The organism is Calyptranema fuscum S582, assembly GCF_055793305.1.
In genome coordinates, this window is record NZ_JBSLYH010000040.1 from 1 (window position 1) to 57,671 (window position 57,671).

53 protein-coding genes and 1 pseudogene (1 of these 54 running past the window's edge) are annotated in these 57,671 nt (G+C 48.3%); 24 read left to right on the plus strand and 30 right to left on the minus strand.

Annotated elements, in window-relative coordinates; genetic code table 11:
* Window positions 1-216 precede the first annotated feature (216 nt).
* From ACR6Z4_RS23075 to ACR6Z4_RS23095, 5 genes are all read left to right on the plus strand, one after another.
* Window positions 217-1,263 (plus strand): ATP-binding protein, encoded by a 1,047-nt coding sequence (locus tag ACR6Z4_RS23075; RefSeq protein ID WP_479719681.1) that lies wholly within the window; start codon window positions 217-219, stop codon window positions 1,261-1,263.
* On the plus strand, window positions 1,256-3,985 hold the full coding sequence (locus tag ACR6Z4_RS23080) for a S8 family peptidase (RefSeq protein ID WP_479719682.1): 2,730 nt from the start codon (window positions 1,256-1,258) through the stop codon (window positions 3,983-3,985). The genes ACR6Z4_RS23075 and ACR6Z4_RS23080 overlap by 8 nt, the downstream gene beginning before the upstream one ends.
* Window positions 3,986-4,340: 355 nt before the next feature.
* On the plus strand, window positions 4,341-4,571 hold the full coding sequence (locus tag ACR6Z4_RS23085; protein ID WP_479719683.1) for a hypothetical protein: 231 nt from the start codon (window positions 4,341-4,343) through the stop codon (window positions 4,569-4,571).
* On the plus strand, window positions 4,568-4,828 hold the full coding sequence (locus tag ACR6Z4_RS23090; RefSeq protein WP_479719684.1) for a type II toxin-antitoxin system RelE family toxin: 261 nt from the start codon (window positions 4,568-4,570) through the stop codon (window positions 4,826-4,828). The genes ACR6Z4_RS23085 and ACR6Z4_RS23090 overlap by 4 nt, the downstream gene beginning before the upstream one ends.
* A gap of 63 nt (window positions 4,829-4,891) precedes the next feature.
* On the plus strand, window positions 4,892-5,308 hold the full coding sequence (locus ACR6Z4_RS23095; RefSeq protein ID WP_479719685.1) for a hypothetical protein: 417 nt from the start codon (window positions 4,892-4,894) through the stop codon (window positions 5,306-5,308).
* Between the two features lie 217 nt (window positions 5,309-5,525).
* Here ACR6Z4_RS23095 and ACR6Z4_RS23100 read toward each other — a convergent pair whose 3' ends face one another.
* From ACR6Z4_RS23100 to ACR6Z4_RS23115, 4 genes are all read right to left on the minus strand, one after another.
* Window positions 5,526-5,744 (minus strand): hypothetical protein, encoded by a 219-nt coding sequence (locus tag ACR6Z4_RS23100; RefSeq protein ID WP_479719686.1) that lies wholly within the window; start codon window positions 5,742-5,744, stop codon window positions 5,526-5,528.
* The gene (locus ACR6Z4_RS23105; RefSeq protein WP_479719687.1) at window positions 5,728-6,168 is read right to left on the minus strand and encodes a putative toxin-antitoxin system toxin component, PIN family; all 441 of its coding nucleotides are present in this window, start codon (window positions 6,166-6,168) and stop codon (window positions 5,728-5,730) included. Before ACR6Z4_RS23105 ends, ACR6Z4_RS23100 begins: the two co-directional genes overlap by 17 nt.
* Window positions 6,165-6,389, minus strand: coding sequence for a hypothetical protein (locus ACR6Z4_RS23110; RefSeq protein WP_479719688.1), 225 nt, complete (start codon window positions 6,387-6,389; stop codon window positions 6,165-6,167). The genes ACR6Z4_RS23105 and ACR6Z4_RS23110 overlap by 4 nt, the downstream gene beginning before the upstream one ends.
* Window positions 6,390-6,523: 134 nt before the next feature.
* The gene (locus ACR6Z4_RS23115) at window positions 6,524-7,504 is read right to left on the minus strand and encodes a glycosyltransferase family 2 protein (RefSeq protein WP_479719689.1); all 981 of its coding nucleotides are present in this window, start codon (window positions 7,502-7,504) and stop codon (window positions 6,524-6,526) included.
* A 63-nt stretch (window positions 7,505-7,567) separates the two neighbouring features.
* Here ACR6Z4_RS23115 and ACR6Z4_RS23120 point away from each other — a divergent pair, with 63 nt between their 5' ends.
* Window positions 7,568-9,703: a hybrid sensor histidine kinase/response regulator gene (locus ACR6Z4_RS23120; RefSeq protein WP_479719690.1), complete on the plus strand. Its 2,136-nt coding sequence runs from the start codon at window positions 7,568-7,570 to the stop codon at window positions 9,701-9,703.
* 336 nt (window positions 9,704-10,039) lie between these two features.
* On the opposite strand, the gene ACR6Z4_RS23125 is transcribed toward ACR6Z4_RS23120, so the two are convergent.
* The gene (locus ACR6Z4_RS23125) at window positions 10,040-10,243 is read right to left on the minus strand and encodes a hypothetical protein (protein WP_479719691.1); all 204 of its coding nucleotides are present in this window, start codon (window positions 10,241-10,243) and stop codon (window positions 10,040-10,042) included.
* Between the two features lie 302 nt (window positions 10,244-10,545).
* Between ACR6Z4_RS23125 and ACR6Z4_RS23130 the strand changes: the two genes are divergently transcribed.
* The 3 genes from ACR6Z4_RS23130 (at window position 10,546) to ACR6Z4_RS23140 (ending at window position 15,055) form a co-directional block, all read left to right on the plus strand.
* Window positions 10,546-13,974, plus strand: a complete 3,429-nt coding sequence (locus ACR6Z4_RS23130; protein WP_479719692.1) for a class I SAM-dependent DNA methyltransferase — start codon at window positions 10,546-10,548, stop codon at window positions 13,972-13,974.
* A gap of 12 nt (window positions 13,975-13,986) precedes the next feature.
* A complete protein-coding gene (locus ACR6Z4_RS23135) occupies window positions 13,987-14,550 on the plus strand; it encodes a competence protein CoiA (RefSeq protein WP_479719693.1) in 564 nt (187 codons plus the stop codon).
* 157 nt (window positions 14,551-14,707) lie between these two features.
* The gene (locus tag ACR6Z4_RS23140; protein ID WP_479719694.1) at window positions 14,708-15,055 is read left to right on the plus strand and encodes a hypothetical protein; all 348 of its coding nucleotides are present in this window, start codon (window positions 14,708-14,710) and stop codon (window positions 15,053-15,055) included.
* Between the two features lie 447 nt (window positions 15,056-15,502).
* Here the strand turns inward: ACR6Z4_RS23140 and ACR6Z4_RS23145 are convergent, their stop codons facing one another.
* The 7 genes from ACR6Z4_RS23145 to ACR6Z4_RS23175 form a co-directional block, all read right to left on the minus strand.
* Window positions 15,503-16,990 carry an ATP-binding protein gene (locus ACR6Z4_RS23145; RefSeq protein ID WP_479719695.1) on the minus strand — a complete coding sequence of 496 codons (1,488 nt, stop codon included), beginning with the start codon at window positions 16,988-16,990 and terminating at the stop codon, window positions 15,503-15,505.
* Window positions 16,965-17,291, minus strand: a complete 327-nt coding sequence (locus ACR6Z4_RS23150; RefSeq protein ID WP_479719696.1) for a hypothetical protein — start codon at window positions 17,289-17,291, stop codon at window positions 16,965-16,967. Before ACR6Z4_RS23150 ends, ACR6Z4_RS23145 begins: the two co-directional genes overlap by 26 nt.
* Window positions 17,288-17,755 carry a hypothetical protein gene (locus tag ACR6Z4_RS23155; RefSeq protein ID WP_479719697.1) on the minus strand — a complete coding sequence of 156 codons (468 nt, stop codon included), beginning with the start codon at window positions 17,753-17,755 and terminating at the stop codon, window positions 17,288-17,290. Before ACR6Z4_RS23155 ends, ACR6Z4_RS23150 begins: the two co-directional genes overlap by 4 nt.
* A 62-nt stretch (window positions 17,756-17,817) precedes the next feature.
* Window positions 17,818-18,087, minus strand: coding sequence for a hypothetical protein (locus ACR6Z4_RS23160; RefSeq protein WP_479719698.1), 270 nt, complete (start codon window positions 18,085-18,087; stop codon window positions 17,818-17,820).
* A 71-nt stretch (window positions 18,088-18,158) separates the two neighbouring features.
* Window positions 18,159-18,482, minus strand: a complete 324-nt coding sequence (locus tag ACR6Z4_RS23165) for a hypothetical protein (RefSeq protein WP_479719699.1) — start codon at window positions 18,480-18,482, stop codon at window positions 18,159-18,161.
* Between the two features lie 48 nt (window positions 18,483-18,530).
* Entirely contained in the window at window positions 18,531-18,854 is a 324-nt protein-coding gene (locus tag ACR6Z4_RS23170) for a hypothetical protein (protein ID WP_479719700.1), read from the minus strand.
* Between the two features lie 91 nt (window positions 18,855-18,945).
* A complete protein-coding gene (locus ACR6Z4_RS23175; RefSeq protein ID WP_479719701.1) occupies window positions 18,946-19,479 on the minus strand; it encodes a hypothetical protein in 534 nt (177 codons plus the stop codon).
* Between the two features lie 221 nt (window positions 19,480-19,700).
* Here ACR6Z4_RS23175 and ACR6Z4_RS23180 point away from each other — a divergent pair, with 221 nt between their 5' ends.
* The 6 genes from ACR6Z4_RS23180 to ACR6Z4_RS23205 all read left to right on the plus strand — a co-directional run bounded on the left by ACR6Z4_RS23180 (window position 19,701) and on the right by ACR6Z4_RS23205 (window position 25,569).
* On the plus strand, window positions 19,701-19,883 hold the full coding sequence (locus ACR6Z4_RS23180) for a ribbon-helix-helix protein, CopG family (RefSeq protein ID WP_479719702.1): 183 nt from the start codon (window positions 19,701-19,703) through the stop codon (window positions 19,881-19,883).
* Window positions 19,884-19,893: 10 nt separating this feature from the next.
* Complete coding sequence (locus ACR6Z4_RS23185; protein ID WP_479719703.1) at window positions 19,894-20,220, plus strand: hypothetical protein; 327 nt, start codon at window positions 19,894-19,896, stop codon at window positions 20,218-20,220.
* 361 nt (window positions 20,221-20,581) lie between these two features.
* Entirely contained in the window at window positions 20,582-20,749 is a 168-nt protein-coding gene (locus ACR6Z4_RS23190) for a hypothetical protein (RefSeq protein WP_479719704.1), read from the plus strand.
* Between the two features lie 273 nt (window positions 20,750-21,022).
* Window positions 21,023-21,226, plus strand: a complete 204-nt coding sequence (locus ACR6Z4_RS23195; protein ID WP_479719705.1) for a hypothetical protein — start codon at window positions 21,023-21,025, stop codon at window positions 21,224-21,226.
* Between the two features lie 216 nt (window positions 21,227-21,442).
* Window positions 21,443-24,694 (plus strand): plasmid replication protein, CyRepA1 family, encoded by a 3,252-nt coding sequence (locus ACR6Z4_RS23200; protein ID WP_479719706.1) that lies wholly within the window; start codon window positions 21,443-21,445, stop codon window positions 24,692-24,694.
* A 629-nt stretch (window positions 24,695-25,323) separates the two neighbouring features.
* Entirely contained in the window at window positions 25,324-25,569 is a 246-nt protein-coding gene (locus ACR6Z4_RS23205; protein WP_479719707.1) for a hypothetical protein, read from the plus strand.
* Window positions 25,570-26,173: 604 nt separating this feature from the next.
* Here the strand turns inward: ACR6Z4_RS23205 and ACR6Z4_RS23210 are convergent.
* The 9 genes and pseudogenes from ACR6Z4_RS23210 to ACR6Z4_RS23250 all read right to left on the minus strand — a co-directional run bounded on the left by ACR6Z4_RS23210 (window position 26,174) and on the right by ACR6Z4_RS23250 (window position 33,292).
* Window positions 26,174-26,476, minus strand: coding sequence for a hypothetical protein (locus ACR6Z4_RS23210; protein WP_479719708.1), 303 nt, complete (start codon window positions 26,474-26,476; stop codon window positions 26,174-26,176).
* Window positions 26,470-27,108, minus strand: a complete 639-nt coding sequence (gene parA, locus ACR6Z4_RS23215; RefSeq protein WP_479719709.1) for a ParA family partition ATPase — start codon at window positions 27,106-27,108, stop codon at window positions 26,470-26,472. The genes ACR6Z4_RS23210 and parA overlap by 7 nt, the downstream gene beginning before the upstream one ends.
* A gap of 331 nt (window positions 27,109-27,439) precedes the next feature.
* Entirely contained in the window at window positions 27,440-27,589 is a 150-nt protein-coding gene (locus tag ACR6Z4_RS23220) for a hypothetical protein (RefSeq protein WP_479719710.1), read from the minus strand.
* 520 nt (window positions 27,590-28,109) lie between these two features.
* Window positions 28,110-28,628: pseudogene (locus tag ACR6Z4_RS23225) on the minus strand (transposase); the annotation flags it as partial.
* Between the two features lie 59 nt (window positions 28,629-28,687).
* Window positions 28,688-28,834, minus strand: a complete 147-nt coding sequence (locus ACR6Z4_RS23230) for a transposase (RefSeq protein WP_479719711.1) — start codon at window positions 28,832-28,834, stop codon at window positions 28,688-28,690.
* 181 nt (window positions 28,835-29,015) lie between these two features.
* Window positions 29,016-31,133, minus strand: a complete 2,118-nt coding sequence (locus tag ACR6Z4_RS23235) for a hypothetical protein (protein WP_479719712.1) — start codon at window positions 31,131-31,133, stop codon at window positions 29,016-29,018.
* A 317-nt stretch (window positions 31,134-31,450) separates the two neighbouring features.
* Window positions 31,451-31,882, minus strand: a complete 432-nt coding sequence (locus ACR6Z4_RS23240) for a hypothetical protein (RefSeq protein ID WP_479719713.1) — start codon at window positions 31,880-31,882, stop codon at window positions 31,451-31,453.
* 86 nt (window positions 31,883-31,968) lie between these two features.
* Window positions 31,969-33,054 carry a hypothetical protein gene (locus ACR6Z4_RS23245; protein ID WP_479719714.1) on the minus strand — a complete coding sequence of 362 codons (1,086 nt, stop codon included), beginning with the start codon at window positions 33,052-33,054 and terminating at the stop codon, window positions 31,969-31,971.
* Between the two features lie 25 nt (window positions 33,055-33,079).
* Window positions 33,080-33,292, minus strand: a complete 213-nt coding sequence (locus ACR6Z4_RS23250; RefSeq protein ID WP_479719715.1) for a reverse transcriptase domain-containing protein — start codon at window positions 33,290-33,292, stop codon at window positions 33,080-33,082.
* Between the two features lie 204 nt (window positions 33,293-33,496).
* On the opposite strand from ACR6Z4_RS23250, the gene ACR6Z4_RS23255 reads away from it, so the two are divergent.
* The 7 genes from ACR6Z4_RS23255 to ACR6Z4_RS23285 all read left to right on the plus strand — a co-directional run bounded on the left by ACR6Z4_RS23255 (window position 33,497) and on the right by ACR6Z4_RS23285 (window position 46,192).
* Entirely contained in the window at window positions 33,497-35,326 is a 1,830-nt protein-coding gene (locus ACR6Z4_RS23255) for a response regulator (protein WP_479719716.1), read from the plus strand.
* Between the two features lie 15 nt (window positions 35,327-35,341).
* Window positions 35,342-38,449, plus strand: coding sequence for a PAS domain S-box protein (locus tag ACR6Z4_RS23260; RefSeq protein WP_479719717.1), 3,108 nt, complete (start codon window positions 35,342-35,344; stop codon window positions 38,447-38,449).
* Window positions 38,446-38,826 carry a response regulator gene (locus ACR6Z4_RS23265; protein ID WP_479719718.1) on the plus strand — a complete coding sequence of 127 codons (381 nt, stop codon included), beginning with the start codon at window positions 38,446-38,448 and terminating at the stop codon, window positions 38,824-38,826. The genes ACR6Z4_RS23260 and ACR6Z4_RS23265 overlap by 4 nt, the downstream gene beginning before the upstream one ends.
* 87 nt (window positions 38,827-38,913) lie before the next feature.
* Window positions 38,914-39,315 carry a response regulator gene (locus ACR6Z4_RS23270; RefSeq protein WP_479719719.1) on the plus strand — a complete coding sequence of 134 codons (402 nt, stop codon included), beginning with the start codon at window positions 38,914-38,916 and terminating at the stop codon, window positions 39,313-39,315.
* Between the two features lie 53 nt (window positions 39,316-39,368).
* The gene (locus ACR6Z4_RS23275) at window positions 39,369-41,939 is read left to right on the plus strand and encodes a GAF domain-containing protein (RefSeq protein WP_479719720.1); all 2,571 of its coding nucleotides are present in this window, start codon (window positions 39,369-39,371) and stop codon (window positions 41,937-41,939) included.
* Window positions 41,940-42,443: 504 nt separating this feature from the next.
* On the plus strand, window positions 42,444-44,579 hold the full coding sequence (locus tag ACR6Z4_RS23280) for an ATP-binding protein (RefSeq protein ID WP_479719721.1): 2,136 nt from the start codon (window positions 42,444-42,446) through the stop codon (window positions 44,577-44,579).
* Window positions 44,580-45,145: 566 nt separating this feature from the next.
* A complete protein-coding gene (locus tag ACR6Z4_RS23285) occupies window positions 45,146-46,192 on the plus strand; it encodes a DUF2927 domain-containing protein (protein ID WP_479719722.1) in 1,047 nt (348 codons plus the stop codon).
* A gap of 170 nt (window positions 46,193-46,362) precedes the next feature.
* On the opposite strand, the gene ACR6Z4_RS23290 is transcribed toward ACR6Z4_RS23285, so the two are convergent.
* The gene (locus ACR6Z4_RS23290; RefSeq protein ID WP_479719723.1) at window positions 46,363-46,869 is read right to left on the minus strand and encodes a rhodanese-like domain-containing protein; all 507 of its coding nucleotides are present in this window, start codon (window positions 46,867-46,869) and stop codon (window positions 46,363-46,365) included.
* A 97-nt stretch (window positions 46,870-46,966) separates the two neighbouring features.
* On the opposite strand from ACR6Z4_RS23290, the gene ACR6Z4_RS23295 reads away from it, so the two are divergent.
* The gene (locus ACR6Z4_RS23295; protein ID WP_479719724.1) at window positions 46,967-47,134 is read left to right on the plus strand and encodes a hypothetical protein; all 168 of its coding nucleotides are present in this window, start codon (window positions 46,967-46,969) and stop codon (window positions 47,132-47,134) included.
* 78 nt (window positions 47,135-47,212) lie between these two features.
* Here the strand turns inward: ACR6Z4_RS23295 and ACR6Z4_RS23300 are convergent, their stop codons facing one another.
* From ACR6Z4_RS23300 to ACR6Z4_RS23310, 3 genes are read right to left on the minus strand one after another with little or no spacing between them, the layout of a single operon-like run.
* On the minus strand, window positions 47,213-49,012 hold the full coding sequence (locus ACR6Z4_RS23300) for a purple acid phosphatase family protein (RefSeq protein ID WP_479719725.1): 1,800 nt from the start codon (window positions 49,010-49,012) through the stop codon (window positions 47,213-47,215).
* Window positions 49,009-49,974, minus strand: a complete 966-nt coding sequence (locus ACR6Z4_RS23305) for a GUN4 domain-containing protein (RefSeq protein WP_479719726.1) — start codon at window positions 49,972-49,974, stop codon at window positions 49,009-49,011. The genes ACR6Z4_RS23300 and ACR6Z4_RS23305 overlap by 4 nt, the downstream gene beginning before the upstream one ends.
* An 11-nt stretch (window positions 49,975-49,985) precedes the next feature.
* Window positions 49,986-50,807: a WD40 repeat domain-containing protein gene (locus ACR6Z4_RS23310; RefSeq protein WP_479719727.1), complete on the minus strand. Its 822-nt coding sequence runs from the start codon at window positions 50,805-50,807 to the stop codon at window positions 49,986-49,988.
* A gap of 202 nt (window positions 50,808-51,009) precedes the next feature.
* Between ACR6Z4_RS23310 and ACR6Z4_RS23315 the strand changes: the two genes are divergently transcribed.
* A complete protein-coding gene (locus ACR6Z4_RS23315) occupies window positions 51,010-51,396 on the plus strand; it encodes a response regulator (protein WP_479719728.1) in 387 nt (128 codons plus the stop codon).
* 130 nt (window positions 51,397-51,526) lie between these two features.
* Here ACR6Z4_RS23315 and ACR6Z4_RS23320 read toward each other — a convergent pair whose 3' ends face one another.
* The 5 genes from ACR6Z4_RS23320 to ACR6Z4_RS23340 all read right to left on the minus strand — a co-directional run.
* Window positions 51,527-52,033 carry a GUN4 domain-containing protein gene (locus ACR6Z4_RS23320; protein ID WP_479719729.1) on the minus strand — a complete coding sequence of 169 codons (507 nt, stop codon included), beginning with the start codon at window positions 52,031-52,033 and terminating at the stop codon, window positions 51,527-51,529.
* 47 nt (window positions 52,034-52,080) lie between these two features.
* Entirely contained in the window at window positions 52,081-52,806 is a 726-nt protein-coding gene (locus ACR6Z4_RS23325; protein WP_479719730.1) for an EcsC family protein, read from the minus strand.
* Between the two features lie 422 nt (window positions 52,807-53,228).
* Window positions 53,229-54,803 (minus strand): Hsp70 family protein, encoded by a 1,575-nt coding sequence (locus ACR6Z4_RS23330; protein WP_479719731.1) that lies wholly within the window; start codon window positions 54,801-54,803, stop codon window positions 53,229-53,231.
* A gap of 17 nt (window positions 54,804-54,820) precedes the next feature.
* Complete coding sequence (locus ACR6Z4_RS23335; RefSeq protein ID WP_479719732.1) at window positions 54,821-55,795, minus strand: alpha/beta fold hydrolase; 975 nt, start codon at window positions 55,793-55,795, stop codon at window positions 54,821-54,823.
* Between the two features lie 468 nt (window positions 55,796-56,263).
* On the minus strand, window positions 56,264-57,671 hold the 3' end of the coding sequence (locus ACR6Z4_RS23340) for a PAS domain S-box protein (protein ID WP_479719733.1). Its footprint extends 3,335 nt past the window's final position; only the last 1,408 of its 4,743 coding nucleotides appear in the window; its start codon lies beyond the right edge, outside the window — the gene reads right to left on this strand; it ends in the stop codon at window positions 56,264-56,266.

The following is a 57,671-nucleotide window of genomic DNA, read 5'->3' on the forward strand; positions in this document are numbered from 1 at the left end:
TTCTGTCAATCCACCCACTTGGAGTAATAGACGGAAAGATTCTATACTATCCATCTAATTTTGGCAGATAGGCTGAATCCTTTAGCCCATATTTAGACATCATTGTCCGCTCAAGTCACAGAGGGGATATTTTAATTTTGTAAAGTTTTCCTAAGATCTTGGAAGGTTTAGGTATCGTAAGGGTAGGACAGACGGTTGTAGGCGACAGGTCGAAGAATGAAGGGAGAGGTACTAAAACGGTTATTCCGCGCTGTTGCCAGTGATGACTCGCAGGCGATACAGAGTATGCTATCGATTGTGGTAGAGGAAGAACGCAAGCTAGGGCATACAAATCTTGCTGATCAACTCGAAAGCATTTTGCGGAAAAGCACCAATCTTGTCAAATCTGAAAATCTATTATCAGATTCTTTACGAGAAAAACCTTCAACGTCCTTAGAGAAAACTGCATCAAAAGCATCTGACACACGCTCTCTCACTCTCTTATCGAGCAAGCATAGATTCAATCATCCGTTTATTGTCACGATTCTTCGTGAGAATTTGCGGCATCATATGATTCTTTCTGATGCTGTAGAAGTACGGTTCCGCCGTATTGAACGAGAATATGCTGCTCGTGATCGGCTTGCTCATCATGGTCTGCGGTATCGTCAAAAGATTCTACTTTACGGTTCTCCAGGATGCGGCAAAACGATGGGAGCCGAGCGGATCGCCTGGAATACAGGCTTGACCTTGGTCAAGATTCGCTTTGATGCAATGGTATCTTCCTACTTAGGAGAAACTGCTACTAACCTGCGTGAAGTATTTGAAACTGCTGCTGCATCGCCTTGTTTGCTTTTTATTGATGAATGTGATGCGTTAGCAAAGTCCCGTGAAGATAGCCAAGAAGTTGGTGAAATTAAACGTGTAGTTAACACATTCCTTCAGTTACTTGACGAGTATGAAGTCTCAAATGGCTTGCTTGTTGCTGCGACCAACTTAACTAAATTTCTCGATGAAGCCGTATGGCGAAGATTTGATGATGTTATTGAAGTACCGAAGCCAACAGAACCAGAAATTAAGGCTATCCTTAGACAGACTCTCTCTTCAGTCGAGGTTGGTTCGATCGATTGGAACTCAATTGTTCAGCAGATGCTTAGCTTTTCGGCTGCACAAATTGTTAAAGTTGCTCAGGATGCTGCAAAGCGAGCCATTTTAGATCGAGAAGAGCTAGTCATCCAAGAACATTTAGAAGAGTCAATTCAAGACGTTTTAACTTCTCATGCCTGACAGCTCGGAGCAATTTCCTCACATCTCACTTCGCTTAGTTAAAGAAGGAAGGGCTGTCCTGTCGGGCGGTGGCGAAGCTTCTGAAAGAACCTTGCAAAATAAAGGTGACGCAGGGGGACATGGCAGTAAGCTGAGGTCTTCAGTTGATTTAATCACTACACATTGGAAAGAAGAGAAAGAAAAGCGCCAAGAGGAGGGCAAACCCGATCTGCCGAATGCAGTATCTTTTATTCTCGAAGTAGATCCTGATTTTTTTGATGCAGATGACCTTAAAAGCTTTGGTATTGAGGTTGTTGCAGATTTGGAGCAAGGCTATATCATTGGCGCATCATCTGATACAGAGCTATCAGAACTTAGGAAAAAAATTGAGAAGCTTATTCAAGAAAATAAAGGAAAGACAAAACTTCCTGCGATTTGGGAAATTTTAGAAGGCACTAAACGTCCGGAATACATTCTCTCCGATCCACTTAAAATTGAATGGGATCAAATTCGAGAGAATCAAGAGTATGTTGTAGATATTGGGATCTCTTGTATTGATATTAAAGAGCAATACTCAAGATGTCCAAAACGAGAAAGATATAAAAGTGACGAAAGTTTCCAGAGAGGTATTAACAGATGGCTGGATAAGTATAATTTATCTCCTGAAGAATTGGATGACTTATACTGGGTTCGGGAGCAGCAGATTGAATCTTTCATAAAATCAGATCCATACAATGGTGAAATTTTATCTTCCATACCTTTTTCAGACAGTTTCTCTTGTCGCATTAGGATTCCTGGAAAAGGTTTAAAGGATCTTGTTCTCAATTTTCCATATATTTTTGATGTTAGCGAACCGGACGAATTTAGTTCTCCTTCCGTTACACCTAATGACTCTGAGTCTGATCGGGAAACGTTTGTACTAGAGCCACCTGATGCGCATGCACCCAAAGTTTGTGTAATTGATAGTGGCATTCAAGAACTCCACCCCAAACTACGGGTCGCAATCGATTCGTCACACTCTCAATCATGGGTGCCTGGAGAACTTGATAAGACTGCTGACTACGTTAGGGGAGGCGGTCATGGTACTAGAGTTGCAGGCGCGATTCTATATCCCAGAGGAATTCCTCAAACAGGACAACAAAAAGCGATATGTTGGCTCCAAAATGCCAGAATTCTTGGTAATGCTTCTCAAGGCAATAAATTTTTACCTAAAAACCTTTTTCCACCAGCAGTCCTCCAAGAAATTGTTGAGTTGTATTATCGTCAAACTAGAACTCGTATTTTTAATCACTCAGTTGCAGGAATCTCTCCTTGTCGTACCCAATCTATGACTCCTTGGGCAGCGGAGATAGATAAACTCACATGGGAGAAAGAAGGAGATATCTTATTCATTGTGGCTGCGGGCAATATTGAATCAAGTGCAAGCTTTGTCACTCGCCCATCTATTGCTGCACACTTTCAAGCTGGGAGAAATTACCCAGATTATTTGTTAACTGCATCTGCAAGAGTCGCAAATCCTGCTCAAAGCTTTCAAGCACTAACAGTGGGCTCAGTTGCTCATATTACTTATGAAAGTCTGCCTTTACGGTCTATCGCGGAAATGGATCATCCCTCAGCATTCTCCTGTACAGGATTGGGAATCTGGGACACCATTAAACCTGAAGTAGTTGAGTATGGGGGTGATTATGTTGTTGACTCATCTAGTTCGCCAAGTTTCTCCGCACCAGAAGCAGTTTGTCCTGAACTTATTCGTTCAACTCTTTATGGTGGTAAGGCTGTAAGCTCTGATGCTGTTGGGACTTCATTCGCCACCCCGAAAGTAACTCATATTGCAGCCGCTCTAGCAGCAACGTTTCCCCAAGAGAGTACGTTGCTTTACCGCGCACTTATTGTCCAATCTGCACGGTTGCCCAACTGGGTAGATGAATCACCAGAAACGCTATATCAGGCAATGCAGACAATGGGCTATGGCATTCCAAACATTGATCGCGCCCTCGGTAATGCTGCTAATCGTGTAACTCTTAAGGTTGATGGGATTGAGTACATCTCTGCTCGACAGGCTAAGGTCTACCAGGTTCAGATTCCAGAAATTTTCTTAACACAAGGTGAGGGCTTTGATGTCCTAGTTGAAATTACTTTATCCTATGTGGCTGAACCTCGACGTACTCGTCGTAATCGTAGGAAATATTTATCGACTTGGCTCGATTGGACCTGTAGCAAAAGAGGACAAGACCCGCAAGCTTTCCTATATAGAGTACTTAAAATGCCATACTTTTACACGTTATTGATTAGAGTTTGGTTACTGTTAATAGAAATCGATATTGATTTTTCTATTCTATTTTTATATTTCTTAAATGATTCTCTTAGGAATCAGAAATTACTAGAAGAGTCGGAAGAAGGAGAAGGATTATTCCGTTGGGCACTAGGAAAGAAAAGATTTAAACCAAGCGATGATGGTCAAAAACGACCGGCAGGGGTTGATGGAATAGTAAAAGAATTGTCTAGGAGTAATGGAACTATTCAAAAAGATTGGGCAATAGTTAAATCCTACGATTTACGTGAAGGTTTTTGCATTGCAGTAGTTGGGCATGAAGGGTGGAACAAAGATCCCGGAGCAACTGTGCCCTATTCTTTAGTTGTTAGCTTTGAGGCTATTAACTCGGAAATTTCAATTTATGACGCTTTTGTACAGATTCAACAGCCTCTGCAAGTACAGCAAGAGGTAGTCCTAACTATTTCCTAGATGATTATCGTTTTCTTAGCATGATGCACACGTAAGATGATGTCTAACACACCCATAAACCCGATCGCCGAGAGGTTATCTATTAGTATTGGAATTTATCTGCGGCGGGTGATGGGCAACCGTTAGCACAGTGCTTTTTGCTGCCTTAGAAAAGCCAGACGATTGGAAAATTTAGAAAATTCTGATAGCGTCAATAAAGCGAGCTACTCCGACTTTAAGTGGTCTAAGTGCATTCCTAAATTTAGCAGAAAGAGCTAGACCCATCGATCAATTTGTTTTCCGACCTTGAGTTGTGACGCAAATTTTAATGTGAGCTTTTGTAATGTGTTTTAGAAACTAGAGGTACATTCAAACTATGACTGAATTACTCCAGCGTGTTATTGCAGAACTTGAAAAGTTATCAGAGCAAGATCAAGATGCTATTGCGACTCGACTGTTAGCTGAGCTAGAAGATGAGAAAGAGTGGAAAATTCGCTTTGCATCTACAACTGACGAACAGTGGGATAGCTTGGCTGCAATGGTGAGGCGAGATATTGTAGCTGGAGACGTTACTCCGCTTGATGAAATTTTTCCGTTGAAACAATGAAATCGAGTGTAACAAAGGCATTTCGCAAACAGCTTGCTCAACTTCCTATTAAAGTTCAGGAGCAAGCCAACAAAGCATATGCCCTCTGGTTAGAAGATCCCCATCACAATAGCCTTCAGTTTAAACGAGTTAGTCAGCGTCAACCGATCTATTCGGCTCGTGTAAGTTTAGACTACCGGGTTCTTGGTTTATTGGAAAATGATGATTGCGGCGACATGACGTCCCAATGCACCGGAACAAAGTCAAGGGGTTGGTGAGTTGCAGAGAGTATCGGTGTTCAGTAATTAGGGTCATTATGCGTCTAAAGGAAGGAGAGAGTCTTGATTGCAGCCCTCATTGGTATCGCAGTAGGTGTTCTCACGATAGTCTTGGCACGGCTCATTCGTGGACAGTACTGGCTGTATTCACTAGGTCTGCTCACTCTGCCTACGTTGTACGCACTCTTTGCTCTACAAGCCGGTGAGCAGGCTGTGGGCTTGAAAGAAATGATCTACGGTATTCCGTTTGTTGTAGTTGGGCTGGTCTTCGCATGTGTGAGCGTCCGTCAGTCAGCGGTAGTGGTCGGTACATTCTGGATACTTCATGGGCTGTACGACTTGACGCATAGTCAGTTCATCACAAACGCTGGTGTTCCTGGTTGGTATCCCGTTTTCTGTTTCTCAGTTGATGTTGTCATCGGCGTATATCTCCTGTGGCTGTCGCGTCGTATTTCCAATGCAGATCTTCGTCAGGCGTAAGTTGTGGCATTCATGAAAGCGATCGCCTGTATCGAGTACGGATTACCTGAGGTGATACAGCTAAGAGAGGTAGAGAAACCGACTCCTACAGAAAATGAGCTGAGGCTCATCGGTATTTTGAATGAGGACACAAGCAGGGAAGTGTCGTTATCACTGTGGAGCACAACAACAAAACCCGGACTGGTGAAGTTTCCGGGAGGCTAACGGCGTAATGGCATCAAACAGGCAAGCGGCTATTGTTCGGACAGAGCGAGGGCTGGCGATCGCGCTTGTAGGGTGCCTTCCTTTCCACAATCTTGACAATGGAGGCAGAGGTGACATCTCGTAGGGCGATCGCAGGGGAACGAGAAGGGGCGATCGTGCTTCTTATGGAGGGATGCGATCGCACTGGTTCAATCTGTTTGAGCGATCGCAGATCTTTACTTACTTGCTTCATCCAGATAGTTCAGAAAAGACTGAACGCCAAGCAACTGGACACCATAGGATTCCATCGTTGACCTTAATTCATCATCAGCCCGTAAATCATCATCCCCCGACACAATGATCTTAGCTTCACCATTGATCGCTGTAGCCAGCACGGGCAAATCTTTTGGATCTCGGCAACTTGGAGGAATCGTTTTTAACTCAACCCATATCGCTCGATGCTGCAACTGCTGTTCGAGCTGAATGGCTTGATCGTAATCAATTCGTTCTCTAAATCGTGGACGATTCCAAACGAGATGAAGTTCATCCATCAAGGGTTGACTCATGACCAACTGAAATTTATTCTCGTTGAATACTTCCAAAATGGGTAACGTCACTCGCCCTCTCAGCAGAATGCGAATCCAGATATTGGTGTCGATGACAACTCGAACTGTCATACTTGCTGAGATTGCTGACGGACAGCCCTAATTTCAGCCCTGATGTCATCGTCTGTAATATCATCAGCAGGCGGTTGGGCATAAAGTTCCTGAATTAAAGCAGTCAAATCTGAGCGCAATCCCGCTTCAACTAAAGCTTTAGCAACCTGTGCCTGCTCCACTGGTGACAATTGTTGTACAGCTGTAATCAGTTGTTCCAATGTGATAGGGATCAGCACCATATCAGTTGCTACTCCTACATTTTCTTAAATTGTATTCCAATCACCAAGGCTGTAGAGCGCAGTCGAGAGGGGCGATCGCATTGCGCTGATTAATCAGTGCTAGACAGGCAGACTAACCTGAATCGTCATCACTCCTAACCCCTGATCACCGTTTCTCGCTGTGCCCGATAGGTTTCCGCTTCCGATCGCCGCATGCGCAATTGGATATCTTCTAATAGTTTGCGATTTACTGCCATGACGTCGGCAATCAACCCTAACACCATCACCTGCACGCCAATCAAAATCAAAATAGCTGCCAAAATCAGGCTGGGTGCCCTGGAACGAGTCGTTCCTTCGATCGCAAAATAGATTAGCCAACGGATGCAGAGCAAAAATCCGGCACTAAAGGGAATGCTGCCGAGCAGGGTAAAGAACCGCAAGGGCTTGTAAGTCATGAAAATACGGAAGATGGTCAGCAGCGATCGCCAGACATACGACACATTACTGCGCACCAGCCGCGAAGGCCGCAGATATTGATTGGTGCGAATTGGGACACAGGTAATTGCCATGCCGCTCTGTCCCACCTGAATGATGGTTTCCAGGGTGTAGGTGTAGTCGTTAAAGACATTCAGCCGCATTGCCGCTTCTCGACTGATCGCCCGAAAGCCGCTGGGTGCATCTTCGACCTTGGTTCCACTGGCAACCCGGACTGCCCAACTACCCAGCTTTTGCAGAACCTTTTTGACGGGTGAAAAGTGCTTGATCTTGCTGATCGGACGGGTGCCAATCACCACTTCTGCCCGACCGGATAAGATCGGCTCAATCAACCGGGGAATATCATCAGCACAATACTGATTATCGGCATCGGTATTGACAATAATATCTGCGCCATATTTCACACAGGCATCTAACCCTGCCATAAAACCTCTGGCAAGCCCCTGATTGCGCTCAAAGTTAACGATGTGATCGACGCCATGCGCCAGTGCCACATCAACCGTGCGATCGCGACTGCCGTCATTAATAATCAGCCACTCGACCTGATCAACCCCTGGCAACTGGCGCGGCAAATCGGCTAACGCCACAGGTAGCGACTGTTCTTCATTGTAACAGGGGATTTGAATAATTACCTTGGTCATAAGCTATGGTTAGCAGGAAAAGACTCAGCGTAGACTGTATTTAGCCTCTCAGACTTGTGCGCCATGCCTCAAACTATTTTGTTAATAGATGATGCCGATGGCGATCGCGCGACCTACGATCGCTTTCTCCATCGGGATGACCAACAATCCTATCAGATCATCGAGTTTGACCATGGCAAAGAGGCTCTAATTTGGTGCCAAAACAATGTAGCAGATATCATTCTGCTCGATGATCAATTGGCAGATATGGATGGGTTAGAGTTTTTACGACAGTTACGGCAGCAGCAACCCACTGAAATCTTGCCCGTCATTATGTTGACCGATGTAGTCAACACCGCCGTTGCTATCGAGTCACTCAAACTCGGTGCCCAGGAGTATCTCGACAAGCGGCAGATCGCGCACACCAACCTGCCGCAACTGATGCGGAGCGTCTTTCAACAAGTTCAACTCAAGCGCAAACTTTGCCGTCAGCAAGAACAACAGCAGGTTTTAATCGAGATGGCGTTATGGATGCGCCAATCCCTCGATCCGCAAAGTGTGTTAGATGGTACTACTCAAGAGGTGCGCCGTTTTTTACAAGCGGATCGGGCATTGGTTTACCAGTTTGCACCCAGTTGGAGTGGCTCCATCGTCTCAGAAGCGACCGTAGCAGAGTATCCCGTCGTTGTGGGGCAACAAATTCAAGACACCTGCTTTCAGCAAAAGGGAGCTGACCTGGTCGCCTGGACCGGATGTCCCTGGGCGATCGCAGACATTGAGCAAGCCAATCTAACCGACTGCCACCGGGAATCGCTCAAGCGCTTTGCCATCAAAGCCAATCTAGTGGTGCCCATTCTGCAATATATCCCAGTCCAGCCCGATTCAATCCCAACCCCGTCTCTTTGGGGGCTGCTGATTGTCCATCATTGTGCCGCTCCCCACGACTGGCAAGTAGAAGAACTAAATTTCTTAAAACAAGTTGCCATTCACTTATCTGGTGCCATTCAGCAAGCTAGCCTTTATCAGCAAGCCCAGACCGAACTGGCTGAACGAAAACGGGCAGAACTGGCACTGCAAGAAAGTGAAGCGCGATTGCGGTTGGCTCAGTCTGTTAGCAAATCCAGTGTATGGGATTGGGATTTGCAAGCAAATACGCTGATCTGGTCACCGGAGTATTACAGACTCTACAGGCTCGATCCCAGTGTAAAACCAAGCTATGAAACTTGGTTAGCTTGCATTCATCCAGACGATTGCGACCAGGTGACGCAGAAGATCTCTCAAGCTATAGAAAATGGCAATTCTGAGATTAGAGTTGACTATCGGGTGATCAGTACCGACACTGTTCAATGGGTTGCCGAAATTGGGCAGATTTTTCGAGATGCCGCCGGAAAAGCAACGCGGCTGATTGGCATCACCATCGATATCACGCAACAAAAGCAAGCTGAAATAGCATTGCAATCCAGCAATGAGCAACTGCAAGCTATCAATCAGGATTTAGACCGCGCCAACCAGGTAAAAGATGCATTTTTGCGGATGATGAGCCACGAACTCCGCACCCCTCTCACCCCTATCTTAGGCATGGCTGAGGTGTTGCAAGAAGAGATTTTTGGTACTCTCAACGATCGCCAAACCAGAGCAGTATCCAAAATTATTAACAGCGGACAGCATCTGCTCACGCTGATCAACAGCATTCTCGAACTGGTCGATTTAGAAGCCAGTAAAATCAAACTCAATCGCCACAGAGTATTGGTGAAAGATTTGTGTAAAGCCAGTCTGTTAGCCGTTCAACCTGGCGCAGATGCTAAGTTGATTCAGTTACAAAGTGATATTGCATCTGAGATTAGTTTCATTCATGTTGATAGCGATCGCATGAAACAAGCACTCACTCTGCTGTTAGAAAATGCTATCAAATTTACATCTAAGGGTGGGACTGTAACGTTGTCAGTGCAATTATGTAAGTTAAATAGACCCTCTCATCTATCGATAGCTTTATTTGTGCAATTTTCTGTCCAAGATACTGGAATAGGTATTTCCTCTAAAAATGTGCAACATCTGTTCCAATTTTTTACGCAACTTGACGATAGACTTAGTCGCAACTATGAAGGAATAGGTATTGGTTTAGCCATGGCAGGACGTTTGGTAGAACTAAACGGAGGGCATATCACGGTCGAGAGCCAGGAAGGTCATGGCAGTTGCTTTAATATCTATATTCCAGTGTAAATAAAGGTGTTTTGAAAATCTGACTGAGAAAGCATTGTCAAATATCTTGTGAAAAGCGCGATCGCCCCTTCCCACAGTCTCCACCAGTTCGATAAGCTAATGAGCAAGCTTGCTGCTTTTGAGCAAGGCTTTTATCGGCTCGATAGCACCATGCGAAGGTTTAGCAGACCTAATCAGAATTTCACTTTTGCATCTGAACAGTAAGAGTCAATGAGCCATATATAGCGATCCTAAATCAGTTGTGAAAGCGCCCGCCCTTCGGGCGGGCGCTTTCACAACTGATCATTTTCACGAATCAAATAGGATTGCTATATTCAATTTGATGAGGGCAGTAATTTAGCCAATAAACCGGGGCAAATGCCCATGCTCTAGAACAAACAATACATTTTGCCTGAACCGAGCATCAATAGACAATGACATATCGCTGGCTTGATGTGAAGTAATTAAGCCAGCTGAGAAAGCGTTTGTAACTTCAGAAAGAGAGCGATCGCGACTCTCTACAAGCCCGTAAATTAGCTGAGCAACAATAGCAGTTTCCATGAGTGAAAACCGATTAACTTTCAGGGCTATCATCTCATACTGAAATACTGAGTATAAAAAAGCCCCCACATAACGTGGGGGCGATCGCATGGAATATAGAAATTATTACCAGGATTTGTATTGATCTTGCGCTCTATTGAAAGCGATCGCGATCACACAGTTAGTTAGTTTCTATGTCTGATCACTGACAACTGCTGAGTCTGTCGTTATAACTAAGTTACTTTTGATGCGATCGCTATACGGCTTGAAGTTGGGGGCGATCGCTCCATTGGTTTGGTGTAACTCCTGCAATTAATTCCTGTATGACAGACAATCGCCAGCGCATTCAGGCATTTATCGAAAAATGGCAAGGTTCTGAAGGTAACGAACGAGCTAACTATCAACCGTTTCTCGGTGATCTCTGTGTAGCGCTAGGGGTAGATCGACCACCCCCGAAAGGTAGCGTGGCAGGCGACCCCTATTGTTTTGATAAAGACATCAAGTTTTACAGCGATAAGTCTGAATCGACGCGGTTTGCTGATTTCTACAAAGAGAGTTGCTTCATTCTCGAAACAAAGCAGGGCAGCAATACTTCCAATAAAGGACATGGCAAGCGGGGCACAAAGGCGTATCTGGATGCTATGCAAAAGGCGTTTAACCAGGCGAAGTCTTATGCCTATAACCGGATGTTGGGGGCAATGCCGCCGTTTTTGATTACCTGTGATATCGGCTCTCACTTCGAGATCTGGGAAGGCTTTAGCGGTGACTATGGCAGCTATGGCGCACGGCAGCGGGTGAATCTGGCGGATCTGAAGCAGCCGGCAGTGTTTGATCGCTTTGTCAAAATTTTCACGGATCCGCAATCTCTCAACCCAGAAAAGTATCGGGCACGGGTAACGCGGGAAGTGGCAGCAGAACTGGCAACGCTGACTCGTTGGATAGAAGAGCAGGGACACGACCCCCATGAAACAGCCAATTTCTTGATGCGTTGCATTTTTACGATGTTTGCGGAAGATGTGGAGCTGCTGAAGGGTGAGGTATTTACCAAGGCGTTGCGCGATCGCTGGATTGCTAACCCTGCCACGTTTAAGCCCGAAATTGAACAGCTCTGGCAGACGATGAACACCGGGGGCAGCTTTGGGTTTGAGCGAATTTTGCAGTTTAACGGCAGCTTTTTTGAAAATGCTACAGCGATCGCTCTACCCAAAGAACAGTTAGAGGTGCTGTATGCCGCCGCTGCTAAAGATTGGAGTCAGGTAGAACCCGCTATCTTTGGCACGTTGCTAGAGCGAGCGCTAGAGAAGAAGGAGCGCAGCCGCCTGGGTGCCCACTACACGCCGCGATCGTATGTAGAGCGGTTGGTGCGTCCGGTGGTAATGGAACCGTTGCGTCAGGAGTGGGATGAAATTGAGCTAGAGCTAAAGCGCTTGCTAGAACCTGCCCCCGGTCAAGAGAACCCCACTGTTGCCCAGCGCAAAAAGGCAGAGCAAGAGATTCGAGCCTTTTTAGATAAACTCCGCACTATCAAGATCCTTGATCCGGCTTGTGGAACCGGCAATTTTTTGTATGTGTCGCTGGATTTGCTCAAAGGGTTAGAAGCAGAGGTGCAAACGCGCCTGGTGGATGTGGCAGGAAATGTGCAACTCAATGTGTTGGAACAAATTAACCCATCACAGTTTTTGGGAATTGAGCTAAACCCCAGAGCCGCCGCGATCGCCGAACTGGTGATCTGGATTGGCTATCTCCAGTGGTATTTCAAACGCTACGGCAATGCAGAACCGCCAGAGCCGGTGTTGCAGGCGTTTGGCAATATCGAAAACCGAGATGCAGTCTTAGCCTATGACGGCAAAGAGCCGGATGTAGACCCGAAAACCGGACAGGTGCGAACCCGTTGGGGTGGGCGAATGATGCGGCATCCGGTGACGGGGGAGGATGTACCCGACCCAACAGATCAGGTGGTGATTTATCGTTATTTGAATGCAAGAGAGGCAGAATGGCCGGCGGCGGATTATGTGGTGTCAAATCCCCCGTTTATTGGAAATAAGCTGATGCGTGAGATGTTCAGCGATGAATACGCTGAAACGCTTAGAAAGACCTACGCACAAGTTCCGAATAGTGTTGATTTCGTGATGTACTGGTGGTACAAAGCTGCTGAATTAGCTCGTTCGGAAGAAATTCGCAGTTTCGGAATGATTGCGACAAACAGCATTACGCAAATTTTCAACCGGAGAGCAGTCTTAACTCAGCTCGAATCAAAACCACCGTTATCTATTATCTTTGCTGTCCCTGATCACCCCTGGATGGATTCGGAAGAAGGGGCTGCTGTACGAATATCAATGACTGTTGGTTCAAAAGGTGATACCACTGGCAAGCTCTACACGATAAGAAAAGAGCGTACTCAAGATGAAGAGCAAAAAAAACTCGAATTTGACATTGCTAAAGGCAAGATCACTGCCGACTTGAGGATTGGAGTAGGAATATCCTCAACGATCGCTCTCAAGGCCAATGTTGGCTTGACTGGACAAGGGATGAAGCTAGTTGGTGATTTTTATGCAGATTCAACACTTTCTAATGAGCCGATATCTCCAATTAGCGGCCTGCCAATTATCAGAAAGTATATTTCACCAAGAGATATCTTAGATGGGGCAAAAGGAAGGTCAGTTATCGATTTTGCAGGGCTTCCAGAAGAACAAGCTCGAAAAATTCATCCAGAGTCTTATCAACAACTTTTAGAGAAAGTAAAGCCATTTCGAGAGCAGAACAAACGAAAGTCTTTAAGGGAGCTTTGGTGGCGCTTTGCTTGGGAAAGACCAGTCCTAAGGGAAGCAATTCACGGTCTGAAAAGATATTTCGTAACCTTAGAAACTGCGAAACATCGGTTCTTTACAGCAGTAGCTTCTGATTATCTTTGGGACGGCTCGCTTTTTGCGATTGCTTGTGATGATTACTGCGTGATGGGTATTTTATCAAGCCATGTTCATGTGACTTGGGCACTAGCAGCAGGTGGGCGTTTGGAGGATAGACCTCGTTACAACAACTCTAGATGCTTCGACCCATTCCCCTTCCCAGATCCCACCCCAGAGCAAAAACAGAAAATCCGCGAACTAGGCGAACGGCTTGATGCCCACCGCAAGCAAGTCCAAGCTGCCCATCCCGACATCACCATCACCGGGATGTATAACCTCCTCGAAAAACTCCGCGCCGGGACACCCTTCACCGACGCAGACCGCGACTACAACAACAAAGCCCTCGTCTCCACCCTCAAACAAATCCACGACGAGCTAGACACCGCCGTTCTCGACGCCTACGGCTGGCCCCACGACATCACCGATGAGCAAATCCTCGAACGCCTGGTTGCTCTAAATGCCGAACGTGCTGAAGAAGAACGAAATGGACATATTCGCTGGCTCCGTCCAGAGTATCAAGCCCCCGAACAAGCGCAACCCGTCCAGGTTGCTATCGAAGGACTGGGAACCGAAGAAGAGGCGATCGTTGCCCCCGTCGAACCGCAAAAGTTTCCTTCCCTACCCAAAGAACAACTTGCTGCCATCCGCGATCTACTCCGCACCAGTCGCAGCGAATGGACAGTAGCACAGCTCGCGGCTCAGTTCAAAGGACGCACTACCCAAAAGCGGCTCAACGATATCCAAGACAACCTAGAACGGCTAGAGTTTTTCAGTATGGTCATTTCCGAAACTCGCAATGGACTCACTTACTGGCACATTACTGAGTCTTCTATGCAAGCTGCATAGGGAAACCACATTATGTTAGTCGCCAAGGTCAAAGAAACAGGGGCAAGACTCTTCGCTGAAAAGGAAGAATCAGCCCATGCTATCCGCTCGAAATACCCTTTAGGTAGCTTACTTTGCCCCCACTGTGAGCAAGTTGTCTTCCCCCGTGAGCGCTCAGGGTTTGTCAGACATTACGTTCATCAACACCCTTGCACCAGCACAATCGAGAAACATCCAGAAACTCCCGAACATGAACAGGGTAAAGCTGAGCTAGTTAAATACCTCAGAACTCAGATTCAGGGAGATATAACCAAAACCGCCAAAATTGAGGTGGAATATCGACTACCCCAATGTGGAAAAAATGGGCGTGTTGCTGATGTAGCCCTCGTTTATGAAAATGGCAATATGCTGATTTGTGAATGCCAACTCGCAAAAATTACCCTTGATGAACTCGAACAACGAACCCGCGACTACTACGCCATCGGAGCCGATGTCATCTGGTTCCTCGGCGGGCAAGCAAATACACCTGAAAATCAAGCCTGGCTCCGTTCAATGTTCGGTGCAGTTGGAACCCTCGATTTTAGCTACACAACTTAGCAAGCAAGAGCTAAAGCTAAATCAGTGTTGGCTAGGTGAACTAAGGCACTCTACTGCATCCCCCATAACAGCTACAGCCCGTTTAGATGAGCCTCAAAGATTAGAGCAAACCCAGGTTTCAAGAGAATTAAGCCATGCTTCTACATATATCCCCGCAATGGGAACAGTAAAGCATCACTTCGCCACCCTCAAAACCATCACAGTTTCTCTTCAGGAACAGCTCGCATTCATCCCTGGTATTCAGGTTGAACGGATGGGAACTTACGGATGGCGAGGAAGAATTGCTGAAATATCTGGAGAGTATGCTTTTGTGAAGCAAGGAAGTATCGGTTCCTGGTTTCCTTTTCATGAACTATATCCACTAGACGCGTCTGGAAAACCTGTCATTCCAAAAGCCAAGGCAAATATCTTTGAAGTCGCCCACCGAGGACGTACAACGCTAACAGCGCAATGGACAAAGGTAAACCGTAGTCAATCGAACACTAACCAGACAAAGTTGTTCTGAGAGTAATTAGGGATTACAACAGAATACGTATAAAAACCTGCAAGATAGCCATTCCAAACTTTCTAGGTCTAACTTTCTACCATTTTGTTTGGCAAAGTTATTGCTCCTGCTAATAGTAAAGACATAAAAATCAAAAAATCCCTCCATCGTGGTTTCTGAAGGGAATGAGCGATATCAGTATTGACCAGTAAATTTAGAAGATGCTCAGACAAAAACTTTAGTTTCACAGCTTTTCTTACTAAACAAAGCCAGTTAAAAACCTTGTTTGCGTTTTAGAAAAAACTACGATTTTCAAGCCTTTCAGGTATATAAGAAAAGATGATTTGCGAGAATGGTAATTCTCGTAAGTTGAAAAATAGCCGTTGATCGTTGTCATGACAACGACCCCAGTTGTCAGGCAGTTGTCATAAGCTGTGACAACCGTCTGACGTGAGCTTACCCCAGTTGTCACAGTTCTGCTGAGCGATCGCTAAATAACCAAAATACCCACCTGCGAGCATCTGTTGGATCAATCTGGACATCTCCCCACCCCTGCTCTTTTAGGGTCGATAGAAACCCCTTTACCTCCTCCGCAGAATACTTATTGGCAATCCCTTTTAATCGCTGGCAATCTCTAGCGGAGATAGTGCCTTCATTGGCTTTGGCGGCATTGAGAATAATCACCAATACCTCAGGTAAATGGCTGGTGGCAGGTTGGTTCAGCGATCGCTCTAAAAGTTCAACATCAAAGGGGTTTTCATCAGTTGCTTCTACACCTATCTGGGCATCACTCGACGGGTTAATGTTGCGCTCAGTTTGGGCATTAAATTGCAGTTCCCATTCTCTTAGATCAGGCACATTCCAGTAATGCCAGTCGCCATTAAATTCAACCAAAGCAGGGCGATCGCACTGAGCAATCTTGGGACGCAATTCATCGGCAACCGCTTTGGGTTTGACTAAATAATTGAGGGCATGGTTCACCTGTTTTTTGCCCAGATAGATTTGGTTGTAATTGCGAAGCCGATTACTCTTCAAGCCGTTGGCTTCTGGATCGCGTTCTTGAGTCAGGATGATAGTGACAAAGCCACGCTTACGGGCGCGGGAACCCATCTTAAATGTCCATTCCTCGTGTTGATCGGGGATGGCATCATAGACCGCTGGATTCTCATCGACGATCCGAGCCGATAGCCCAAACTCGCGACCCTTCACCCGATCTTGGGTTCTGCGGTCGAATAGCTCCATATCCACTTGCATTGCCCCGGCAATCTCGGTTGCATCGTCCCCAGTTCCCCACACTGGCAGATTACCCCAGGTCTTGCCGTCGTCGTCGAGGTCATAGACCTGGATATCATCGGATTTCAGAACCTCACCTGCAAGGTATTTAGCCAGAGTGGTTTTGCCTACCCCTTGTTCAGCAATGATCAGGATGTTCTTACCCATGGTTGGGTTCGGTGGGTTGATGCGTTCGATATCAAAAAACAACTCATCGTCGATGGGGTCCACTGGTTTAGTTTCGGCAGCGGGTAACGATGCCGGATCGGGCATCCCCGGCAACTGTGGGAAACTTCCACCCTGCAACGATGCAAACACCTCATCAAAGCTGCCATGACCCGTGATTAACTTGATTTCTTGCTCATAGCTGGCTCTGATTCTGTTGAGTGTATGGGTGAGTTCATCCACTTGGTATTGATGCCCTAATCGGCGTTTTACCTGTAACTGGGTGATGCTGCACTCCACATCTTTACCCAGCCACCAGGCAGCGGGTAGCATAACGGCAAGCGCCAGATACGATCGCTCGACGGCTGGCTTCTCCCACTTCAAAGCCACCGGGGCAAGGGTGAGGTAAGCACTGCCCCCGGCAAGGATGCAATACCAGAACCCTTTAGTCGAGACGGTTTTTAGGATGCCTGACAGGGCAAGCACCCCCAGGCTAGAAGATAGCGCTTTCCAGTCCATAGCCAACCACCAAAAGCACGATAGAAATAGCAAGGAAGAATAGAATTTTGGCTTCAGATTCTCCGATAGGAGGTTGATTAGCGAGATAGCGCTGATAGGCACTCACCCCAGTCAAGCTGGCAATAATGCCCAACACTGCCCACAACCCCATGAGGATCGGATGACTCCAGGGATGAACCAACCATAGATAGGCATGAAAACGAGCGATCGCTATCCCGGATAGGAAGTACACCAGCAGTACAGGGGGTCTGAAACGGTATTGATCTGCCAGGTAATCTGGGTCAAACATCCTAAATTTCATGTCTTATCCCCTGTCAACTTCTTAGCGTCGTTATCTCGTTGAGTGCGTAACTGCTCAATTTGCAGGTCTATTTTGTTGCGAGTCTGGTCTAGCTGAATATCTGCCTTAGCCGTGGCTAACCTGGATTGCTCCTGGACAACCTTTACAGCCGTTGCTGCCATCCGTTTTTGGATCAGGTTGCCGTAGATCTCTGCCAGGTGCTTATACAGTGCAACCGTTGCAGCAGTGTCTAGACCGTCCCATTCCCTGCGAAGTTCGAGTAGTTTCTCAAAGCGCTTCTGAAATTCTTTGCGCTGTTTCAGCCGATCTTGTTCAGCCTTTAATTGAGCCTCTGAAAGCTTCACGAACCCTTTCACCAACGGAGTTGTACGGATTGAACCCACACTGGTAAAGTCGCGATCCGTAGCTTCTGCAAGGCTGTAATCGTCCGAAGTGTCGTTACTCTTGAAGAGATTAAAGGGCATAGCATTACCTCGTTTGCATGGTGAATAACCCCCTCCAAAAGCAGTGGGGGCGAGATCGCGTGTTACTTGGGCTGGAGAATGCCTACCCTTCGAGTTTGGTTGGCAGGATGAGACATCAACTGCTCAAACTGCCAGGTGCAAAATTCGTAAAACTCCTGCTCAGTGAGGCTTTGGGCATCAGCATTGTATTTTTCGATCAAAGCCTTCAAGCCAGGATCGATGCTTACTGAAGCGAGATGAGAGACGAAGCGGCGATCGATGGTGTGGAGTAAAAGGGCAACTGCGGCTTCAATGCCCAGCCCTGCATAGTTTTGAAGCTTTTCGATTAACATTAGGGTAAATCCTTGTAACAAGGTTTTTTGGGTAATTGGCGCTCGGATCTTTGGTCGGAGAAAAGCGCCAATTATTCTGAAATCAAATCTGCCAACAAATCTTCGATATCGATAGAAAATTGAGTGCTTGAATCGGCTGAATGAGGAGTATCCCATCCGCACTTTGGGCACCAGAAGCAATGCTCTTCATCCTCCTCACCTGCATTTAGAGTTTCGGTAAAGTGCATCAGGGCGTTGCACCTTGCACACTTCGGGAAACTTGGACGAGTGCTTTTGGATTTAGGGGCTTCGATGCCAAGATCAAAATCAAGCCCTTCAAGAAGCTGATTTAATTCCTTTTCCCAATCGGGAAGATCGGATTCATCGGGAAGCTGAAAAAATTCGCTGGTGTTCATCTTGGATCTCCATTGGCAAGAATTGTGTTCATTAAAATCGGGCAAAGGCTACAAGGGCTTGAAAGCGCTGGCAACAGCAAAGCTACTTGATCCTGTTAAGGCGGCGATCGCCGCATATCTGACAAACTCGTTTTTCTGTTCTCCACTGGAAGCTTGAGAACACATCAGCAGTAATAGGAAGGCGAGCGAGCCGCTAAGACCCAAGCCTGTAAAGAAGTTGTGGGCGCGGCGTCTGATGACCCACCACGAAGGGGGTCTGTATTGTTGGATTACAAGAGCGTCAGAGTAATCATCCTCATGCAAATCTGACTCTGGGTAAAAGGATTCTGGGTTTTCGTTCATCTCAGTTTCAAAAGCCTCGTTGGGGTTCATCTTTGGATCTCCGTTGGTAATGGGCATTGATATGAATCGGGCAAAAGGGCGATAGCACCTCCACAAATGATGAGAAGGGCGATCGACAGGATTAAGACTCTTGGGGCTTTCCCAGGCTTTGGATCTGGTTGACGATGCCGGATAACTCCCCCATTTCTTGTTGTTGGAGCATCCCCAATAAATCGTTTTTTAGCTTGAAGCTGTTTGCTCTCTGCTTAATTTCTTGAAGCTGTTCAGAGGCTTGCTTTTTTACTGCTCTAAGCTGGCTCAATTCTTGTTCCTGCTTTGTTTCTGCCTGTTCCAATGCAAGGTTAAGCCCCTGGACAATGGCAGAAACACCATTAAGAAACTCGTCTGGATCTGCGATCGCTTGGGTCAGGCGATCGGTTTTGAATTGAGCCAGTGAAAAAGATGTGGGTACCGATAGCGCGATCGATTCTGATTCAAAGCCTTGCTCTACTGTGACTTGAGGCGCGATCGGTTTAAGGTTGAATTCCCGGATTAGCGCTGATTGAGCCGATTCGTCAAGACCATTGCTGGTATCAATCCCCAACTCTTTACAGCGAGCGTATGCAGTCGATTTGGGGATGTTGTTGCTTTTGCAAAATTGCGAGAGGGAAATCATTGTTTTGCTTCCTTATCAACACCTGAGAACATTGAAAAAACTTGTTTTGAACGGATTGGAACAACTTTGGAACGGGTTTCTTGTGCGGTTTCTTGTCCATCCCAGTTCTACTCTTGTTTCTGAACCGTTCTGAACTGTTCTGATGTCATGCTAGTGTAATAGTTCGGAACTTGTCAATACGGTTCCGAACTATTAGGATTAGATTAGAAAACGGAGATAATATGATCGCAAATACTTATGATTCGGCAGTGCCAACCAAACGAGAAAAAATCACATTCACTTGTGAAAAAGAGACTAGAGCTAGCCTTGAAGCTTTGGCTTCAGAGGAAGGGCGATCGCTCTCAAACCTGGTAGAACGAATAATTTTGGGCTATCTAGATCAAAAATCGAAGACTAAGAAGTGAGGCGATCGCCATGACCCGAAAACAAGAACAAATCCCAATGCGTGATCCGGATCAATCCAAATTAGAACTGATCGACGCTCGGATCGAAACCCTGGATCGGCGGCTCATTGAACGGATGGAATCTCTTGCAAAAACTGTTGAAGGGTTGGCTGTAAACATGGGGCAGCTTACAGTTCAGGTGAAAACCACGAACCAAAACCTAGATAAATTGGGTGAAAAGATTGATAAGTTGGCTCAAATCGTAGAAACAGATCGGCAAAACGTGAGCCAAATGATTAATCTAGCTGCGCAACAGCAACAAACGATCAATAGCCTTATTCAGCGATTAGCGGCATGAGGTGATCTCCCCTCCCGACCCAGCAAGGCAATTTTTCAAGATAACCAGGAGCAATCTAAGCAATGAAAAGTGCAATCGCACTAATCGCTGAATTCCTTACCTGATATACCTATTTAGCTATTTTTGGAAGTTAGAATAACAACTATTTTATTAAACAACAAAGAAGTTGCTGTTAGTAAAAACTGTGCAAAACTGTTGTTAGTAAAAACTGTGCCAAACTATCGCGTAGCAGCAATTCCACTCAGATTGATCTGAGCGGCTAAGCTCAAAATTTGTATTTTTTCAAATTTACTGGCTGAGAGTGTACACAAATTATTTGAGCTAGACTAACATGAAACTATTAAGCGATTTTGGAGTCGTTATGAAGCGCGAAAGAATTGATACTGGAGAAGCCTTTGGCATCCGCCTTAAAAAAGGCGATCGTGCCAGATTAGAAGCGTTGGCATCTGAAAAGAATGCCAAGCTGAATGCGCTAGTTCGATTAGCTGTGTCTGAATATCTCCAAAAAAATCAAAATGCCGTTGCTTAGTTGGAGCTAAGCAACGGCATTGATTTTTTGTTTTAACCAGCCGGATTTTGATTACTCAAGAGCGTCAGAAACTCGAAATCAAAATGCCGGATCAAGGGGCACTTTTTAGGTGCACAGTTCAATGTTAGCGATTCAGCCTAATAATAGGCAAGTTTTTTATTTTAAAAGTTTTTCTCCGCTTCAGTTCCATTTTAGACCAGAATCACCCCAAACACCACCGGACAATGAGGTGATTCTGGATAGAGCCTCGTTATCGAACGGGGGGATTAAGTGATGAATCCCTTATTCGATCAAGAGTTTCAGGTTTTAATCCAGGGATTCCGTGCGATCGCTCAGATCGAGTCCCCGGTTAAGCGTAGGTTTTCTCTGATCAAGCATTCCTCGTTTTGGGGCATCCCAAAAAGCGAAGCCAAAGCCTTATTTCAGTTGTGGATGCTGGAAAACGGCGATCGGGAAGGGGTGAGCAATGAAAAATAGCCACCACCACGATCGATGCAGACATTGCAATCACGATCGATTTTTACTCTCAAAGAACAAGGGAACCCGACCTTCGACGGGTCGATGGGTTTGCGCTCAGTGCTTCGAGGATCACAAGCAGGTCACGAACTGGAAAGAGTTCAGAAGATTGCGGATTGAAGGCTTTTGCCTTGGCTCACACGGCATGAGCGTCACAGAATTCGGGGGGTATCGCATATGCACCTGAATTCTTTTACCCAAAAAATTAGAGACGAATTTACATATAGAAGTGCGATCGCGCCTTCTATGTATGAATCAAATATCCAGATTGCGTCTGATGTTGAGGTGGGCAGTGGTAATGATGTCAGCACACCGTTACACGATGCTCTGAACTGGAAATACACCAGATTCGGTCGGAAGGTAACGGCAACCCTTCACGGGGCTATTATCCTCAATGCGGATGGCTCACCATGGCAAATTAAATTAAGCGATCCTCGATTCGACAAAGAAAAAGGCAAGATCAAGAAGTACGAGTGCCCAGTCGGATCGGGTGCGACTCCTTACCTGCCTAAAGTACCTTCTGAGATTCGATTAGTGATAGCCTATCGGCTTAAGCTGAAAGTGCCGCTGGAAGGCAGTTTTTGGGACTGGGTGAAGGAGAATCCAGAAGTCCCGATTATCTGGACTGAGGGCGCTAAAAAAGCGCTCTGCTTACTCTCTCACGGGTTTGTTGCGATCGCACTAACGGGCGTTGATGCTGGAGTAAGAAAACAAGAACTCGATGCATTTAGTGCTGGTGCTGATATCCGCAGACTTCACCCTGAAGTTGCTGAGTTTGCTTGCCCAGATCGGAAGCATTACATCGCCTTCGACCAAGACGAGAAAATTCAGACCCGGACTAATGTAGGCTTTTCATTGCTTCGCTTCTCTCAATTACTGGAGAAGGCAAGCAAACAACCTGTATTCGTTACTTCATGGGATTCAAGCCTTGGCAAGGGCGTTGACGATCTAATCGTTGGGCATGGCATTCAAGCCTTTGAATCTGCTTATGAGCAAGCCATGCCTACTAAACCCTGGGCATGGCAATGGGCACACTCCCTTCAGCTCTGGCATCAGCCTGATCTAAGGCTCAATTCCCCAGAGCTCAATATTGACGACTTCCCAACCGATCGCCCAATCATTGCCCTTATCAGTGCCAAAGGTACTGGCAAAACTAAGGCGATCGCCCGTTGCATCAAAAATTCACAGAAGGTGCTGATCCTTACCCATCGTCGGTGTTTAGGGCGATCGCTCTGTAATCGTCTCATGGCTTATTGGTCAGCCGATTTAGATAAGGTCGATGGTAAGTACTTGGACAAAGGCGGATGGGTCGATGTTAGGCGACTAGGCTTATGTGTGGATAGCTTGCTTTCCATTCAGCCTGAACAGTGGAGAGGTTGCGATCTTGTGATCGATGAAGCTGTCCAAGTTTTGTTGCATCTGTTGACATCTTCCACTTGCAGTAAGAATGGAAAGCGATCGGCTCTATTGGCGAGATTGCATTGGCTCGTTAAAGTTGCTGGTCGGATCATCATTGCTGATGCAGATTTGGATTCGGCAACAATCGAATACTTTGAGCGCTTGCGGGGTGAAGATTCTAAGGCATTCCTGATCAAGAATGAATTTAAGTCTGTAGGGTACAATTGCCGATTTGACGTTAGCGACTCACCTGCAAGCGTCATTAGCGAAATCGTTGCAGCAGTTGCAGAAGGGAAACAGGTGTACGTTGCTACAGACAGCAAAAAGACGGCAGAAGCTATTAAGCTTCAATTGCCTGAATCTACAAAGGTAAAGCTGATCGATTCTGATACATCCGGATCTAAAGATTCGATCGATTTCATTTCCAGTATCAACGAGCGGGTTGCTGAGTTCCAGGTAGTCATTGCTACGCCTTCGTTGGCAACTGGCGTGAGTATTGAGCGTGATCACTTTGATATCGTGGTTGGCGTTTTTGACGGCGGCGTCGCCAATGATGGCGATGTTCTTCAAGCAATCGAGCGTGTAAGAGCGAAGGTCGATCGGGTTGTTTGGGTGAGCAAGTCAGGTAACAACTTCTGCCCAGTTTCCCGCTCTTCAGACTCCCAAGAAATCGTCGATCTCCTCAAGCAAAAATTCGACAAGAATACCTGCTTAATTCGCTCGGAGCTGAACCCCGATTTTTTGCCGTTTGTGACGGGTTTTGACTGGAGTGATAACCCCCATCTGACCCTATGGGCGCGATATCAAGCCAATCAGAACCGCGCCATGTGGAGCTTAAGAGATTCGGCATTATCGAGGCTCGAAGCCGAAGGCAACACCGTCACGCTCGACACCCGGAAGGTTAGCCAGCCTGAAAAAGATCAGCTCAAAGCGTCGAAAGACAAGGTTAAAGAGTTACGGATCGATTCGGTTGCAACGGCTCGAATTCTTACGCAGGATGAAGTTGAGGGGCTTGAAGATTTGGAAGTGATTGAATCCCTTGATGATCGGATGGCATTAGAGCGCCATAAAATTTCCCAGTTCTACCAGATTGACTCTGAAGAATTGGAATCATCCATAATCTCTGCCGATCAGCAGGGTAAAAGACGATCGCAGATTGTAAAGCTTGAGATGCTTCTTTACTCAGGTCTTGATGCTCTCAAAGATTGTAAATCGATCGAAAGGCAAGCGTTCTGGAAACAATCCCTATGGATTCCAGATCTAAGCATGGCAACCCTTGAGAATCGATTGAGGCAGCTTACTGGCATCAGAGAGATCTTGATTCCGGGAAAGGCGTACACTGCAACAGACCCAGAACTTCAGAAGTTGGGTGACTTTTTGAGGCTGCATCGAGCCTCTGTCAAAGCTGGCTTAGGTTTTTCAATCCCAGAAATCAAGCTTACTCAGGCTGAGCTAAACAGACCTCAGAAGGAACGGGCGCAGATTATCCGAAAGAAGGAAATCACTCAAAACCTATGGCTATTCAGCCAGGTCTGTAATCAGGTCGGGGTAAAGACGATCTCCAGCCGGAAGGGTAAGAGCAAGATTAGACAGATCGAAATCTGCCAGCAATCTTGGGATGAGTTGATGGAAATCTTAGGCAGAAGGAAGGATCGCTTTTATGCCGATTTACCCGATCTGAGTGTGACAGTTGAGAAACCCGTAGGAGAGGGTGTCACCCCCCCTGTTATTTTGGAAACTGAGCAAGAAACCCAGCAATACCAAGGGTTTAGGGTGGACACCCCCCCTAATAACTCTATATATAACGGAGGGGGTGACACCCCCATTGAGTTGGGTGCTAAAAATCCCTCTCCGAATGTGCCACTTGAAACACCCCCATTTAAGGTGGGCGATCGCGTTCAATGCCCAGATGGAAGGGAAGGGGCGATCGAGGTGATTGACCTGGATGAGGCGCGGGTATCTGGGCACAACTTTGTAAGCTGGTATCTGCTTACAGATCTGCAACCGATCCGAGAAATGGCGATCGCATAGCCCTTATGTAGCACGATCGCCATTAAATCGGGTCAAAATCTTTTCCCAGCCGCAGTCTATCTTTGCCTACTTTGCTGCGTTGGTGTTTATGAGATCCGGGTACAAGATCTGCTGATTGCAGTAAAAATAGCCCCCAGAATTTTCCTCGTTGACACTCTGAGAGCTACAGATATTTATGAAGCTCCTTTATTTTAAGCTGCCTAGCCCCATCTCAGAACAAAATAGCTGCCTAGCCCCCTAAACCCCTGACAAAACCTGACATCTAGAGCTGTATATTTGCCGCAATCAACCCCTAAAAGCATTAACAAACATTAACTTTCAAGGGTCGATTGCGGTGATCGCGTAGCCCTAAAAGATGCTAACTTTTGCTGACATCGGAACCATGTATTTTGTCAAAGAAAATCATAGCAAATCCTAACATTCACACCGTGTGTTCTGTCAGCACCCATCAGCCTAAAATGACAGTAAATGATAAGGTTCAAACCCTATTTTTGCTGATATCACAACTTATAACCATTACGATTAAGACAAAGTGCAATCACACCTGATCTAAGTTACGATATTCGTGAGTTGCATAATTTCCCAAATTATTTAGGGTAAATAATCGTTTTTTCTGGAGAGGTCAAAAAATGGGTGGTTTTGGGAGCGGTCGATACATCCGAAGGATCACGAAAAAACCGACCTTAGACTTAATGCGATCGCTCGACTTTAACGCATTAAAAGACTCTGGGCAGATCGCCCTGATGATGCCGATCTACACATTCAAGGGAGTGCCCTATGAGTTGCACTGGGCAAAGGCAACTCTGGGGGGCATCGGGGTTTTTTCGTTTGTCCTAGGTGCGATCGCCGTTGCACCAAAATCTATCGGCGTTTGAAGCCACTTTTTACCTGTAGGGAGTGCGTTGCTGGGGTTTCCCCGATCGGGGGGGGCGAATTATCGAAATTCCCAGGTGAGCCATCTGGGATACAGGGAGCTGGAATCTGCGGCGCTAAAACTCTCGAAAGCTATGCAAGACCCAGTTTGGTTTTGTCGCTTCTGTGATAGCCTGACTTTCGGTTTAGCGGTCCCACCAAAGAAGCCAAAATTTATGCACAAAACAACCTATGACAAACATTGGAGGCGATTTCAGATCAAAGCCCGTGGCTACGAGTACGAAACGGCTCAGGGGGCTTTGAAGATTATCGAAAAATACTCTTCAGGTATCTAAAGAGTGCCAAAACAGTACCGTCACTTTTTTTTAGTCGATCGCCCTAAGTGATATAAGAGGGCATCAAGAGGGCAAAAGTAGACCCAGAAAGGATCTAAGAGGGATCTGAAAACTTTTTAGGAGAAGGCAACTTTCCCCCACTCCCCCATCATTTTTGTGTGGCACCGATTGTATACAATTTTGACTAGCGCCACACAAAAAGGGCGAGCGTACTATATCCCATCACATCCAAAAGGAAATTGATTAATCGAATAATCAGCAAATCAGTAAATCACTTAACCGATTTGCTGATTATCCACTGCTCTAGCAGTTGTGCGACCAGCTCTGAGAGATCCAGATCCTCATCTATCAGCAGTCGTTTCACCTGCTTGTCAATTGTTTTCGGGACATAAACGCCTATCTGAATATAGTTTGGATCGGAGCGCTTGCCTTTAGCTCTTCCCCTTTTTTTCGGCTCAACAGGTAATGAAGAGCTTTGTATTTCCGGATCAATTCCTCCAGACGATACCCAGCTATCCGCTTGGGGTGTGGGGGCAGTAGGCTTGCTCACTATTTTTCTAGTAGGTTTCACCATGCTTTTAACCCCATCAGCTTCAAAATATCTTTACTCAAAGCCTTGATTTCTTTTGCCGCACTACTCGACTGTGACATTTCCATAACGGTATAGCCAGCTGAGGACTCAGCAAATGCAACTCGTTGGGCGATCGCAGTGGGCAGAACTGGAAACGGGTATTCAGAGAGAGCCGCTGTCATTTCACGTCCGATCGCACTATTACTAATTCTGCGATTAACAATAAAAGCGGCTTTGATATCTGGCTTAAACTGTTCTGCCTCTTGGATAAGAGTAATTGTTTCACCGACTGCCCACACGTCGAACGAAGACGGCTGGACAGGGCATAATACCAGGTCAGATGCAACGATCGCAGATCGAGCCAATGCTGACACACGCGGCGGCGTATCAATAACAGCATGGTCAAAATTTTTCAGCAGTTCAGGCAATTCTTTGTGTAGGGTATTACGAGCCATCCCCACAACAACAAATGGCGGTGGATCTTCTCTGACAGCAGCCCAATTGGATGCACTGCCTTGAGGGTCAGAGTCGATCAGCACAACTCGACACTTAGCTAAGGCGATCGCGTGTGCTAGATGTAAACTCAAAACAGTTTTGCCAGTGCCACCCTTGAGGCTGGCAACAGTTAGGATCATATCGATTAAGTGATTAAGTGATTAAGCAAATAGGCGTTTAACCATTCATCCGGTTAAACGCCTATTTTATGGGTTAATTTTCAAGAGCAGTGAGTCAGTTAATCAAATAATCCCTTAACTGATTAATCAAATAACCGATTATTCGGTTGGCTAAAACCTTTTATCTTTTTTGAGGCATTCACCCAAAAATACTCCTTCCAGAATCGCCTATAACAGGCGATCGCCATGCCCCATATACTGTTCCCATCCTTCGCCTAAAATCGTTTCTAAGCCCCTAAAATCGCGTTTTAAGAGAAATCCTTGTATATCAAGGTTAACAGGCGATCGCCTGTTAATTAGCTAACCGATTCAGTTTTTTCTCCAAGGCACTTACCCGATCTGGCAACGAAGAAATTCTATCGGACTGCTTGCCGAGAGCAGAGGCGATCGCATCGATTAGCCACTCGGATTGGGTGACGCCCAATAAATCGCAAGAGTCCATAATTTGTTTTTCCATTCGTCCGAAACCCGGACAGAAAAAGACTGCTTTTTACTTCCCATTTTGTCTACTCGGTATACGCTGACAATCCTATGCTAATTCGGTTTTTTGTCAGCATTAAGCAAAAATAGGCAAACAACGTAAACAGCGTAGACAAATTAAGTAAAACTTATATATTAACGATAGAATAAGGGTTTCAGCGATCTCCCCTTTCTTTAGATAGATAAGGATTAATTAATCGGCTCACTTTGCTGTGTCTAATCGCTGAAACCCTGATTATGTCGTTTACGAAAAATACAAAAGGTAAATATCCTTGAAAGTAAAATTCAAAGGGCGATCGCCATGGGAGACACAATTTAACCGAGTTTATCAAGGCGTTCATCCGCCTCTTTCAATCGCTCGCCTGCTTCCTTTGCAGTCTGCAAAAAAAACAGCCCCTGAGACCAGACTGAGGTGGACCCAATCGGTTGGACAATTCTGAGGGATCTCTAAGCTCTGAAATGAGAGATCTCCATGTCCATTTTCAAGCTTCTTCTTTAAAGGGCGATCGCGTTTTCCAATAGACAACTTCTGGAGTGCGATACTTCAATGCTTGATGTGGACGCTCTTGATTATACCAATGAAACCATCGTTGGAATTCTTTGCTCAAATGAATTCCGTCTTCAAACGCCATCAAATAAATCAACTCATACTTCAGCGATTCTCCAAAGGAGAGGCTTCGCCAACGCCATAGACGTTCGATAAAGATGTTGTCGTGACAACGTCCTCGACATCCATACTGATCTGGACTCCAGCCGCCTTTAGGCAAGCTGTAAAGGAGTTTGAGGTGAATTGACTGCCTTGATCTGAGTTGAAGATCTTAGGTTTGCCATAAAGGGCGATACGCACTTCGTGCAGGCTTCGCCACCGTCTCCTGGAGTGCCTCCAAACAAAAGGTGACATCGAGCGTGTTAGAGATCCTCCACGAAAGAACTTTACGGCTAAACCAATCCATCATGGCAACCAGGTAAAAATGACCCTTCAAAACTGGCAAATACGTGATTATCAGACGACAGCGACATTGGCGGGTGACGACAGGGGTGGCAGGAGCCACACCTGTCGTCACCCGCCAAGATGCCTGTCATTAATCATTGTCGGATGCACTTCGTACTGGCTGGCCAACTCGGAAACGGTTTTCTCGCCTCGAATAGCTTCCAGGGCGACTTTGGCTTTGAATTGGGAACTGTATTGTTTGCGTTTGTTACTCATGAACTACTCCTACCATCTTGGGTGTCGTTCAGAGCTTAACCCCCTGTCCAATTTTTGAGGACCACTTCAGAATCTAACGGTTCACGTCCGGTTTTGCAGACAAGTCGGGCAGACGACTGTCCGGCTTAGTCTAACTCAACCCCAAAAGCGACCTTTTTGACAGGGTTTTCGACAGGATCAATCAAGTCTGCTGCCCATCAAAGTCTTGTCCTATCAGGTGCCTGTATAAGCGCTTAAAGAACTGCCAGAGGTCCTGATGACTTAACTTCTTGGCGAATTGAAGTAATTGGTCAACGGTGTACACCTTGTCATCAACGGTGTCTGGTAAAGGCCGACAAAGCCTGCGGGTGATCGCATCTTCAATAATCTGCTGCTTCTCTGACGGCGTGCAACGCTCGTAAATTCGCCGTAGGGTCTCAACACTGTGCCCCATCATGTACGCCAATGCCCGTAATTCCGCATCAGACAGACCTACTTGAATTGCCCAGGTAGCCCAAATGTAGCGAAAAGTATGGGGCGTCATTTTCTTGCCAATGAGTCGAAACGAGTTACTGCGAATTGATTTGGCGTAGCCACCATGAGTCATCAGCTCCCCAGACTCTACTCCGACGAAGAGATATCCCCATCGCCACACACACCCATCATCGGCTTGTTCTGTTGTATCGTGAGGGTTGAATTCCGCTCGCCCCTGAGTGATCCATCGGCCCATTTTGCCCTGAAATTCCGGCTTAGTTCCTTGATAGAGTCGGCGCGTTGGAAAAGGCCCTGGTAGCCACAGCCCCTCGAGATATTCTTCTAGATAGTCATAAAGGCAGCGACCATCGTGAAATTGGCGATTGGGCAAAATGACCTGAAACCGTCCATGCTTCCGCTTCGTTTTGTAGCCCTGAATGTCCCTCACCCAAACCCCATCGGGATAGTGTCTGCCACAAAATTGATAGGTACGATACAGGTAAACATCGGTGACCTTTCTGCGCCGGTTCTGCTCCCGGACTGAATCAGGGGGCAGTGGATAATAGCACCCCTCAGCCGGCACCTGATGAGGTCTCGTGACCGGACAACTAAGAGCAATACGCGTATTGCGGTCGTCTTGGGAGCGCCGTGGAGGATTGATGGCAATCAAAGCGAGTTTGAGAAAGTTCTGGTATTTGTGGGCCAGGTGGTGGGGTTTCTGAAATTCTCCCCGATAATTGCGCGGTAGACACTCCTGACGAATCGGCTCCACCACCTTTTCCTGCACGATCTCTAACGCCGTCATGCCCTCTGGCGTGTCGGGCCACTTTTTACTCCAGTCAGCAACGGATTCTCCGCCTTCCATCCATTCATCAAGTTCTTGGAAAACAACTTGGAAGTATTTCTGTAAGGACCTAAATATAGGCAGATGGTCATACTCATTCTCCGTTTCCACCCAATGGGCGTACTGTACGCGCCCAATGGCCTTGACAGCACTCAAGATTCCTTTCCAGGTATGAGGACTATAAGACTGCATCACATGGTGTAAGAACTCCTGATAGTTGCACAGCATCGTCTCAAGCTCAAGTTGGAGCTCTCGCCACGCTTCTTTTTGGGCAACTGCACTGAGAGAAAGCAGTTCAGCCTTATCGATGCGCGGGAAAATCAAGTCAATGCTGAGTTCTGCCTCCGGAATGCCTTCATGGTTTTTAAGCCAACCCAAGATACGGTAAATGCAAGTTAAGTACCGGTTTGCAGCCGTATCTGAGATCGCGTCGAATGTCCGTCCCGGTTGGTGAATTTTCACCAAAAAATCAAAGGTTCGCCTTCGCCATTGTTGAATACGTACCGGTGCATCCTCTAATGTAAGCGCATAGGCTTTATAAAGGCCACGGCGTTCGGTTAGGTAAACATTATCCATTTCTCCGTAAATATTTTGCCGCTTAGGACCGCACTGAGCCTGGATCTCAAGAGATTGTGCTCGGCAGAGTGGCCAGTAGCCACTCGCCTCTGACCAAGCGATCCACTTGCGCACCCGCGCTGAATAGGTCCTAAAGCTCGCCTGACTGAGTCCGAGACCATCCTCTACTTCATTGAGCAGTTTGAGGGCTTTCGGGAAGAGGCTCACCGGTAATGATTCCATATAGGCGAACGCTCGCTGTTTATCTTCAGCCGTCAGCTTGCGACCAGCCGATTTATGAGAGAAATCTAACAGTTCGAGAAAAATCCGAATCACGCCAGATTCAGTTTCGCTAATGAGCTGCTTAGCCTGTTTTTCAGGTAACTCATTTCTAATCTCAGCGAAGTATTCCTGTAGTGATTTATAGCAGTTACTTTCGTTGCTCATAATAAACCTCAAGATGGTGAGTAAAAAAGGGTGAATGTGGCGCAAAACCCGTCATAATTGCTGCATGTAATGCACGTAATAAATAATCAAGATGAGTCTATTTTTATAGAGTCTATGGATTTATTATTCAAGCTTACTTTTTTCATGAAACCGATGATTTTTGATTCCTATAGTCGTCAACAATGTAATAATTGCAAATAGCTTGATGGCTATAGATTGCAGTCATTTTTACTAAAATAAAAGCAATAAAATTCAAGCTCTTAGCTCAATAAAAAGTGAGCTGTAATAAATGCTAAGACCCTATGGTTTTAGGTTTATTACAGTAGATTATTTTTGCTAACAATCTGAATATTTCCCAGCCCAAGCTGTGCGATGAATTCTCGTCTGGTAATGCCTGCTTGGTTGGCCAGTTCATCAAGACCTTGGACGCTAGTAACTGTTAATGAAAAACAGCGAGGCGTTTGAGTTCTTGCCTCTTTTTGATTACCTTGATTGATGGCTCGGGCTGTGATTTTGACCGTGATAATCTGTCTGCCAACTTGCTCTAGCAGTTCACTCCTAGAAAGGCTGAATTGTTCGGATAGCGCAGTGATGCCATCCGAACTCTGCTCAGTGAGACGGGCATAAAACCGCTCCTTGACAGTTTCGTAGAGCTCTGGGACTCCGCGCATCGATTTATGCCCTGTCAACGCTTTTTTACGTTGATGAGGACGACGGGATCTATTTGAATTTTTTCTATTAGGTAGCATCCTAATTCCTGAAAGCTGCCATTTACAGGAAAAAGGATCTAGCCCTACTTGAAGCGGTTTTAGGTAATCTATTAAGTTAAGTTAAGCTATCGCCAGTACCATCGTATGTATCCACCAAGATCGACATCAGCCTCGACAGGTTGTGGTGAACTGGTGACTTTGTATTTGTAGGGTTGCCCATTGCGCCACTGTAAATCGTCCAAATAGGCATCTTTATGTTTACGGATGGATTTAGCGTAGTCTTCAAGTTCAGCGCTATAGGGTTTACTCCTCAAAGCCAAGATGATTTGTCCATACAAGCCGTTTTGTCCTAGATACGCAGTGAAAGCGGCTGCGTCTTCTTGGTAGGGGCGACGCAATCCCTTTTGAACTTGTTTACCAGCCAACCAAGGTCTATCCTCAATCAGATAACTTTTGATCTGTAGATATTCCTTTTGCTGATCCTGAGACAGTCCATTAATTTCATGGCTTGCTGGACCAATTTTCCAGCCAGTCTGACAGGTTTCTTTTTCAATCGCTTTGAACAATAACCAGGGGGTTGAAAAGATCTGCTGCTGTATCCTGTCAAAGCTGTTGGTTCTCAGGTACTCGAAGTTATCTACGATTGCTTTATACAACGCTAAATTTGATTCTGCGGCATGAACCGCATTCTTAAAGCTCTGTTCAGAAAGATACTGACGTAAGCGATCAATGTTCTCTTGAAGTAGGTCATTAGGTAACTTGGACAGCTTTTGGGCAAAAAGTAAACCTTGCGCTTGCCAAAGATAGTGGATTGTTTTTAACCAAAAGCGTTGGTTTTGATTGGTCGGGATAATGCCACACTGCCTTGGAATTGCACCGATTTCTTTCGCTATTTGATACGTTTCCCGGCCTGCTTCGGTGTCTGGGAAATAAGCTTCAACAAACGGGATCCAATTCCTACGGATGAGCAAGCGCACATCATCTTGCCGTGCTAACTGCTGCCAAGCTTGTAACGCGGAAACGACTTCAGGACACCTTTGAAGACGCTCTTTAGGCAATAAGAGGTGTCTCTGCGGCACCAGTAAGAGTGGGATTTCTTGTAGAGCCGGAGGGCATATAAGGTGCTGGGCAATCCAGTCCCGTTGCTCGAAAAGGCTCAGGGACTCAAACTCAAAGGCTGAATTGGAGTAGGTGTGCTGTTTAGCCGCCATAGCCAACTACGAGGAAAGCCGCCAATTAACTGTCAGAACAATTGTACTTCACTTGTTGTTGGCATCCTTGAAGCGAACGCGCAACGAGGAGTGATTGAAAGGTGTGGCAGATGCGGGTCTTACTTGGTTTGAATGCCAATCCCATCTTTCCTAACCACTTGCCCAGTAGCTGTTGAGTGTGTTCAATGACCTGCCGTTCCGGATGGATAACCAACAGATCATCGGCATAGGAGAGCAATCGACATAAAATATTTGAGGTAGTGTTGTCTGATCCATCCTTACATCTTTAGGACTACCAGTTTGCGATCCTGTCTGCGATCTAGATACCGCCAAAAATAGCTTCGCTTCAAAATGGATAAAATCGAGATCAGAACGGGGAATGCTTAAGATCTCATTCAGCACCGCATCAGCCCGTTCTAGTTTAAGTGAACCGCGATTGCCTATGAAACTTCTGCTGATTGAAGATGACCAACTTATAGGTTCGGTGCTGGCTGAGCTACTGACTGCCCAACACTATATGGTTAACATAGCAACGGATGGACAAACAGGGCTGGAGTTAGCCAGAGAGTTTGCCTATGACTTGATTGTGCTAGATGTATCGCTGCCAAAACTGGATGGACTGAGTGTCTGCAAGCAGTTACGGGCAGAGGGTTACCAGTATCCAATTTTGCTGTTGACGGCTAATGCGGGTAGTAATGAGCGCGTTATAGGATTAGATGCAGGAGCCAATGATTATGTGGTCAAGCCTTTCGATCCACCGGAGCTACTGGCGCGTGTGCGTGCCTTATTACGGCGGGAAGCTGCTACCACCTCGGTCTTGATTTGGGAAAATGTACACCTTGATACGGTCAGTAACAAAGTCGCCTGTAATGGCGAGTCAGTGAGGCTCACCCACAAAGAATATTGCCTGTTGGAACTATTCTTGCTCAATCCCAAACGCATTTTTAGCCGCAGTGCCATGCTCGATCGCTTGTGGGACTTTGCCGAACCGCCGGGAGAAGAAACCGTCAGCACTCACATTAAATGCTTGCGCCAAAAACTTAAAGCGGCAGGTGCCGCAGACTTAATTGAGACGGTTTACGGCTTGGGCTATCGACTCAGAACGCCAGCTCAGGCAGTAGAACCCTCCACTTTAGCCTTCACGGGGAAGCAAAGGGAAGTCAAACTTCAAACGGCTGTGACAATAACGTCTACAGTCTGGAATAAGTACCGGGACAAGATCTTGGCACAGGTCATGGTCATAGAGACGGCTGCGCAAGCCTTGACGAGCGCTCAACTTAGCCCAGTAGATCGACAGTATGCCCAGCAGGAGGCACATAAATTAGCTGGATCGCTCGGTATTTTTGGTTTCATGGCTGGGTCGCAGTTAGCGCAAGAGTTGGAGGTGTTGCTGCACCCAGCGGTGACGTTGACGGCAGTACAGGTGCAACACATCGACAAGCTGGCGGCATCCTTGCGGCAGATGCTGGAGCAGCCTCAGCCAACCCCTCTAACGCTAGAGACAAGCGCCTATGCTCCGTTAATTTTGATAATTGATGATGACTTAATGTTGGCAGAATGGGTCAGACTTGAAGCGATCACATGGGGGCTGCGAGTTGAAGTCGCGACTGATTTGACCGTTGCCCGCAAAGCGATCGCCCAGTCTCCCCCAAATATAATTTTGCTGGACTTGAATTTTCCGGGTGCAGAGAATGGGTTTATGCTGCTGCGGGAATTGATGCAGCGATCGCCCAAAATTCCGGTACTGGCATTCACGGGACAGGGCGATTTAGCCAGCCGCTTAGAAGTAGTACGGTTGGGAGGCTGTGTCTTCTTGCAAAAACCATTGCCAACCTATGAAATTCTGAAAGCCGTGACGGATGTGTTGCATCAAATGCAAGTATCGCATCACAATCGGGTGCTGGTGGTGGATGACGATGGCGCGATCGCAGCCAACCTGACGCACCTATTGCAACCTTTTGGGGTAGAGGTCACTAGCTTGAGTGACCCCCAGCAGTTTTGGCAAGTGCTGACAGCCACCACTCCTAACCTGCTATTGCTAGACCTGGAAATGCCAGGTTTTCATGGTGTGGAGTTGTGCCAAGCAGTACGAAGTGACCCTCAGTGGCAGCGATTGCCGATTTTGTTTCTGTCTGCACATACCTCAGCGGAGGCAATCGAACGTGCCTTCACCGCTGGGGCTGACGACTACCTGAGTAAAGACATGACGGCTACAGATTTAGCCCCGCGAATCATACACCGCTTAAAGCGCAGCGGGTTTCAAACTGAGTAGCAGTGGGGAGTATCCATGCGTTCTACGATCGACCGTCGATTGCCTCCTTATGGGGTAGCGATTGCTTCTACAGTGGTCGCGGTACTGCTTTCCTTGTGGCTACAGCCCTTTCTGGAGCGCACCATAGGCGCATTCTTTTATCTTGCTGTGATCGTCACTAGCTTGTATGGTGGCTTTCGACCAGGCATGGTGACGATCGTCCTCTCGACTCTCGCAATCAACTATTTTTTCATACCACCCCTTTACCAATTCACAACGGCTGCTCCCACCGATATCCTACAATTGGGGATCTTTGCGCTGGTGTCCTTTGTCCTCAACCTGCTCAACAGCGCTTTACGGCAAAGCAAAGCCACGATTGAGCAACTCAGTCGGCAGTCAATTCAGGAAAGTCACTATCGTCTGCAAATGGCATTAGCCGCTGCCCAGATGGGGTTGTGGGATTGGAACATTGTCACCGGGGAAATTGTTTGGTCACCAGAGCACGAACAGTTGTTTGGCTTCGTGCCCGGCAGCTTCGATGGTCGGTATGAAACCTTTGAGGCTCGACTGCATCCAGACGATCGCGCCATCCTCAGCGAGGCGATCCAGCAAGCGCTACATCACCGTACCCTTTATCAGCATGAGTATCGCGTGATCTGGACGGATGGAAGCATTCATTGGCTGGAAGGCAGAGGGCAGGCAGCCTATAACGAAGCAGGACAAGCGGTGCGAATGTCCGGCACGATTATGAATATTGACCAGCGCAAACAGGCAGCAATAGCGCTTACTCGCAGTGAACAGCAACTCCGCGCCATTTTTGAGGCTGAACCCGAATGCGTCAAGATTGTCTCAGCCGACGGTGTGGTAGAGCAGATGAATCCTGCGGGACTTGCCATGATCGAAGCCGATCGTCTAGAGCAGGTACGTGGGCAGAATGTTTGTCCACTCATCGCCCCTGCCCACCAACAGGCATTTCTAGCGTTTATCCATCAGGTCGCTGAAGGAAAACCAGGCATCTTAGAGTTTGAAATTATTGGCTTCCGGGGCACTCGCTGTTGGTTAGAGTCTCATGCTGTGCCCTTACACTTTCCCGGTGAAGCAACAACACAGGTTCTAGCCGTCACACGCGATATTACTGAGCAGAAGCGATCAGAAGCAGAAATCAAGCAGCTCAATGCTGATCTGGAACAACGGGTTGCCGAACGCACCTTTGCACTCCAACAATCAAATCTACTCTTGAATAGCTTTTTCAACGCAGCGTCTTCGGCGGCAATCGGTCTTTGCATTCATGACCATGATCTGCGCTTTCTGCGGATCAATGCAACCCTTGCTGCTATTAATGGGCAGCCTGTAGAAAAGCATATTGGTCGCACTGTTGCCGAAATTTTGCCCCACATGGCACCCATTGTTGAACCCTTGTTTCACCGCATCCTTGCCACTGGACAGCCCATTCTCAATCTAGAAGTTTCAGGCGAAGTGCCGAGTCAACCTGGACTAGTACGGCATTGGTTAGCCTCCTACTTTCCCATTTTGGATGCAACCAATGCGGTAAATGCTATCGGCGTGATTGTGGTTGAAATCAGCGATCGCAAACGCACTGAGGCAGCCTTAACCGCATCCCAGGCAAGATTCGCTGGCATTGTAGACATCGCGAATGATGCCATTATTTCGATTGATGCACAACAACAAATCACCTTATTTAATAAAGGAGCCGAGAAGGTTTTTGGCTACGCAGCGGCAGAAGTCGTGGGTCAGCCGTTGAGCCTGCTTTTACCAGAACGCTTTGCCCATAGCCATCCGCGCCACATCAGCGGTTTTATGCAAGCGCCTGAAATTGCTCGACAAATGGGAGAGCGCAGTGAGCTTTCTGGTCGCCGTAAAGATGGCAGTGAGTTTCCTGCTGAAGCCTCGATTTCTAGTTTGACGCTGGGCAACGAACGCATTTTTACAGCCATTCTGCGAGACATTAGCGATCGCAAACAAGCTGAAGCCACTCAAGCCCGCCTCGCTGCGATTGTTGCCTCCTCGCAAGATGCCATCATCAGCAAAACATTAGATGGTGTAATTGTCAGTTGGAATGCCAGCGCTGAGAAACTATTTGGCTACTCAGCCGCAGATGCGATCGGTCAGCCTATTGGGTTGATCATTCCTGTAGACCGCCTGGATGAGGAAGCGCAGCTCTTAACCCAAATCCGTCAGGGAGAATCAATTCAGCAATACGAAACAGTCCGCCAGCACAAAGACGGCACGATGGTTGACATTGCACTCACGCTTTCGCCCGTAAAAGATGCCAAAGGCACCATTATCGGTACTTCCAAAATTGTTCGCGACATCACCGAGCAACGTGCCTTAGACCGCATGAAAACCGAGTTTATCTCCATCGTCAGTCACGAACTCCGCACCCCACTAACTGCCATTCGCGGCTCGCTGGGGTTAATCTTGCGGGGAGTTTATGACAAAAAGCCTGACAAAAAACACCGGATGATTGAAATTGCCGCTGAACAGAGCGATCGCCTGGTGCGCCTGGTCAACGACATCCTCGACCTGCAACGGCTAGAATCCGGCAGCATGAAACTCGCCCTGCAAGCCTGCGATGCCGCTGCCCTGATGCGGCAAGCTGCCGACGCGATGCGAGTCTATGCCGAAGCACACCAGGTTTACCTCAACGTTACGCCCCTACCCCTCTCCGTGTGGGCAGCCCCCGATGCCATTATCCAGATCCTCACCAACCTCTTAAGCAACGCAATCAAATTCTCTGATGCAGGCAGCAAGATCGATCTTGCTGTAGCCGTGATGGAGTCAGACAAGCAGGGCGGTAGCAGCGTTGATGTCGTAGGGCGAAACCCACCTTCAACCGCTTTGTCCTCCTCCTCCCCCCATCCTCATGCTGTCTTCTCAGTCCAAGACCAGGGGCGCGGTATTCCCGCAGAGAAGCTAGAAACTGTGTTTGGACGCTTTCAGCAAGTTGATGCGTCTGACTCCCGTGACAAAGGCGGTACGGGACTCGGCTTGGCGATCTGTCGCCAAATTGTGGAGCAGCACGGTGGGTGCATTTGGGTCGAGAGCGTGTTAGGGAAAGGAAGTACATTTTACTTTACTTTGCCGCTGGTGGCAGAGGACGTAGGAGCGAAGGAAACACTATGACAGCCAAACGGGTGCTCGTGATCGACGATGAAGCGATGATTCTGGAAGTGATCCAGGGTTGTCTGGAGGAATTGGGTGGGATGGAAGTCTTAACGGCAGCGTCAGGGGTCGAGGGCTTGCAGGCAGCTCAAACCGCTTTACCCGACGGCATTTTGCTGGATGTGTCAATGCCAGGTATGGATGGGTTGGAAGTACTGCGGCAGTTGCAGGCAAATGCTGTCACGCGATCAATTCCTGTGGTGCTGCTGACTGCCAGAGTGCAACCAGAAGATCGGGCGAAATTTGCTCAAGCAGGCGTTGCAGGGGTTATTTTAAAGCCCTTTGACCCGATCGCCCTGGTAGATCAGGTGGCAGCAGTCTTTGAGTGGATGCTGTGACGGTCAGCAATGATTCATACCTGACTTCAAAGTTTCCTCAAACTCTTTCTCTAGGATGAAGTCAAATTCATCCTGTAGAGGCGGTGTGTGTCCACCAAACAAATTTTAGTCATTGACGATGAAGCGGCAGTGCAAGAAGTGGTGCAAAGCTGCTTTGAGGAGTTGGCTGGGTGGACGGTCATCACGGCTAATTCTGGACAAGCAGGCTTAGAGCAAGCCCTGGCAAAAAAGCCCGATGCGATTGTGCTGGATGTGCTGATGCCAGACATTGATGGCATTACGCTGCTGCGCCAGTTGAAAGCCAGTCCGACCACAAAAGCGATTCCTGTCGTGCTGCTGACGATCGCGAGTGATTTTACTGACCCCGGTGGCTGTGACGCTTTGGGAGTGGTCGGCGCGATCGCCAAACCCTTTGACCCACTTGATTTGGTTGAGCAAGTGGCAGACTTGCTGGGGTGGGCGTTAGAACACCGGGAGGACTGTCTATGAATCTCTGCAAGACTCAGATACGGACATTTGAAGGTGATCGTTTACAGGTAACTATGAGTCCGCAACAATCTGAGTACAACGCCGATGAACTTGCCAGATTAGAGGCACTCGCCCGTTACCAGATTCTGGATACAGCCGCTGAAGCTGCTTATGACGATTTAACCCAATTAGCGGCTCAAATTTGCGGGACGCCGATCGCCCTGATTTCTCTACTCGATCACGATCGACAATGGTTTAAGTCGAAAGTCGGCTTAACGGTCTCAGAAACACCCCGCGCGATCGCCTTTTGCAACTACACAATTTTGCAGGCAGCACCCCTGGTTGTGCTAGATACTCTCCTGGATGAGCGCTTTGCGACCAACCCGCTGGTGACTGGCGATCCCAACATCCGGTTTTATGCAGGCATCCCGTTAACGACCCCAGACCACTATTGCCTTGGTACACTCTGTGTGATCGATCAAGTACCTCGTCAACTAAGCTCTGAACAAATGCAGGCACTGCAAGTGCTCAGTCGCCAGGTGGTTAGCCAGTTGGAGTTGTGCCGCCATTTGGCGGTATTGCAAGCAAGCGAACGTCGCTTACAGCAGAAAGTCCAGCAGGAAACATTAGTGCGAGTGGTGACGGAACGCATTCGCCAATCTCTTGATCTGGAAACGATTCTGACCACGACCGTCACTGAAATCCGGCAGGTGTTGCAGACCGATCGGGTGTTGCTTTTTCAACTCGAACCAGATGGTTCAGGATACGTCGTGCAAGAGTCGGTCGATGCCCATTGGCAGGCAACTTTAGGACGACACTTGGTTGATCCCTGTTTTCAAGCCGACTACATTCAGAAATATTTTGATGGACGAGTCAGTGCCATTGCTGATATTGATGACGGTAGCATTCAGCCTTGTCATGCTGAGTTTCTCAGGCAGTTGGATGTGCGGGCGAATCTGGTAGTGCCCATTATTCAAACGGGGCATCTGTGGGGCTTGTTGATTGCCCAACAATGTGCCCAGCCGCGCCAATGGTCTGAAGACGAAATTCAATTGCTGAAGCTACTGGCAGACCAGGTGGCGATCGCCCTTCATCAGGCATCCCTTTATCAACAAGTCCAAATTGAACTTGCAGACCGCATCCACGCCCAAGCCCAACTGCAAGAGCAGGCAATGCTGCTGGATGTAGCTATGGATGCCATTGTTGTGCGGGATCTTAACCATCACATTATCTTTTGGAATCAGGGGGCAGAACGGTTATACGGCTGGTCAAGCGAGGAAGTGTGCGGTCGATCGGCGACTGAAGTGTTGTATCGAGAGCCATACTCCCAGTTGGAAGACATCTACCAGATCGTCCTTGACCACGGAGCTTGGCAGGGCGAGTTGCCCCAACGCACAAAGGGGCAGCAGGAAGTGATTGTTACCAGCCGTTGGAGCCTGGTACGCTACCCCAATGGGCAACCGAAAGCCTTTTTGATTGTAAATACAGATATTACCCAGAAAACGCTGTTGGAGCGGCAGTTTCTCCGCACTCAGCGCCTGGAAAGCATTGGAACTCTAGCAGGTGGTATTGCCCACGATTTAAATAATGTGCTGGCACCCATCTTGATGGCAGTGCCACTGTTAGAAATGCAGCCTGAGAGTGCCAAGCGCCAGCATTGGCTGGAGGTGATTGAAGCAAGTGCTAGACGGGGCGCGAGTTTGGTGAAGCAAGTTCTGACCTTTGCCCGCGGCACCGAAGGCGAACGATCGCTCCTAGAAATGAAACATCTCATTTACGAAATCAAACACATTGCTGAGGAAACCTTTCCGAAAGCCATCAATGTCATAACCGATGTGCCGAACGAGCTATGGGCTATTTGGGGCGATGTGACCCAGATGCATCAGGTGCTCATGAATCTGTGTGTGAATGCCCGTGATGCCATGCCCAACGGTGGTCTACTCCGCATCAGCGCTGAGAATTGTGAGCTTGAAGCACAGGATATCCGCCTCAATTGGGGCGCGCAGGCAGGCACTTATATCGTGCTCACGATTACCGATACAGGCGCTGGCATAGCGTCAGACGTACTCGATCGCATCTTTGACCCTTTCTTCACCACCAAAGCAGTCGGTCAAGGTACAGGCTTGGGGTTATCTACAGTGATGACCATTGTCAAAAACCACCACGGGTTTGTAACTGTCGCTAGCCAGGTAGAGAACGGCACCAAGTTCAAAGTGTATCTGCCAGCAGTACAAGCCAGCGAACCGCAGTCATCGGTTATCTCGGCTTTTCCGCATGGGTCAGGAGAGTGGATTTTGCTGGCAGATGATGAAGACGCCATTCGGGAGGCTACCAAAACGATGCTGGAGGCATACGGATATCAAGTGCTGACCGCAAGTAATGGGATTGAAGCGATTGCACTCTATACCCGACATCAGGAAGATATCCAGCTCGCGCTCATGAATATCATGATGCCTACAATGGATGGAGCCGCGGCGATTCGCACTCTGCAAACCATCAATCCGCAGCTTAAAATTGTCGCCACCAGTGGCTTAACCACCCATGAAACTCTTACCGAGATGGGACTTCAGGTTAACCATTGCTTGTTGAAACCCTTTACTGCCCCAGAGGTACTCCTCACCTTACAGCAACAGCTCAAAGCTTGAAACCAATGAGGCATCGAAAAGCATTGCCCACAGCGATCTCCTGACTTCAAAGTTTCTTCAAACTCTTTCTCTACCTTGAAGGCATAGGCAAGCGGTTGCCCCAATTGAGCGCTCCTTTATGGGATTGCGACAGGATACGTGTAAAAACCCTTTGACCCATTCTGTTAGCCTGTTGACGTTGTAGGCACTCAAAATTCTCTCAGGATGAAAAACCTCAACCGCAGTTGCTACCTTACTCATGGCGACATACCCCAATTCTCAGAAATAGTGATGTTTAATACAAAAATAGTATTTTTTTAATAAGTACGGACTATGGCAGATCAACGGATAGTTTTTAGTCTGGAAGGGCTGGGAGAAAGTGTTTCCGTATCTTCCACTTATCAAATCGATATTTATAGAGTGAGAAAATATAAAAAATCTTCTTCTACGTTAAATTCCTTCAGGCACACAGAGTAGGGGAATAATTAAGTATAAACAGTGCCCATACTCTCAGCTTTGTGCGCCATGCCTCAAACTATTTTGTTAATAGATGATGCCGATGGCGATCGCGCGACTTACGATCGCTTTCTCCATCGGGATGACCAACAATCCTATCAGATCATCGAGTTTGACCATGGCAAAGAGGCTCTAATTTGGTGCCAAAACAATGTAGCAGATATCATTCTGCTCGATGATCAACTGGCAGATATGGATGGGTTAGAGTTTTTACGACAGCTACGGCAGCAGCAACCCACTGAAATCTTGCCCGTCATTATGTTGACCGATGTAGGCAACACTGCCGTTGCCATAGAGTCTCTCAAACTCGGTGCCCAAGAATATCTCGACAAACAGCAGATCGCGCACACCAATCTGCCGCAACTGATGCGGAGTGTTTTTCAGCAAGTTCAACTCAAACGGAAACTTTGCCGCCAGCAAGAACAACAGCAGGTTTTAATCGAGATGGCATTATGGATGCGCCAATCCCTCGATCCGCAAAGTGTGTTAGATGGTACTACTCAAGAGGTGCGCCGTTTTTTACAAGCGGATCGGGCATTGGTTTACCAGTTTGCACCCAGTTGGAGTGGCTCCATCGTCTCAGAAGCGACCGTAGCAGAGTATCCCGTCGTTTTGGGGCAACAAATTCAAGACACGTGCTTTCAGCAAAAGGGAGCTGACTTGGTCGCTTGGACTGGGTGTCCTTGGGCGATCGCAGACATTGAGCAAGCCAATCTAACCGACTGCCACCGGGAATCACTCAAGCGCTTTGCCATCAAAGCCAATCTGGTTGTGCCCATTCTGCAATATGTTCCAGACCAGCCGGATTCAACCCCAACCCCGTCTCTCTGGGGACTGCTGATTGTCCATCATTGTGCCGCTCCCCATGACTGGCAAGTAGAAGAACTAAATTTCTTAAAACAAGTTGCCATTCACTTATCTGGTGCCATTCAGCAAGCTAGCCTTTATCAGCAAGCCCAGACCGAACTGGCTGAACGAAGACGGGCAGAACTGGCACTGCAAGAAAGTGAAGCGCGATTGCGGTTGGCTCAGTCTGCCAGCAAATCCAGTGTCTGGGATTGGGATTTGCAAGCGAATACGCTGATCTGGTCACCTGAGTACTATGGACTCTACAAGCTTGATCCCAGCGTAGAACCGAGCTATGAAACCTGGTTAGCTTGCATTCATCCAGACGATCGCGACCAGGTGACGCAGAACATCTCTCAAGCTATAGAAAATGGCAATTCTGAGATTAGAGTTAACTATCGGGTGATCAGTACCGATGCCGTCCAATGGGTTGCCGAAATTGGGCAGATTTTTCGAGATGCCGCCGGAAAAGCAATCCGGCTGATTGGCATCACCATCGACATCACGCAACAGAAGCAAGCTGACATAGCATTGCAAGCCAGCAATGAGCAATTGCAAGCTATTAATCAGGATTTAGATCGCGCCAATCAAGCCAAAGATGCATTTCTGCGGATGATGAGCCACGAACTCCGCACTCCCCTCAACCCCATCTTGGGCATGGCAGATGCATTACAAGAAGAAATTTTTGGCAGCCTCAACCCTCGCCAAACCAAAGCAGTATCCAAAATCATTAACAACGGACGGCACCTGCTAACGCTGATCAACAGCATTCTCGAACTGGTCGATTTAGAAGCCAGTAAAATCAAACTCAATCGCCACAGAGTATTGGTAAAAGATTTGTGCGACGCCAGTTTGACAGCCATCCAATCTCAGGCAGAGGCGAAGTCGATTCAACTACAAACCTATATTTCACCGGAGATCAATATCGTTCAAGTCGATAGCGATCGCATGAAACAGGTGCTCACCCTGTTGTTAGAAAATGCCATCAAATTTACCTTAAAAGGTGGCACGATTACCCTGGCAGTCAGAGCGCGGACGGTCAGTTCTTCTCCCAATCCCTTAACAAATCTGTTTTTGCAATTTTCCATCCAAGATACCGGCATTGGCATTGCTCCAGAAAATTTGCAACACCTGTTCCAATTTTTTACCCAACTCGACAACCGCCTGAGTCGTAACTACGAAGGAATTGGCATCGGCTTAGCGCTGGCAAAACGGCTGGTAGAGCTTCATGGGGGGCATATCACGGTCGAGAGCCAGGAAGGTCATGGTAGCTGCTTCATCGTCAATATTCCCAGTTAAAGCTCTGCAAAGCGGACAACCTCCCAAGGGTGCAACAGAGGGGGTGGGTGCTGCTGCCAAACCCTACGATGGGATAATATTTAGAGACGCGTCTCTCCGCCGGGTTGACGGGTAGATGACGACTGATACCAATCTTTTATGAAGTTGCGCCAAACTAGAACCCCCTGTAGTCCCCCTTGGCAAGGGGGACGGCGACAGCCGGGGGTTGAATAAGGCGCTAGCTTCACATTAAATCGGTATGAGGATCGTAGATTAAATCAGATCGACTATTGGATCGTTTGTAGGGGCGAACAGCCGTTCGCCCCTACAGCAAATCATCGACGTTATCGGCTCTACGCAATCAGTTAGGACACTAGGGGGGTGGAGGCTGTGCCCCCACGCAGGGGTTTCACCCCTGCACCCCGTCCTAACCTTCCGTAGATCTGCCAAATTAGATCATTTGTACTATAGTAAAAAAGGAAAATGCGATCGCCCTGTCAAATTTCCTCACGTCTATGGCTTTCAGGCTGTTCAGTTGGGCAAATCAGCCATACTATCGTGGTTTATAGCCACTACCAGGCATCTTTATGCGAGTGAAGCGCATACGCCGCGATCGCCGTGTCCCTCAAGCTGTTGCCCCAAAACGTGCTAAGCGACGGCTTTTGGGATCTGTCACGGCTGTGAATGTGCTGATTAGCGTTGGCATTGTGGCGATCGCTCAACTCATTTTGGCAACTGCCCAACTCACCCCAGTTTGGCTCAACACTCTGTTGCTCGGCTTGCAACCGCAACGTCATAGCCGGGTAAACCCATTGCCGCCCGACGAGCAAAATCCGGGTCAACCAGATACCCAGGCTGAACCTGACCGCCATTATGCGGCAACCCATTCGCCAGATTACCCCTCTCACCGTTTTACACCCGAAGAAATTCGTTATTTTCTAGAAGTCGCGCTGGGGTCAGAGTTTGGCGATTCCACACCTGAAATTAAAAAGTGGCATGGGCATATTCAAATTAACGTCTATGGGTTTCCTACCGCAGAAGACCTCAATACGCTGAGAGCGGTGGTTACAGACATCAACGGTCTGGTCGATACGATTGAGCTGGATATGACTCTGCGATCGCCCCGGAACTCGACGAACGCCTCGCCTACCATCAACCTTTACTTTGTGCCTGAAGCCCAATTTAAGCGCTACGAAACCAACTACGAACCCCTCAACTACGGCTTTTTTTGGACCTGGTGGGAGCATGACCAGCTCGATCGGGCAAACGTTTTAATTTCCACCACCCATGTGACGCAGAAAGAAAGGTCGCATCTGATTCGGGAAGAGCTAACCCAATCGCTGGGGTTAATGAATGACTCTAACCGCTACGCCGATAGCATTTTTTATGCCCCCTGGACAACCACCACGAGCTATTCTGAAATCGATAAGGCGCTGATTGCGTTGCTCTATCATCCAGATATTCAGGCGGGAATGACTCGCCCTCAAGTCGTCAGGGTTTTGAGCCGCTTGCAGGTTGAAGACCAACAATTTCCATGCTCAACGGCTGAAATAGAGGGCGATCGCTCTGGTTCTGAGTCCGCTAATTGCGATCGCCTGTTAAAAAACTCCGTTTTGATTCGCGACAATCACTGAAACTCGTCCATAGGCTTTGCCCTTACGCTATGGCTGACCCATCCGAAAATGGCTGTAATCCAGCAGATCAGGGCAACCGCAAGCCGAAATAAAAAGAGTAAGGACATGGCAATGCCATGTCCTTACCCAGCTTCAGGGTCACTCTAGTTCACAAGTTTCCGAAGACAGGACTAATTGCGAGCTGCCCGATCCTGATCTTTTCCTTTGGCTTTTTCTTTTGCAAACTCTTGCATCCGAGAGACCACGTTGAAAGCACCTGCGCTGAGGTTTTGCTCGCTGCTTGCGATGCCTTCGATCGGACCACTGATTTCCTGGAACGCAGCCACACCGCCCTGTAGTTCTGCCACTCGGCGGAACCCAGCCTGACGCAATAGTCCAGCTGCCTCAGCAGTTTCGGCATCGTCTGCACCATAAACGTAAATGTCACGGCTTAGCTCCAGGCTAGACTGTGCCCGCTCAACCAGCGTATCCATTGGCATTGTCTGTGCGCCCGAGATACGGCAGTAGTTAAAGTCTTCGCGGCTGCGGACATCCAGAATCGTTAGTGCAGGTTCACCCCAGTTCAAGCGGGACTTGAGTTCATGAGCACTGGCATGAGTATGTAAATCTGGGGGCGTCGGAGTGACGTCAGGGAGTTTGTCTTTCGTTTTTCTAAGCGCGTCTTGTAGGTCTGCCATAGTAAATTATCAATCCAGTAACGTTGTCTAGCAAATGTAACAAGGTGCGCAACACTACCCCTCTTCCCAGGGGGAGAGCGATCTCAGGATCTGCCCTGTGGCAGAACGTAAATCAGTCAGCGGACTGAGCCAGATTTCCCCCTTTAGTGGCGATGACAAACGCACCCGTGACAAAATTTTTGACCTGGACTGGATCTCTGACCTCCAGTATTCAAACCCTACCTACCCAAGTTATGCACTTAATTGCGGCTTGAGAGGGCATTAACTCTCTTGTTGCTGCCGTGCGCAAACTCGCGGAACTTGCCCTTGATACTGGGGCAACTCGCATGGCGATCGCTCTGATTCACCGCCGCAACTCAAATTGATCAAATAAAACGGTGGGTGAATCGGGCTGGCGCGTATCGAAATAGTAACTGCTGACGGTTCCCATGCCTGTATCCAATAGGCTGAATACGGTAACGTCGTCACTGGCAATAAAGGCTTGGGGGTTGCCTGTTTCATCTAACAGGGGAGCCAGGGTTGGCACAATCGGGTCTAGACCATTTGGATCGCCGTTGGGCGCATAGGTTTGCTTAAAGCCGATGGGAATCTGGCGGCGAGTTTTTCCTACATAGGCACCGTAGGTATTGCCCACATTCGAGGATTCTAAAAAATGCATCCCGTTGGGACTCAGAAACCGATTCCACAGATGAGAATGCCCATAAAACACGAGATCAACACCTGCCGCTTCTAGCAACGGCACCACATCTCGAATCAAGTAATCTTCTTCTAACGTATATTCATAGCGCACTGATTGAATGTGATCGGTGCGATCGCGCTCGATCAACTGCGTGGGGTCAGTGTATGCCGGCACAATATTGTCACCCAGCGAATGGGGCGGATGATGCAACATCACAACCTGATAACGAGCCTGTTGAAAGTCAGCGCTGTTGAGTTCTTGTTTTAACCAGTTGTATTGCAGACTATCGCTCAGAATCGGTTCAAAAATATGTTGCCCATAGCCCCACTTTTCTGGGGTTTCAAGATCACCATCGCGTTCTCGATAACGACTTTTGGCACGCGGATCTAGACTGGGAACACGCCAGATATTGGTTGCCAATAAGACGACTAACCGGACATCCCCAACGCTGACGGCATAGTATTTTTCGCCGCCTGGACTCGTCTCTGGTAAGGAAAAAATTTCTTCATAGGTGTCTGTATTAAAGGAATGATCTTTCACCCAGGCTTCGCTGATAGTTGGATCATTTGTGGGGTTAATCTGCGCTGCATTGAGCGTATACAGTTGGGCAGCCACTTGTTTGGGAATGGGATCGTTGAATTGCTCACCTAAGTCAGTGGATAAAGCCCATCGTCCCATCACCTCATGATTGCCGATCGCTGTAAATAAGGGTGCCTGTTGTGCGATCGCCCCACCCTGATAGATCGTTTTCTGACCATCCCGATCGAGTTCGTAGTGGGCACGCCCCTGGAGCGCGGGGAAAAAGGCACTGCCTCGATTATCGTCAAACCATTCGGATGCGCGATCGGGGACATTCACCAGATCCCCCGCCATAAATACGGCATCCACCCGTCCCACTGTTTCCACAACTTTTTGCAGATTGGCAGGGGTCATCGGCATGAGTTGGTGGTCGGAGGTCAGCAAAATGGTCAACGGTTGACCCACCGTAGGTGATGCGGCAAGGGTAAAAGGATCACTGACTGCCCGACTGCCATCCGCTTGAGTACTGACCACTCGATAGGGCAGCCGCACCTGAGGAGACAAGCCTGTGACGATCGCTTCATGCCGCCAGATGGCTCGTTTTACAGGTTTGTGATACCGCTGTCCTTCCTCGACTTGCTCACCCACCCGCGATTTCTGGTCTTCCCGGACGCGACTGAGTGGGAACGTTGTGGCAGTGACGGTCGAAGCGAACTGGTCGCCATATTCAACCACATGGCGATCGCCCTCAAATTCTGTAAACCATACGACCCTGACAGAATCAGCCGTTGGCAGTTGCAAAAATGGATCGGTGAGTAAGGTTAAACTCGATCGTCGAGGGTTCCAGGGGATGGCGTTGAATAGCATCACCGCATAGGCGGCAATAGTAAACAGGGCGATCGCCGTCACGATAACGCGACCATTGGAATAGCGCGAAAAGATCATAAGTCACATTGGGCAATGCGATTGGCGATCGCTTCGATGGTAAAAATCCCAAACCGATCGCCTAAATGGGGTAAATGACCTGGAGGAGCCTCAAGGGTAAAGGTAAGTTCATCGTATCGCTTCCAGTGGTTTGGTTTTAGCACATGGTTAACCCGCCAACCAACGCGATCGCCAAACGTACTCCAGATCAGCGTTTTATCCCAAAAGGTTTGATGGCAATGGTGCCAGATCGGTTGCTGGACGCTGAAGCCAAATCGCCCTTTACTATATTGCAGCCAGAGATGATCGATCATCTGGAGGTCTTCGCAGGGAAAGTCAGCAAACAGAGGAAAGCGGGTCACATCGGTGGGCTGAAGTCCACCACCTTTATAGAGCAACTTACGGGTTTCTTGATCTGCCAATCGCCAATTGCGTGCCGCTAATAAATCTCGCAGGCGAGTGTAGTTGATCCCCTGGCTGGAAAATAGGGCGATCGCTTTCTGGACTCTGGGTTCGGGATGGTCTTTGAGTAATAAAAAAGCTGCCTTTTGCACGCTATCTGCTGGATCTCTTAATTTTTGGATCACCAGGTTTACCCCCGCTTCGCCCAGATCCAGGGCATCGGGCAGGGCATCAATACGGTGATCGACGTCGGAGCTGGTTAATTGCCGTTTCACAGTAGCCAGCAAAAAGCGATGCAGCGCTGTTTGCACCGCAGGATCAGAGCGATCGCGCAATAATTCATAGGCTCGCTGTTGCACCGCTTCCACCGGATCTTCTAATGCCAAGATCAACAGATCTAAGCCCGCCTGTCCGTGTTGCAACGCTTCCGTCAGTGCCCCTAACCGCTGGTCTAGCAACTTGCTACGCAGCCGTTGTTGCACCCCAGCTACCCCACCCAGCACCACCCCACCCGCTGGAGCGATCGCCCGTCCACCCAATACTGCATCCGATTTTCCGGGTCGTCTGGAGTGTCTTGCCACGCTTCTTTACCTCAGCCCACGCCCCAAAGTTTAATCGTTCGGTCTTCGCTGCCACTCGCCAAAAGCAGCGGGTCAGGATTGACGGCAACCGCACTGACCAAACTAGTATGCCCGCGCAAAACCCGTACCTCTTTGCCGTGCTGGAGATTCCAGATCCGGATCGTATTTTGGCTGCCACTGATCAGATGATGTCCGGCGGTCAGCGTCACCGAGGCAATACCACGGGGGCGAACCGTTTCCAGATCATCCCAGGGAAGATCGATGGCTTGCCCGTTGCGCAAGCTCCAGACTTTACAGCAATGGTCTTTGCTTTTGGTAATAAAAATGTGTTCATCCACACAGAGGGTGATGGTGAAAATCAAAGACGGTTCATGAATGACAAACTGTTCTTCCCGTGCCTCCAGATCCCATACCCGGATGGTGCGATCGCGACTGCTGCTGATCAGGGTTTTGCCATCAGGACTGAGGGCGATCGCGGTAATGCCACCCTGATGTCCTGTTAACGAATACAGACAATCGACCAGTGGGTAGAGATTGAATGCCTTTAAAGCCTTGTTAACAAAGCGTTCTGGGCGATCGCGCAAGCAAGCATAGGCGGCTTTCTGTACGGATAACGAGGGATCATCCAACAGGCGAATCACCAGCTTTAACCCGGCTGTGCCATAGGTCACGGCGTCTCGGATCGCTGCCACCCGTTCGGGGGCGATCGCACTGTTCAGGCGGCGTTTTACGCCTTCCAACCCACCCAAAACCAGGCTCCCAGCCGGAACTGCTACCTGTCCACCCAAAACCGCATCCTGGGCACTGGGTTGGGAAGAATGGGGAATCAACATGGGTCAGAGAAATCCTTGATCTACCTCGAAAATCCTTGCCCAGATGCTACGCCTGCCGAGATGTGATGGCTCCACCGTCGCTCTCTGAAAAAGAGTTGGGTTTTATTTAATCTACGACCTTGAGGATTTGAACTAATACTGTATCCTGAGAAATAAATCCGACACTTTTGCAGATATCCTGTTCTTAAACATGGATTCTTGTATGAACTCAGGCATCCGCATCTTACTCGTAGAAGATTTACAGGTCAATCAGAATTTGATTTTACAAATGCTGAAGCATTTGGGGTATCAAGCAGATGCGGTTGATAATGGGTTAGAAGCGTTAGAGCAGCTGTCGAAACAGCCCTATGACATTGTGCTGATGGATTGTCAGATGCCTGTTTTAGATGGGTATGAAGCAACACGGCAACTGCGCCAGCAAGCCGATCCTCACCGGGATGTCATCATTATCGGGGTGACGGCTCATGCTCTGATTGGCGATCGCGAAAAATGTCTGAATGCTGGCATGAATGATTACCTCAGCAAACCCATTCGCATGCAAGATTTGAGAGACTTACTGCACCGCTGGGGTGCCTCTATTAGGAGTTAAGAATGAGAGCTATCCAGTCGTGGATGGGTGCCCTCGTTTCTATAGGGCGGGTTAGAGCCAGTGCTGTGATGAAAAGCGTTGCTTTGCATCACAGCACCATCCGGGTTCTGAGTAGGTAATGCCATAACGTTTACTCGTCGGGCAACACAGGATTTTTGCAAGCCTCTAGATGCTGAGTTAACTGTTCAATCGTCAAGATGCCAAACTTATCGCCCATGTGGGGAAAATGCCCAACTGGCGCTTGCAGGGTAAAGGTAAGTTCGCTGTGTTTTTTCCAATAATTTTGCTTCAAAAGGTGGTTGACCCGCCAGCCAACTTTGTCGCCAAATCGGTTCCAGGCTTCGGTTTTGCTGTAGTACTTTGCCAGCAATGGAGCCAGCAGTTGTTGCTGCACACTAAATCCAAATCGCCCCTTGCTGCATTTCACCCACAGCTGATCGAGCGCTAGCAAATCACCACAGGGAATTTGGTTGATTTGAATGCCATATTGTTGATCGGACGGCGAAACACCTGATGCACTATACAAGAGTTTGCGGGTTTCTTGGTCTGCTAACCGCCATAACCCAGACTTCATGTATTTTTCGAGCTGAGTACAGTCAACGCTGGTGTAACCTTCGTAAGGGCTTGAACTAGTCATAGGACGGTACCAATGCACTGCTACAAGTCTGCCCCAGAATAACAAATTTATTTCGCCCCTGTTGAACGATCGCGCGTGTTGACTTTTGCTTCGTAATAGTGGCTGGCAACATATCCCAACGAATAGAGCAATGCAGCATCACTGGATGCGCCGACGACGGCACCGACAACGGGCACCAGTTCAACCAGGCTTAAGCCGGATTTGATGGCACTCGATCCGCCTATAGACATGCCATAGATTGCCAATACTTCTCCGCGTCGGGTTGGATCTTTAAGGGAAAAGCCATAGGCTGCGGCAATTTTGTACACCATCTCAGCCTGGAGTTGGGCGATCGCCGCGATATCAACCGCCATCAGCGTGAGTGCCACCGGAGGTAAGATATTGGTCGCCAGTCCCACTCCTGCGGCTTTAAACGTGTAGTCGAGGACAATGCGGTGGGTCAGTTGGGTGCGAGTTTCGTAGGGATATCGCTGCCGCAGATCAGCAATCTCTGCTTCAATTTTGGCTGCATCCACCTGCCCTAATGCCGTTGCCAGGTACTTGATCCCCGGCAGTTTGGCAATGTATTTCACCAACGAATGATCGGCGATCGGAGCGATCGCTTTGCCCACCGTTTCCGTGGCTTTTTCTAACACTTGATAGGCAAGAATTCCAGCCGCCTCTGCCAATGCCGCGATCGCCGATGGTGTCGGGTTCTCACCAAACGGTTGGGTCTGGCTGACCTGAATGGCTCCGTTTTCTGCCGCCTTTGATTCCACCCCTGCGTCTGTCATCCTATTCAAGCTCATAACGATTAAAAAGCTGCTTTTTCCTCATTCTCTGCCCCTTCAGCCATAGCAATTGAGTAGTTAGTTAGGACGGGGTGCAGGGGTGGAACCCCTGTCCGGGGGCACAGCCCCCGCACCCCCGTCCTAACCAGATCTTCGGCTGCCCTATGAAGAGAGAAGCAGGGAACCAATCAAAACTTCGCGGGTTCTCAAAGCCTCTCTCCCGTAGCGGGAGAGAGGTTTGAGGTGAGGGAGTTCGAACCTTGTCAGTTCCCAGAGTACCGATGACAACCAGCTAATAGCTGATGAGCATCATCCCGTACTCTCGGATGAGGATAACTATGCCAGGAAGCGTGATTCGATTGATCCATCCCAGGCTGTAAACAGGCTGAGATTTTGATGGCACCTGCGACAGATTCAACCGATGACTACTGCAATCGGGCAACCACTCCCTTGTCTAGCAAAATCTGTTGGGTCAGCAGATCGCGAACGGTTGCTAACAAAACTCGTTGTTCATTGACTTCAAACTGAACGGAAATGCGATCGCTGCCGATCTGACCGGGTGGATCAAGATGGGCAACACAGACTTCATCGTGGTTGAGATCGAGCGAACGATAGGCGTCCTGCCGCCGAACTGTTGTGCTGGTCATGCGCCCTTGGGCGTCATAAATCATCTCTGCCTGAGTGACCTCAGCCACTTCGCCAATATCCAGACGAATATCTGCCTGTCCATCGCTGGCGACCTGTAAGATCAGCAGTTCAGGACGTTGGCAGGGATACTGAGTCCCCCGTTCAAATAAGGGGTAGTACGAACAAGTTTTGGCATAGGGTTCCCAGAGGCGAATGGCATAACTATGGTGCAGGTAATCGGCGATCGCCTCAATCTGACTCAATGCCAGGGCACCGTGGGCAACGGCTTCAAACGGTTTGTGCAGGGCAACCCGCTGTTTACCAAAATAGGACAACACCAATTGCTGAATTGCCGGGATCATAGAACTGCCCCCGACCAAAAGCACCTGGTCGATCTCGGCTTTGGCAATACCGTTACTGAGGGCGATCGCCAGTAGCTCATCAAGGGCTTGCCGCAGTTGTTCAAGCAGTTGCCGTGTTTCTAAAATGTCTTCCAGTTGGGCGCGGTTGAGGCTGATGTCGTACGACGTAAACGTAGCGTCGTCGAGCCAGCTTTCTTTGGCTTCGGGTTGTTTTGAAAGTTGAATTTTCAACTGTTCGGCGATCGCCAGCAAGGTTTGCCAACCCACAGCCCCAACGGCATCGCGCGATGAACCAATCTGCTGCAAATAGTCTTCAACAATCCACAGGTCAATGTCTTCACCACCGATATAGGCATCGGCTTTTGCCAGCACTTCTGCCCGATGAGTCTGGTAGCCAGGGGCGATCGCCGTTCGCACCAGGCTCAAATCCAACGTCCCGCCACCCACATCGATCACCAATACCAGCGCACCGGGACGCTGCACGGCATAGCCCAACGCCGCCGCCGTCGATTCATCCACCAGTTGCACCTGATCCACCCCCAAACTATTGCCCAGGTCACGAAACCAATCGAGATAGCGTTCGAAGGCACCGACGGGCACTGTAAAAATCACTTGAGACGGGTAGATCTGTTGCTCTGCCAGTTGTTGCCAGATGTGCAGCAAAAAGATTTCGGAAATGCTTTCGGCACTATAGCTTTGCCCGTCTAATTGTCGGGGTGGGGGCTGAAAATCGGCTGCCAGATCGCGCTTAAACGCTTTGAACAGGCGATCGGGTTGACTCACCCCCAACCGTTGCGATCGCACCTGTTCGCCAAAGGTTAACTGATCGGCACGATTGACGAACACCAACGAAGGAACCACCGGCACTTCTAGCAGATCACCCTTCGCATTTTTGCCCCTAAAAACCCGCGAAATCCCAGGAAAGCGCAACGACTTCGGCACTTGGGTATCGGGTTCTAAGATGCTGACCACTGTATTACTTGTGCCAAAATCGATGGCGATCGCCGTCATCCGATCTGTTCTCCACCCTATCTCTTAGAATGCTGCGCCAAAATGCTGTGCAATTCATGGGCGACCGCTTCGGGTTGCTCTAACATTGCCATATGTCCGCAATCGGGAATTTCTGTGACATTGCCATCGTCCGACTGAAATGAGGGATGAAAGCTTGCCAGATGACGAACGTATTGGGGTTCCATGACATCATCATTGGCTCCGGCAATGAAATGGACGGGTTGCGGCAGGCGAGCAATCAGTTGAGGCAAATAGTGAACTTCTGCTTCGGTCGTCGAGTCTAGCAGTGTCCCTACAGCCGCTTCCGGATGGGCAACCACCCAATCCATCAACCGCTTTCGCCCCCAGTGCCGTGCCAGCGGATGGGCAACATTTAATCGCGTCATCATCAGATCGAGCAGGGGCAGGTAACACAACCAGCGAGGGCGTAACTTCACCAGTTGTTGTCCGGCGGCGCGAAATCGTTCAAATTCTTCTTTGAGATAAATCCCGCCTCCAGAATTGACACAGATCACCCCCTGCACGACCGCTGGCATCAGGTCGGCTGCCCACAGAGCAATGCTGCCACCGAGGGAATGCCCAATTAGCCAGACACGGGTAATATTGAGCTGTTGCAGCAGATTCATCAGGTCTTGGGCGTAAGCAGCCGGTCGATAGGGAGACTCTGACGCTTCGGTTAAGATAGCAGCGGCGGTGCTGGTCAGTTGATGGTGGGAAGACCAGACAGAGCGATCGCCCCGGTCAGTCTGGGATAGGGGTGCAGTAGGATTGGCGCTTGCGGCAAGGGGTCGAGAACTCGGTTGAGAGTCGCCAAACCCTCGCAGATCATACGACAAACATTGATAGTCGGCAGACAGTCGCTGAATGGTAGGCGACCAGTATTCACGGCTTAATAACCAGCCATGAATAAACACCAGTACAACATTATTATCGGTTGGGGGCGTCATCTCGTAGACGTGAGGCACTCCCCTGATCACAGCGGTCTTGATCATATCTCTATCGTATCCTGAGGGGTTGCCAGAACGGACGCAAAACGACGCGATCGCGATCGCTTTGCACAAAATCAGGCTAAAAAACTAGTGGTAAGAGCACCCCTAATTCCAGTCTAATCCGTAGAAGACCCATCCTTCTATAGCCTGACATAATCCAATTGCAGCAATTTTCAATTGCTTGAACCACAGGTTTTTTGTTGTGTGCCGCGCTCTACGCGGCACACAACAAAAAACTAAATATAGCGCTGTGCAGGTTGATTCAGTACGGTGTTGTGGGGCGCGGAGCGCCCCACAACACCGTTTCTGTACTTAACGAACTTGCACACCGCTATATATCCAGGCGCGAAGCGCGGTAGGACAGGTGATGGGGATCAAATGCTGGGCGGAGTGCAGCATTTGATCCCTGATGCGATTCAAGAGTGCGATCGCTTTGCCATCGCTCTTTCAAACAGCATGATCGCTACAGATTTAGGAGGTTTGCTCAAGGCAACCCTGTGTGAGTTTGATGATTTGTTCAAACGCAAAATCTTGAACCAGGGTTTCTAAACTCACTGCCAAGGCACTGTATTCAGATGGGATGTCCTGGATCAGCGGCAGCACAATTTTTTCGTCACACGAGAGTGCAGCCTGATAGAGAGCAATCAACCAATCTGAAGGCATCACGGCTAGATCTTCACACGTTAACGGCGGGTGAGTAGCTAAAGCCAGCGCAGAGATAGAACTGGCAGCGGCGTAGGTATAGCGCACGCCCAGATGTTCAGCCAGTTTATTCAACAACGTTTCAACTTGAAACGGTTTACTGATGTAGTCAGTACAGCCAGCGGCAAGGGCAAGGTCGCGATCGCCCGGAGAAGCTTGAGCCGTCAGCGCAATGATGATCGTGGGGTGAGACTCCGCCCGATCAGCCATACCTTGCTCCAGATGCCGAATCCGTTGGGTGGCTTCATAGCCATTTAACCCCGGCATCCGAATATCCATCCAGATGAGATGGGGCTGCCATTGCTGCCAAAGCGACACCGCATCCTCGCCATTCGTGGCTTCTAACAACTCTAATCCCAGCGGTTGCAGCAGTTTGAACAGCAATATTCGATTTTCGCCCCGATCATCGACCACCATAATTCGATAGCGAGGTTGATCGGGTGCCAGCCCATTCACGATTTGAGTCGTCTGTGACAGTTGGGTATGGGTCGCCTGGGTAACTTGCACCGGAATGGTAAAGCCAAAGGTGCTGCCCTGACCTAAAGCACTAGATACCGTGATCTCTCCCCCCATCAACTGCACAAGCCGCTGGCTAATCGGTAACCCCAGCCCCGTACCTTCCTGGGCATGTTGACCGACAGATGCCTGGGTAAAGGGATCAAAAATCGAACTTAAATCTTGGGGTGCAATGCCAATCCCGGTATCGCTGACTTGGAAGGCGAGGAAATAGAAAGGCTTTGCCTCTTTCTGCGATAGGGGAATAGAAGGATGTGCCGAAATCGTTAATTGCACCAACCCTTGCTGGGTAAATTTGATCGCGTTATTGAGCAGATTGATCAGCACTTGCTGCAATTTTTGCCCATCCACCACCACATATTGAGGCACCCCTGGCGCTAGATTTAAATGCAATTGCAACCCCTTGTTCAGGGCGCGCTGACTCAACATCCCCTGCAACGAGTGCAGCAAATGGAAAAGGTCGGTCTCTTGTTGCACCAAGATTAGCCGATCGGCTTCAATCTTAGAGATGTCCAGCACATCATTGATGAGCTTGAGTAAATGCTCACCGCTATCGTGAATCAGCTTCAGGTTTTCTTGCTGTTCCAGCGTCAGGGTGGGATCATGATCCATGAGTTGAGTGAACCCCAAAATAATATTGAGAGGGGTACGGAGTTCATGG

What these genes read in the sequence shown, in the direction of transcription:
- ACR6Z4_RS23075 (WP_479719681.1), top strand. Translation starts at nt 217, where the DNA reads ATGAAGGGAGAGGTACTAAAACGGTTATTCCGCGCTGTTGCCAGTGAT.
- ACR6Z4_RS23080 (WP_479719682.1), top strand. Translation starts at nt 1,256, where the DNA reads ATGCCTGACAGCTCGGAGCAATTTCCTCACATCTCACTTCGCTTAGTT.
- ACR6Z4_RS23085 (WP_479719683.1), top strand. Translation starts at nt 4,341, where the DNA reads ATGACTGAATTACTCCAGCGTGTTATTGCAGAACTTGAAAAGTTATCA.
- ACR6Z4_RS23090 (WP_479719684.1), top strand. Translation starts at nt 4,568, where the DNA reads ATGAAATCGAGTGTAACAAAGGCATTTCGCAAACAGCTTGCTCAACTT.
- ACR6Z4_RS23100 (WP_479719686.1), bottom strand. Translation starts at nt 5,744, where the DNA reads ATGAAGCAAGTAAGTAAAGATCTGCGATCGCTCAAACAGATTGAACCA.
- ACR6Z4_RS23105 (WP_479719687.1), bottom strand. Translation starts at nt 6,168, where the DNA reads ATGACAGTTCGAGTTGTCATCGACACCAATATCTGGATTCGCATTCTG.
- ACR6Z4_RS23110 (WP_479719688.1), bottom strand. Translation starts at nt 6,389, where the DNA reads ATGGTGCTGATCCCTATCACATTGGAACAACTGATTACAGCTGTACAA.
- ACR6Z4_RS23115 (WP_479719689.1), bottom strand. Translation starts at nt 7,504, where the DNA reads ATGACCAAGGTAATTATTCAAATCCCCTGTTACAATGAAGAACAGTCG.
- ACR6Z4_RS23120 (WP_479719690.1), top strand. Translation starts at nt 7,568, where the DNA reads ATGCCTCAAACTATTTTGTTAATAGATGATGCCGATGGCGATCGCGCG.
- ACR6Z4_RS23125 (WP_479719691.1), bottom strand. Translation starts at nt 10,243, where the DNA reads ATGGAAACTGCTATTGTTGCTCAGCTAATTTACGGGCTTGTAGAGAGT.
- ACR6Z4_RS23130 (WP_479719692.1), top strand. Translation starts at nt 10,546, where the DNA reads ATGACAGACAATCGCCAGCGCATTCAGGCATTTATCGAAAAATGGCAA.
- ACR6Z4_RS23135 (WP_479719693.1), top strand. Translation starts at nt 13,987, where the DNA reads ATGTTAGTCGCCAAGGTCAAAGAAACAGGGGCAAGACTCTTCGCTGAA.
- ACR6Z4_RS23140 (WP_479719694.1), top strand. Translation starts at nt 14,708, where the DNA reads ATGGGAACAGTAAAGCATCACTTCGCCACCCTCAAAACCATCACAGTT.
- ACR6Z4_RS23145 (WP_479719695.1), bottom strand. Translation starts at nt 16,990, where the DNA reads ATGGACTGGAAAGCGCTATCTTCTAGCCTGGGGGTGCTTGCCCTGTCA.
- ACR6Z4_RS23150 (WP_479719696.1), bottom strand. Translation starts at nt 17,291, where the DNA reads ATGAAATTTAGGATGTTTGACCCAGATTACCTGGCAGATCAATACCGT.
- ACR6Z4_RS23155 (WP_479719697.1), bottom strand. Translation starts at nt 17,755, where the DNA reads ATGCCCTTTAATCTCTTCAAGAGTAACGACACTTCGGACGATTACAGC.
- ACR6Z4_RS23160 (WP_479719698.1), bottom strand. Translation starts at nt 18,087, where the DNA reads ATGTTAATCGAAAAGCTTCAAAACTATGCAGGGCTGGGCATTGAAGCC.
- ACR6Z4_RS23165 (WP_479719699.1), bottom strand. Translation starts at nt 18,482, where the DNA reads ATGAACACCAGCGAATTTTTTCAGCTTCCCGATGAATCCGATCTTCCC.
- ACR6Z4_RS23170 (WP_479719700.1), bottom strand. Translation starts at nt 18,854, where the DNA reads ATGAACCCCAACGAGGCTTTTGAAACTGAGATGAACGAAAACCCAGAA.
- ACR6Z4_RS23175 (WP_479719701.1), bottom strand. Translation starts at nt 19,479, where the DNA reads ATGATTTCCCTCTCGCAATTTTGCAAAAGCAACAACATCCCCAAATCG.
- ACR6Z4_RS23180 (WP_479719702.1), top strand. Translation starts at nt 19,701, where the DNA reads ATGATCGCAAATACTTATGATTCGGCAGTGCCAACCAAACGAGAAAAA.
- ACR6Z4_RS23185 (WP_479719703.1), top strand. Translation starts at nt 19,894, where the DNA reads ATGACCCGAAAACAAGAACAAATCCCAATGCGTGATCCGGATCAATCC.
- ACR6Z4_RS23190 (WP_479719704.1), top strand. Translation starts at nt 20,582, where the DNA reads ATGAAGCGCGAAAGAATTGATACTGGAGAAGCCTTTGGCATCCGCCTT.
- ACR6Z4_RS23195 (WP_479719705.1), top strand. Translation starts at nt 21,023, where the DNA reads ATGAATCCCTTATTCGATCAAGAGTTTCAGGTTTTAATCCAGGGATTC.
- ACR6Z4_RS23200 (WP_479719706.1), top strand. Translation starts at nt 21,443, where the DNA reads ATGCACCTGAATTCTTTTACCCAAAAAATTAGAGACGAATTTACATAT.
- ACR6Z4_RS23205 (WP_479719707.1), top strand. Translation starts at nt 25,324, where the DNA reads ATGGGTGGTTTTGGGAGCGGTCGATACATCCGAAGGATCACGAAAAAA.
- ACR6Z4_RS23210 (WP_479719708.1), bottom strand. Translation starts at nt 26,476, where the DNA reads ATGGTGAAACCTACTAGAAAAATAGTGAGCAAGCCTACTGCCCCCACA.
- parA (WP_479719709.1), bottom strand. Translation starts at nt 27,108, where the DNA reads ATGATCCTAACTGTTGCCAGCCTCAAGGGTGGCACTGGCAAAACTGTT.
- ACR6Z4_RS23220 (WP_479719710.1), bottom strand. Translation starts at nt 27,589, where the DNA reads ATGGACTCTTGCGATTTATTGGGCGTCACCCAATCCGAGTGGCTAATC.
- ACR6Z4_RS23230 (WP_479719711.1), bottom strand. Translation starts at nt 28,834, where the DNA reads ATGAGTAACAAACGCAAACAATACAGTTCCCAATTCAAAGCCAAAGTC.
- ACR6Z4_RS23235 (WP_479719712.1), bottom strand. Translation starts at nt 31,133, where the DNA reads ATGAGCAACGAAAGTAACTGCTATAAATCACTACAGGAATACTTCGCT.
- ACR6Z4_RS23240 (WP_479719713.1), bottom strand. Translation starts at nt 31,882, where the DNA reads ATGCTACCTAATAGAAAAAATTCAAATAGATCCCGTCGTCCTCATCAA.
- ACR6Z4_RS23245 (WP_479719714.1), bottom strand. Translation starts at nt 33,054, where the DNA reads ATGGCGGCTAAACAGCACACCTACTCCAATTCAGCCTTTGAGTTTGAG.
- ACR6Z4_RS23255 (WP_479719716.1), top strand. Translation starts at nt 33,497, where the DNA reads ATGAAACTTCTGCTGATTGAAGATGACCAACTTATAGGTTCGGTGCTG.
- ACR6Z4_RS23260 (WP_479719717.1), top strand. Translation starts at nt 35,342, where the DNA reads ATGCGTTCTACGATCGACCGTCGATTGCCTCCTTATGGGGTAGCGATT.
- ACR6Z4_RS23265 (WP_479719718.1), top strand. Translation starts at nt 38,446, where the DNA reads ATGACAGCCAAACGGGTGCTCGTGATCGACGATGAAGCGATGATTCTG.
- ACR6Z4_RS23275 (WP_479719720.1), top strand. Translation starts at nt 39,369, where the DNA reads ATGAGTCCGCAACAATCTGAGTACAACGCCGATGAACTTGCCAGATTA.
- ACR6Z4_RS23280 (WP_479719721.1), top strand. Translation starts at nt 42,444, where the DNA reads ATGCCTCAAACTATTTTGTTAATAGATGATGCCGATGGCGATCGCGCG.
- ACR6Z4_RS23285 (WP_479719722.1), top strand. Translation starts at nt 45,146, where the DNA reads ATGCGAGTGAAGCGCATACGCCGCGATCGCCGTGTCCCTCAAGCTGTT.
- ACR6Z4_RS23290 (WP_479719723.1), bottom strand. Translation starts at nt 46,869, where the DNA reads ATGGCAGACCTACAAGACGCGCTTAGAAAAACGAAAGACAAACTCCCT.
- ACR6Z4_RS23300 (WP_479719725.1), bottom strand. Translation starts at nt 49,012, where the DNA reads ATGATCTTTTCGCGCTATTCCAATGGTCGCGTTATCGTGACGGCGATC.
- ACR6Z4_RS23310 (WP_479719727.1), bottom strand. Translation starts at nt 50,807, where the DNA reads ATGTTGATTCCCCATTCTTCCCAACCCAGTGCCCAGGATGCGGTTTTG.
- ACR6Z4_RS23315 (WP_479719728.1), top strand. Translation starts at nt 51,010, where the DNA reads ATGAACTCAGGCATCCGCATCTTACTCGTAGAAGATTTACAGGTCAAT.
- ACR6Z4_RS23320 (WP_479719729.1), bottom strand. Translation starts at nt 52,033, where the DNA reads ATGACTAGTTCAAGCCCTTACGAAGGTTACACCAGCGTTGACTGTACT.
- ACR6Z4_RS23325 (WP_479719730.1), bottom strand. Translation starts at nt 52,806, where the DNA reads ATGACAGACGCAGGGGTGGAATCAAAGGCGGCAGAAAACGGAGCCATT.
- ACR6Z4_RS23330 (WP_479719731.1), bottom strand. Translation starts at nt 54,803, where the DNA reads ATGACGGCGATCGCCATCGATTTTGGCACAAGTAATACAGTGGTCAGC.
- ACR6Z4_RS23335 (WP_479719732.1), bottom strand. Translation starts at nt 55,795, where the DNA reads ATGATCAAGACCGCTGTGATCAGGGGAGTGCCTCACGTCTACGAGATG.